Raw genomic sequence first — 55,780 nt, 5'->3', positions numbered from 1 at the left:
GTCGTGCGGCGGGACGACCTGCGGCAGGCGACGCGGGAGGGGCGCGAGGGGAACCTGGTGCTCTTCGTGGTGGACGCCTCCGGTTCGATGGCGGCCCGGCAGCGGATGAGCGCCGTGAAGGGTGCGGTGCTGTCGCTGCTGCTGGACGCGTACCAGCGGCGGGACAAGGTGGGTCTGGTGACCTTCCGGGGCAAGGAGGCGGAGGTGGCGCTGCCGCCGACGTCGTCGGTGGACGCCGCGGCGGCGCGCCTTGAACTGCTGCCGACGGGCGGGCGTACCCCGCTGGCGGCAGGACTGCTGAAGGCTCATGACGTACTGCGGGTGGAGCGGTTGCGGGATCCGTCGCGGCGGCCGCTGCTGGTCGTGGTGACGGACGGGCGGGCGACCGGCGGCCCCGATCCGGTGGCGCTGGCCGGGCGGGCGGCGCGGCTGCACGAGGCGGAGGGCATCGCCTCGGTGGTCGTGGACTGCGAGTCCGGGATGGTGCGCCTCGGTCTCGCGGCCGAGCTGGCAAGGGAGTTGGGCGCCACGGCGGTGACGCTGGAGGAGCTGCGGGCGGATTCGATCGCCGGGCTGGTCAAGGACGTACAGGGCGCCGGACAGGGCGCGACGAGGAGGGCCGCATAGTGCCGCAGGGACAGCCGGAATCCGTACCGAACGACGGGCTCACCACCCGCCAGCGCCGCAACCGGCCGCTGCTCATGGTGCACACGGGCATCGGCAAGGGGAAGTCGACGGCGGCCTTCGGCATGGCGCTGCGGGCCTGGAACCAGGGCTGGCCTATCGGGGTGTTCCAGTTCGTGAAGTCGGCGAAGTGGAAGGTCGGCGAGGAGAACGCGCTCAAGGCGCTCGGCGCCACGGGCGAGGGCGGGACCGTCGCCTGGCACAAGATGGGCGAGGGCTGGTCGTGGGTGCAGCGCGACCTCCACGGCGACAACACAGACAACGAGGAGAAGGCCCGGGAGGGCTGGGAGCAGGTCAAGCGGGACCTGGCGGCCGAGACGTACAAGTTCTACGTGCTGGATGAATTTGCCTATCCGATGCACTGGGGGTGGATCGACGTCGAGGAGGTCGTGCGGGTACTGCGCGACCGGCCGGGGACGCAGCACGTGGTGATCACCGGGCGCAATGCTCCGCAGGCGCTGCTGGATGCCGCTGATCTGGTGACCGACATGTCGAAGGTGAAGCATCCGATGGACGCGGGTCAGAAGGGGCAGCGGGGCATCGAGTGGTAGCACGGATTGTGGTGGCCGCGCCGTCGTCGGGGAGTGGGAAGACCACGGTCGCGACGGGGCTGATGGCTGCTTTCACGGAGCGTGGGCTTGCCGTTTCCCCGCACAAGGTGGGCCCCGACTACATCGACCCGGGGTACCACGCGCTGGCGACGGGGCGGCCGGGGCGCAACCTGGACGCGTACATGTGCGGGCCGCAGCTGGTGGCCCCGCTCTTCGAGCACGGCGCGGCCGGGTGCGATCTAGCGATCGTCGAAGGCGTGATGGGGCTGTACGACGGGGCCGCCGGGCAGGGCGAGTTGGCGTCGACGGCGCAGGTGGCGAAGTTGCTGCGGGCACCGGTGGTGCTGGTGGTGGACGGGTCCTCGCAGTCGCGGTCGGTGGCGGCGCTGGTGCACGGTTTCGCGTCCTGGGATCCGGAGGTGCGGATCGGCGGCGTGATTTTGAACAAGGTGGGGTCGGACCGGCACGAGGAGCTGCTGAGGGAGGCGCTGGAGGGGTCGGGTGTTCCTGTGCTGGGCGCGCTGCGGCGGGCTCGGCAGGTGCGGACGCCTTCGCGGCACTTGGGGCTTGTGCCGGTTGCCGAGCGGCAGGCGGAGGCGGTGGAGGCGGTTGCGGCGCTGGCGTCGCAGGTGCGGGCTGGGGTGGACCTGGAGGCGGTGCTGGGGTTGGCCCGGAGCGCGGGGGCCACGGGAGCAGCGGCCTGGGAGCTCGGCGACAGTGTGGTGGCTGAGGTCGGGCGGGACCGGGTGGGTGCGGCTAGGCCGGGGGCCGCCCCCTTGCCCGCCCGTTCCGCCCCCGGGGGCGGCCCCGTCGCCCAAGGGAGCGGGGGCAGCGCCCAAGGGAGCGGGGGCGGGGGGCCCGTCGTGGCGGTTGCGGCTGGGGCGGCGTTTACGTTTTCGTATGCCGAGCACGTCGAATTGCTTGCCGCGGCGGGGGCCACCGTCGTGCCGTTCGATCCGTTGCATGACGAGGAACTGCCCGAGGGGACGCGGGGGTTGGTGATCGGGGGCGGGTTCCCCGAGGTGTACGCGCCCGAGCTGTCGGCCAATGAGCCGTTGCGGAAGGCCGTCGCCGAGCTCGCCCGTTCCGGGGCGCCGATCGCCGCCGAGTGTGCCGGGCTGTTGTATCTGGCGCGGTCGCTCGACGGGCAGCCCATGTGCGGGGTGCTGGACGCCGAGGCGCGCATGTCGGAGAAGCTGACGCTCGGGTACCGGGAGGCCGTGGCCGTCGGTGACAGTGCGCTGGCTGCCGCCGGGACGCGGCTGCGCGGGCACGAGTTCCACCGTACGGTCATCGAGCCGGGGGCGGGGGCCGCACCCGCGTGGGGCATCACGCATCCGCAGCGCCGCGTCGAGGGCTTCGTACAGGACGGTGTGCACGCCAGCTATCTGCACACGCACTGGGCGGCCGCTCCGGAGATGGCGTACCGGTTCGTGGAGCGGTGCGGCCGGCCGTGACCCCTCCCCCAGTGGCCTCGCCTTCCCCGGCGGCCTCACTCCGCCGCGAGGCCCACCACCAGCCAGATGAAAGCCGCGCCCGCCACCGTGCACAGCAGGGTCGAGCGGGCCGGGTGGTCGTGGTGGGCCTCGGGCAGGATCTCGGCGGCGGCCAGATAGAGGAGTACGCCGCCGAAGAAGCCCAGATAGCAGCCGAGGAGTTCGGCCGGGAGGGTGAACAGGAGAGTGGACGCCGCTCCCAGCACCGGAGCCGCCGCGTCCGCGAACAGCATCGCGAGGGCCTTGCGGCGCTCGTTGCCGTACAGGCTGGTCAGTGTGTACGTGTTGAATCCGTCGGCGAAGTCGTGGGCGACGACGGCGAGCGCGACCGCGAGGCCCATGCTGCCGCCCACCTGGAAGGCCGCGCCGAGGGCGATGCCGTCCATCAGGCTGTGGCCGACCATGGCGGAGGCGGCGGTCAGGCCCACCTCCGGCCTGCGGCTCTGGGCGGCGTGTTCGCCCTCCTCGCCCCCGTGCCCGGCGTGGCGCGCGGCGAGCAGGCGCTCCCCCGTGTGTGCGAGGAGGAAGCCGCCGACGAAGAGGAGCAGCGCCGCCGGTACGCCGAAGACCTCGCTGTCGGCGGCCTCCAGGGCTTCCGGCAGCAGGTCCAGGCCGACGACGCCGAGCATCAGTCCGCCCGCCAGGCCCAGCACGAGGTGGCGCCGGTCGGTGACGCGCTGGGCGACCCAGCCACCGAACAGCGTCATCAGGAACGCGCCGAGCGCGACGAAGACCGCCATGTGCCCTTGCTAGTCGATGCCCGGCCCACCGCGCACCTCGGGCTGGGCCGATTCGCCGCGCGGAAGGATGTCCGGTGAGTCGGACCGAACGGGTGACCGTCGGAGTCGGGGCCTGCGAGGACGCGCCCGTCGAGGAGCTGTACGCACTCGTGGTGGGCGTGCTCGCCGAGGCCCGGCTGCCGCTGACGGCCGTGGCCTCTCTCGCCACCGTCGACGTCAAGGCGGACGAGCGGGCGATCGTCGAGTGCGCGCGGCGATTCGGGGTGCCGGTCCTGTCGTACGGGGCGGAGCGCCTGGCGTCGGTGACGGTGCCGAACCCGTCCGGGCGGGCGCTCGGCGCGGTCGGCACGCCGTCCGTGGCGGAGGCGGCGGCACTTGTCGCCGGGGGCGGCGGGGCCGAACTCCTCGTGCCCAAGAGGAAGTCGGCGCCTGCGGGGCGTCCGGCCATGGCGACGTGCGCGGTGGCCCTGACACGAAACGGTGAACCCTGTGACCCTTCTCGCCCATGACCTGCGCCATCACGGCGACGCAGAGGTTCGCAACGCCTCGGATCTGACCGACCTCGCGGTCAACGTACGGTCCGACACTCCGCCGAAGTGGCTCAAGGAACGTCTCGCCGCGTCCCTGGACGCCCTCGCCGCGTACCCGGACGGCCGGGCCGCGCGGGCGGCGGTGGCGGCGCGGCACGGGCTGCCGGTGGAACGGGTGCTGCTGACGGCGGGCGCGGCCGAGGCGTTCGTACTGATCGCACGGGCGCTGCCGGCGCGGCGGCCGGTGGTGGTGCACCCGCAGTTCACGGAGCCGGAGGCGGCGCTGCGGGACGCGGGGCACGAGGTGGGGCGGGTGCTGCTGCGGGAGGCGGACGGCTTCCGGCTGGACCCGGCGGCGGTTCCCGAGGAGGCGGACCTGGTGGTGATCGGCAACCCGACGAACCCGACGTCGGTGCTGCACCCGGCGGCCCTCGTCGCCCGACTGGCGCGCCCGGGGCGGACGTTGGTCGTCGACGAGGCGTTCATGGACGCGGTGCCGGGTGAGCCGGAGGCGCTGGTGGGACGGGGCGACGTACCCGGGCTCGTGGTGCTGCGCAGCCTGACGAAGACATGGGGTCTGGCCGGGCTGCGGGTGGGGTACGTGACCGCCTCCGAGCCGGAGACCATCGCGGCGCTGGAGCGGGCCCAGCCGTTGTGGCCGGTGTCCACACCGGCGTTGGTGGCGGCGGAGGCGTGTGTGTCGCCGGAGGCGCTGGCGGAGGCTTCGTCGGCGGCGGTGCGGATCGCTGCGGATCGTGCGTATCTGGTCGCCAGACTGGGCGAGTTGGGGGCGTCCGTGCGGGTGGTCGAGGGGGCGCGGGCCTCCTTCGTGCTCGTACGGATGCCGGATGCGGCAGGGGTACGGGCACGACTGCGGACGCGGGGGTTCGCGGTACGGCGGGGCGACACGTTTCCGGGGCTCGGGGAGGAGTGGGTGCGGGTCGCGGTGCGGGACGTGGCGACGACGGACAGTTTCCTGCGGGAGCTGGGCGCTTGCGCGGGGCTTCGGGCGGTAGGTGGCTGAGCGGGGCGGGGCGGGGCGGGCCGGTGGGCACTGTGCGGGTGCGTCGTGGCTGCGCGGGGGTGACGTGCGGGTGCATCTGGCTGCGCGGGGGTGACGCGCGGGTGCGTCGTGGCTGGTCGCGCAGTTCCCCGCGCCCCTAAAAGCCTGCCCCTACCCCCCTAGCCCTCTTGGGCAGCGGGGCCGCCCCCCGGGGGCGGGACGGGTGGGCAAGGGGGCGGCCCCCACGCGAAGCACGCCACCTCCGCGACAGCACGCCCCCGACACCGCCCTGGCTACCCGCACTCCTCGCCTCCCTCTCCCTCCGTCCCCGCCCCCATCGGGCAGAGGTTCCCCTCCACCTTCCCCAGCAGCCGCAGCAGCTCCGCCCGCTCGTCCTCGTCCAGCCCCGCCAGGGTCCGTTTCTCCAGGACCGCCCACGCCTCGACGACCCGCTCGCGCAGATCGCAGCTCTGGTCCGTCGCCTCGACCAGGGACGCCCTGCGGTCCGCCGGGTCCGGGCAGCGGCGGACGTGGCCCGCCTGTTCCAGTCGCTGGAGCGACTTGGTGACCGTGGACGGGTCGAGGCCGACCGCCTTGATGAGTTCGGACTGGCGCACCGGCCCCGCCTCCCACAGGTGCATCATCACGAACTCCTGCCCCGGGTAGAGCCCCAGGCACCGCAGCACCCGCCCCGCCGCCACCCGGTGCAGCCGGGCCACCACCGACAGGGAGTGACTGACCGGGCCGCCGATGGCGGCTGCCGGGAGTGCGTCGGGACAGGCGGGGTCGGACTTCATGGTGGCTCCTCGGCTGCTGCAGAAGGTCTGCGGAAAGTCTGCGGAAAAGTCTGCGGAAAGTGATGCCCCCACTTTAGCTTGGCCGACCAAGTAATGAGTTACAGTGACGTCATCGGAATTGCTTGGCCGACCAACCTTCTCTCCTTGCCTGGGGGCATCCGTCATGACCAGCACCGCGTTCGAGTCCTACGACCTCGCCGGCACCACCCTCGCCAACCGCATAGCGATGGCCCCGATGACCCGCAGCCGGGCCGGCGCGGGCGGCGTGCCGACCGAGCTCGTGGCCGAGTACTACGCCCAGCGCGCCTCCGCCGGGCTCATCGTCTCCGAGGGCGTCCAGCCGTCCGTCGTCGGGCAGGGATATCCGTGGACCCCGGGGCTGCACAGCGACGAGCAGGTCGCGGGCTGGCGCAAGGTCACCGACGCGGTGCATGCCGCAGGCGGTGTGATCTTCGCCCAGCTCATGCACTCGGGCCGGATCGGCCACCCCTCCCTGCTGCCGGACGGCCTGACGTCGGTCGCCCCGTCCGCCGTGACTCCGGCCGGGAAGCTCTTCGCGGGTGAGGGCATGGTGGACTTCGCCGAGCCCCGCGCGCTGACCTCCGACGAGATCCACGAGACCGTACGGGACTACGCCCGCGCCGCCCGCAACGCGATCGAGGCCGGCTTCGACGGCGTCGAACTGCACGGCGCCAACGGGTACTTGATCCACCAGTTCCTGTCCTCCAACGTCAACCTCCGCACCGACGAGTGGGGCGGCGGGTCCACAGAGAACCGGATCCGGTTCGCTGTCGAGACGGTCAAGGCGGTCGCGGCCGAGATCGGCGGCTCCCGGACCGCGCTCCGCGTCTCGCCCGGCAATCCGTTCAACGACATCACCGAGGACGGCAACGTCCAGGAGGTGTACGCGGCCCTGGCGGACGCCATCGAACCGCTCGGCCTCGCCTACCTGCACACCACCGAACCCGCCCCGGAGCACCGGGAGTTCACGAAGGTCCTGCGGGCGAGGTTCTCCGGCACCTTCGTCCTCAACCCCTTCACCGAGGGCCCGACCGACCACCGTGCGCTCGGCCTGCTGGACGACGGGTCGGCGGACCTGCTGGCGTTCGGCGCGCTGTTCCTGGCCAACCCGGACCTGCCCGCCCGGCTGGCCACCGAGGGCCCGTACAACACCCCGGACCCGGCCACCTTCTTCGGCGGCACCGAGAAGGGCTTCACGGACTACCCGGTGCTCAACAAGTAGGGCAGCCGACGCAGAGAGGGCCGGGCCTCTTCAAGAGGTCCGGCCCCACCCACGTACGAGAAACGCGACAGCTACCGCACCGGCGTGAAGTCCCGCGCCCCGATGAAGTCGGGCCTGCGCACCGGGGCCGCGAACGGCTCCACCGCCTCGTTCTCCACGCTGTTGAACACGATGAAGACGTTGCTGCGGGCGTACGGGGTGATGTTGTCCCCGGAGCCGTGCATGCAGTTGCAGTCGAACCAGGTCGCCGAACCGGCCCGTCCGGTGAAGAGCCTGATGCCGTGCGCGTCCGCCATCCTCGTCAGCGCCTCGTCCGACGGGGTGCCCGCGTCCTGCATCTGGAGCGACTTCTTGTAGTTGTCCTTCGGCGTCTCGCCCGAGCAGCCCAGGAAGTGCTTGTGCGAGCCGGGCATGATCATGAGCCCGCCGTTGGTGTCCAGGTTCTCGGTGAGCGCGATCGAGACCGACACGGTCCGCATGTTCGGCAGGCCGTCCTCGGCGTGCCAGGTCTCGAAGTCCGAGTGCCAGTAGAAGCCGGAGGCGCCGAAGCCGGGCTTGACGTTGATCCGGGACTGGTGGACGTAGACGTCCGAGCCGAGGATCTGACGGGCCCTGCCCACCACCCGGGGGTCGCGTACGAGCTGCGCGAAGACGGTGCTGAGCCGGTGCACCTCGAAGACCGACCGTACCTCCTGCGACTTCGGCTCGATGATCGAGCGCTCGTCGGCCCGCACCGCAGGGTCCGCGACCAGGCGGTCCAACTCGGCCCGGTACAGGGAGACTTCGTCGTCCGAGATCAGCTGGTCGACGGTGAGGAAACCGTCCCGCTCGAAGCCGGCGAGGTCACCGGCCGCGATCGGACCCTCCGCGTCCGGGACCCAGAGGACCGGGTCCTGGCGCGGGGTGGTCACCTCGGTCGCGCCACGCGTCGGATAGAGATCACCGGTCACGGAACCTGCGGAGTTGGTCAGTACGTCGGTCATTGCTCAGGCCTCCTCGGTCAGCAGCGGGTACACGCCGTTCTCGTCATGGTCCTCCCGTCCGGTGACGGGCGGGTTGAACACGCACACGCACCGGAAGTCGGTCTTCGGGCGCATGGTGTGGCGCTCGTGGCCGTCCAGCAGGTACATGGTGCCGGGCTCGATCCAGTGGGTCTCGCCCGTCTCGTCGTTGGTGAGTTCCGCCTCGCCCTCGACGCACAGCACGGCCTCGATGTGGTTCGCGTACCACATCTGGGTCTCCGTACCCGCGTAGAGAGTCGTCTCGTGGAGGGAGAAGCCCACCTTCTCCTTGGCGAGCACGATGCGCTTGCTCTCCCAGGTTCCGGTCTTCGCCTTCACATGGCGGTCGGTTCCTTCGATGTCCTTGAACGAGCGGACAATCACGGTGACTTGGGCCTTTCTCTTACGACGGTGTGGGTGCGGGTGACGAGGTGTCAGGCGGTTTCGCGGACCGCGCGCGCCAGAGTGCGCAGACCCTCGTCGAGCTCGTCGGTGGAGATGGTGAGCGCCGGGAGCAGCTTCACGACCTCACTCTGCGGGCCCGAGGTCTCCAGGAGCATGCCGAGCTCGAAGGCGCGGCGGCAGACGGCGGTGGCACGGTCCTTGTCGGTGAACTCGATGCCCCAGACCAGGCCGCGGCCGCGGAAGCTCACGCCGGCCTCGGCGTTCTCGTCGGCGATGGCGAGCAGGGCGCGCTCGACCAGTTCGCCGCGGGCCTGGGTCTGCTTCTCCATCTGGCCGTCGGCCCAGTAGGCGTTGAGGGCCGCGGCGGCGGTGACGAAGGCCGGGTTGTTGCCGCGGAAGGTGCCGTTGTGCTCGCCCGGCTCCCAGACGTCGAGCTCCGGCTTGAACAGGCAGAGCGACATGGGCATGCCGTAGCCGCTGATGGACTTCGAGAGGGTGACGATGTCCGGCGTGATGCCCGCCTCCTCGAAGGAGAAGAATCCGCCGGTGCGGCCGCAGCCCATCTGGATGTCGTCGACGATCAGGAGCATGTCCTGGCGGTGGCACAGCTCCTGGAGTGCGCGCAGCCACTCTGCGCGGGCGACGTTGATGCCGCCCTCGCCCTGGACCGTCTCGACGATCACGGCGGCGGGCTTGTTGAGGCCCGAGCCCTGGTCCTCCAGGAGTCGCTCGAACCACATGAAGTCCGGCACCGTGCCGTCGAAGTAGTTGTCGAACGGCATCGGCGTGCCGTGCACGAGCGGGATGCCGGCCCCGGCGCGCTTGAAGGCGTTGCCGGTGACGGCGAGCGAGCCCAGCGACATGCCGTGGAAGGCGTTGGTGAAGGACACGACCGACTCGCGGCCCTTGACCTTGCGGGCCAGCTTGAGTGCGGACTCGACGGCGTTGGTGCCCGTCGGGCCGGGGAACATCACCTTGTACGGGAGGTCTCGGGGCCGCAGGATCACGTTCTGGAAGGTCTCCAGGAACGCCCGCTTGGCGGTCGTCGCCATGTCGAGGCCGTGCGTGATGCCGTCGCGCTCGATGTAGTCGATCAGGGCGCGTTTCAGGACCGGGTTGTTGTGCCCGTAGTTGAGGGAGCCGGCGCCGGCGAAGAAGTCCAGGTAGGTGTGGCCGTCCTCGTCGTGGAGGTGGCTGCCCTGCGCGCGGTCGAACACGGCGGGCCAGCTGCGGCAGTAGCTGCGCACCTCGGACTCGAGGGTTTCGAAGACACTGAGGGCGGGGGGCGTGATGGTCACTGCGGTCTCCTGGGGTGGGGAGAGGGCGGGTGTACGAAGAAGAAGTCGGGGGGGGGCGCGGCACTGCTCGGGCCGCGACGGGGCCGGCCGGGGCCCGGGGTGCGACGGAGCCGGTCCGGTGCCGGGCCTGCGACAGGCCCGCGACGGGGTTGATCCGGCGCCGGGCCCCGACGAGGCCGATCCGGCGCCGGGCCGCGGCCCGGCCGGTCCGGCTCAGGCCGCGACGGGGCTGATCCGGTACAGCACCTCGGGCAGGTGGCTCTCGCCCGAGTCCTCGGGGAACAGCCCTCCGTCGAAGAGGACTTCACGGCTCAGGGACGCGCCGCGCCGCTCGGCGTACGAGGTGAACAACCGGTCGGACGGGACGTTGTCCGGGGTCACGGTCGTCTCGACGGTGCTGATGCCGTGGCTGGCGGCGACCCTCGTGGTCAGCGCGTCCAGCAGGGCAGCCGCCAGACCGCGGCCGCGGTGTTCGCCGTCCACCGCGACCTGCCAGACGACCAGCGTCTCGGGGCGCTCCGGGCGGACGTAGCCGGTGATGAAGGCGATCGGGTCGCCACCTGGCCGGTCGCGGGCGACCACCGAGGTCGCCGCGAAGTCGCGACACCACAGGAGGTAGCTGTACGAGGAGTTCAGGTCCAGGACCTTGGAGTCGCGGGCGATGCGCCAGATCGCGGCTCCGTCCTCCACTCGTGGGCTGTCGATCTCCGGGTCGGCGCCTTCCATAAGCTGCGTGGTTACTGGGTCTGCTTGTGCGGCAGTCATGTCGAGGAAATTTACCGAGTGAATTCGAAAAATGCATTGCGGCACGGGGTTGGCCAAAAGGATCATCCGTGTTATCGCGCGGGCGCGGGCCCGCCGCGAGCCGGTCGCGAATCAAGGCGATTTGCCCGGAAATTACCGGGCAAATCGCCTTGCGTGTGGGGTCGGTCACATGCCCGTAACCGCCTCGAACCGGCTACGAAACCTTGGCGTTTAGGCTCCGGAGGAGCGGGCATAAGAAAACGGGAAGCTGCGGTGAATAAGCAGCTTCCCGTTTTCTGTCGAATTCCTGTGGGCCCCGGGGAATCCCCCGTAATTCAATTGCGAATTATTCGCCCGGCCAGGTTTCCGTCACGGCTTCCCGGGCAGAAGCGATGTCCGCGGTCCGCCCGAAGGCCTGCAGCGCCCCGCCCAGTGCCGCCAGTGCGGCCTGCACCACCTCGCGCGTCGCATCGGTGCCGTAGTGGTTGACCCGGATCATTTCCTTGGCCAGCGCCCCTCCGCCCGCGACCAGCGGCACCGAGGGGTCGAGGGCGAGGGCCTTCGCGACCAGCTCGCCCGCGTCCGGGCCGCCCGTCACGCGCAGGGTCGTCGCCACGGGTGCCGCATCCCCCGCCTCGTACACGAACGGCTCGATCCCGCCGCCGAGCGCGAGCGCACCCGCCCGCGTCGCCGCGGCGGCCGCCGCGTGCCGTCCCATGACGGCGTCGAGGCCCTCGGCCCCGATCCGCTCCAGGCAGGCCTCCAGCGACAGCATCTCCAGCTGCGCCGGAGCGAACATCAGCGCCTTGCGGCCGCCGTCGATCCACCGCGCCTTCCAGTCGAGGAGCGAGAGGTACGAGGCGCGGGGCGCGTCCGGGTTGGCGGCGAACCGCTCCCAGGCCCGCGCGCTCACCGAAACCGCCGACACTCCGGCGGGCCCGCCCATCGCCTTCTGCGCACCGATGACGCACATGTCGACGCCCCACGCGTCGGGGGTGACCGGCTCGGCGCCGACCGACGCGACGGCGTCCAGGTAGAACAACGCGCCGTGCGCACGCACCACTTCGCCGATCTCGGCGACCGGGTTGGTGTTGCCCGTGGCCGCCTCCGCGTGCACCAGCGACACGAAGTCGATCTCCGGGTGGGCGGCCAGCGCCTCGCGCACCTGGTCCGCGGTGACGGCCGTGTGGAACGGCACCACGAGGTCCACCACACTCGCCCCGCAGTCCCGCAGCCAGTTGCCGAAGGTCTGCCCGTAGGGCCCGGTGACGATGTTCAGGGCGCTCGATCCGCGCGGGGCGCCGGCCCGGATGCACGCCTCCAGCGGCAGCAGCGCCTCGCCCTGCATGATCACCACGTCCTGCTCGGTGGAGAGCAGGTCCGCGACCTTCTGCTCGATGCGGGCGAAGTCCACGGCGGTGACGGGAGACAGGTCCAGCAGGGGATGTGTCACGACGGTGCTCTCTTCGGATCAGTCTTCGGATCAGTGTTCGGGGCTACCCGGTCGAGCGTAGCCGCCTTCCCCCGGACCCTCCCGGCAGCTCCGCCCGACGGACGGCCGACCGCCCCGGGCGGCGCCTCGTACAGTGCGGGGATGAGCGATCACAAGGTGCTGCACGTGAAGGGGCGGGTGCTGGTCGGGCCCGACGACGTACGGGACGAGCTGTGGGCGGTGGACGGCCGTATTACTTACGAACGTCCCACGGGTGTACGGGAGTTGGCGACGGTCGAGGGCTGGGCACTGCCGGGGCTCGTCGACGCGCACTGCCACGTCGGGCTCGACCGGCACGGGGCCGTGGACGCGGCGACGAGCGAGAAGCAGGCGCTCACCGACCGGGGCGCCGGGACGCTGCTGATCCGGGACGCCGGGTCGGCGGCGGACACCCGCTGGATCGACGACCGGGAAGACCTGCCCAAGATCATCCGGGCGGGCCGGCACATCGCCCGCACCCGCCGCTACATCCGCAACTACGCGCACGAGATCGAGCCGGGCGACCTGGTGGCGTACGTGGCGGCCGAGGCGCGCAGGAGCGACGGCTGGGTCAAGCTCGTCGGCGACTGGATCGACCGCGAGATCGGCGACCTGGCCCCCTGCTGGCCGCGCGGAGAGGTGGAGGCGGCGATCGCGGAGGCTCACCGGCTGGGCGCGCGCGTCACCGCCCACTGCTTCGCCGAGGACTCGCTGCGGAACCTGGTCGAGGCGGGCATCGACTGCATCGAGCACGCGACGGGGCTCACCGAGGACACCATTCCGCTCTTCGCGGAGCGAGGCGTCGCCATCGTCCCCACCCTGGTGAACATCGCGACGTTCCCGCACCTCGCGGACGGCGGCGAGGCCAAGTTCCCGCGCTGGTCGGCCCATCTGCGGAATCTGCACGCCCGCCGGTACGACACGGTGCGTGCGGCGTACGACGCGGGCATCCCGATCTTCGTCGGCACGGACGCCGGAGGCTCACTCGCGCACGGTCTGGTCGCCGAGGAGGTGGCCGAACTGGTGAAGGCCGGTATTCCGGTACGGGCCGCGCTGGACGCCACCGCGTGGGGCGCGCGGGAGTGGCTGGGGCGGCCGGGCCTGGAGGAGGGCGCGCCCGCCGACCTCGTTGTGTACGAGGCGGATCCCCGGGCGGACGTACGGGTGCTGGGGGCGCCGCGGCACATCGTCCTGAACGGGCGCGTGGTGGAGGGCGGTTGACACGGCGGTGACGCGGGGGCGGCTCCGTTCGTTGTACGTCTTCATGGGCGCGCCCCCGGAAAGGCGGGGTGGACGGGGCTGACGCGAACGCCCGTACCGGAAGAAGCGAACGTACGGGCGGAAACCCCCCTTTGGGGTGAACTCACGCCGGGTACCTGTTCATTCACCCTCAGTGCGTAAAGATTCCGGTGTCTCGGTCGCCGACCGCCGACCGCCCCGACCCACGGTGTCCCCCGTGGTGGGTGGTGCCGTCCGGCGACGCCATTCACTTGTGGGGGTTCCACCGCCTTGAACAGCTCTCTCTTCCGCATGCCCGCACGCCGGACCGCCGTGGGGTCGGCGGCGCTGCTGACCGTCGCTCTCGCCACCGGCTCGGCACACGCCACCGACCGTCCCTCGTCGGAGCCGGGCAGGGCCAACGCGTCGGTGCTGCGCGCCGGACTCGACGTGTCCCTGCTCAACAAGACGCTGAACGTGCCGGTGAAGGCCTCGCTCAACGAGGTGCGGGCACCGGCGAGCGCGGAACGCACGGCACTCACCGTCCGGGTGGACGGCGTCGACAAGGGGCGGCCGGTCTCGATGCTGCGCGCCGACGTCGCCACCGCGAAGGCAACGGTGGAGGGCGACCGGGCCGAGGCCCGCTCGGAACTCGCCCACGCCAAGGTGCACGTGCCGGGGCTGCCGCTGCTCTCGCTCATCGAGGTCGAGAAGGTCACCTCGAAGTCGGTGTGCGTGGCGGGCGCACGGCCTCAGGCGGAGGCGAACGTACTGGGCCGGGTGACGGTACTGGGCAAGCGGGTCACGCTGAGCGCGGGCGGGGTGAGCCGGGTGACGGTCCCGGCGGTGGGCGAGGTCGCCCTCACCCTCTCAAAGACGCACACGTCGACACGGACGGCGGCCGCGGCGGCGCTGGAGCTGAAGGTGTCGGTGAACCCGCTGAAGCTGAACGTGGCGGAGGTGGAGGGGGTGGTGACGTTGGCGGAGACAGGGTGCACGGTGCCGGATGTGCGGACGGTGCGGCCGCAGACGGCCGGGGCGGTGAAGGTGGCGCCAACGCCTGCGCCTGAGGCGGCGAACCTGGCGGAGACGGGGGGCGGTTCGGCGACGCCGTATCTGGTGGGTGGCGCAGTGGTGCTGCTGGCAGCGGGCGGAGGGGTGGCCGCACGGGGGCGCAGGCGCGCATAGGCCGGGGCGAGGGGGCGGGCTCCGCATGGGGGCCGCCCCCTCGCCCACCCGGGGGCGGCCCCGCCGCCCAAGGAGGCTAGAGGGTAAGGGGCAATCTTTTAGGGGCGCGGGGAACTGCGCGACCAGCCACGACGCACCCGCACAACGACCCACCGGCCCGCGCCTGCGCAACGCCCACCACCCCGCGCCTGCAAAACGACCCACCGCCCCGCGCCTAAGCGGCCCTCACCCCGCCAGCGCCCCCAACACCCGCTCCACATCCCCCACCCCGTTGTAAAGGTGGAACGACGCCCGCAGGTTCCCCGCACGGGCGGACACCCTGACGCCTGCTCGGGCCAGTGTGTCCGTCCGGTCCCCCAGTCCCGGCACGGCCACCACCGCCGAACCCGGTGCCGCCACCGGCGTGTGCCCCAGGGCCCTGAGGCCGTCCCGGAACAGGTCCGCGAGGGCGACGTTGTGGGCGTGGACGGCCTCGACCCCGAGCGACTCCAGCAGCCCGAGCGACTCCACCGCCCCCTCGTAACAAAGGAACGGCGCCGATGCGTCGAACCGCCGCGCCGACGAGGCGAATGCGGTCACCGGGCCGTACGTGCTCCCCCACATGTCCTCCGCCGCCAGCCACCCCGCCTGCACCGGCACGGTCCGCTCCTGCGCCTCTTGCGACACCGTCAGGAACGACGTACCGCGCGCACACAACAGGTACTTGTACGCCGCGGCCACCGTGTAGTCGTAAAGGCCCGCCGAGACCGGCAGCCAGCCGGCCGCCTGGGACGTGTCCAGCAGGGTGCGCGCACCGTATGCGGCGGCCGCCGCCCGGATCGCCGCGTCGTCGGCGATCCGGCCGTCCGCGGACTGCACCGCCGACCAGGCCACCAGCGCCGTCTCCTGGCGCACCTCGGCGGCCAGTTCCGCCAGGGGTACGTACCGCACCTTCAGGTCGCCCCGGGCGGAGAAGGGCGTGACGAGCGACGCGAACTCACCCTCGGGGGCGAGGACTTCGCTCCCGGCCGCAAGCGACGCCGCGACCACCGCCACGTGCACGGAGACCGAGGTGCCGACCGCCACCCGGTCCGCCCCGACGCCGACCAGCCGCCCGTACGCGGCGCGCGCGAGGTCGAAGGACTCGAAGGAGCCGGGGTTGGCGTGGGCGCCGGTGGCGCCCTGCCGGACGAGTTCCGTGACCGCCTCGACCGTACGGCGCGGAGTCAGGCCGTACGACGAGGTGTTGAGGTACGCGACCTCGGGGGCGAATTCCTCGGGGGCGAGGTTGCGGAGGGGAGAAGTAGTCATGCGGAAGACTGTGCCCGCACCACCAACTCCGCGTCCACCACTCCCCGTTAAGAAATCCCGAGGTCACACGGCCGCGAGGTCACACGGCCACGAGGCCACCCGGCGAAGAGGTCACGCGCAGTTGCCGTCCACGTCGCAGGTCTCGCCCTCGGCCCCGGTGGAGGCGGCGAGCGTCGTCAGCGGGCCCCGCCCCTTCCAGGCCTGCTCCAGCGCCTGCGTGAAGACCTCCGCGGGCTGACCGCCGGAGACCCCGTAGCGGCGGTCGAAGACGAAGAACGGCACGCCGTTCGCGCCCAGTTCGGCCGCCTCGCGCTCGTCGGCGCGCACCTCGTCGGCGTACGCGTCCGGGTCGGCGAGCACCGCGCGCGTCTCGGTCTCGTCGAGCCCGGCCGCCACCGCCAGCTTCACCAGCACCTCGTCGTCGAAGACGGACTGCTCCTCGGCGAAGTTCGCCCGGTAGGCGAGGTCGAGCAGCTCGCTCTGCAGGCCGCGCGCCTTCGCCAGGTGCAGGACACGGTGGATGTCGAAGGTGGAACCGCTGTCCCGGCCCTCGGCCAGGTAGCCGAGACCCTCCGCGTGCGCGTTGGAGGCGACGGTGGCCTCCATGGCCTGCGCCTGCTCGCGCGTACGGCCGTACTTCTGGGCCAGCAGATCCAGGACGGGGACGACATCGCCCTTGGCGCGGTTCGGGTCCAGCTCGAAGGAGCGGTGCACGACCTCGACGTCGCCGCGGTGCGCGAAGGCGTCCAGCCCCTTCTCGAAGCGGGCCTTGCCGACATAGCACCAGGGGCACGCGATGTCGGACCAGATCTCTACGCGCAGGGGTACGGGCGTGGTCATGATTCTCTGTCTCCCGGTCTCACACATGTACAAGCGTCAACAAATGCAGCAATGAGGTCAACCGGAGAGGGCCTCCGCACATTCCCGGGCGCCTCTTCTCCTTCCCGGGCGCCTCCTCTCCTCCCCGGACGCCTCCTCTCCCTCCCGGGCTCCTCCCCCGCACGGCGGAGGCGGATCGTCAGCGGGCAGGAGGTGCGGACCCGGCCGGGACGGGAGCGTGGAGGCATGACCTCGACACCGCTCGCCCCCACAGCCCGCCCTGCCGGCCGGCCCCGCACCGCCTCCCCCGCCCGCCGTGCCCTCCGTGTCGTCGCGATCGCCTCGTGCGTCCCGTATCTCGCCCTCAAGATCAGCTGGATCGCGGGCGGCCGGCTCGGCATCCCGGACGGCAGTGCGCTGCTGGAAGAGCCGACGGTCATGGCCGTCGCCAACTCCGTGACCGTGCTGATGGACGCCTGCGTCATCGTGCTGGCGCTGCTGCTCACCCAGGCGTGGGGGCGTCGGGTGGCCGCCCCTGTGCTGGTGCTGCCGATGTGGGCGGCGTCCGGGCTGCTCGCCCCGATCATGGTGGCCTTTCCGCTGCAGCTGCTGACCGGCGGCGCGATCGGCGTGGCCCCCGGGGAGGGCGAGCCCTTCCTCGATCCGTGGGTGTTCGGGCTGGTGTACGGCGGCTTCATCGTGCAGGGGCTGACGCTGGGGTCGCTGTTCGTGCTGTACGCACGGGAGCGCTGGGGGCACCTGTGGCAGGGCACGGTCGGTGAACTCCCCTGCCCGTCGGTGACGGCGCGTGCCACCGGCCTGGTGGCCGCGCTGCTGGCCGCGCTCTGCTCCGTACCGCATCTGCTCGAAGCCGCCACCGGGCAAGCGGCCGGGGCCACCGAACCGCTCGGCACCGACGCCCGGCTGGTCACGGGTGTGCACGGCGCCTTCGCCGTGGTCGCCGTCGCCGGGCTGCTGATGCTCGCCCTTCGGCTCGGCGGCCGGGTGCCGCTGCGGGTGCCGCTGGCGCTGGCCTGGACGGGTGTGGGCGTGCTGGGCTGCTGGGGCGGCTGGATGCTGGCCACCGCGGGGACCGGAATCGAAGGCACGGACTCGACCCCGGTGCTGACGACGCTGGCCTACGCTGTCCAGGTGATCACCGGCCTCCTCGCCCTCGCGGGCGGCATCTCCTTCTTCGCACAGCTGCGGCGGCGGCACTGCGCATGAGCCAACGGGCCCTGCGGGCACGGCTGTTCGGCCACAAGGCCCGGATCGGCTGGCTCCATCTGGTCGTGGGCGGCGCCCTGTTGATGCCGTTCTATCTGCTCACGACCGTGTTCGTCGGGCCGTTGACCGGCAGCGACAACCCCTTCGTCTCCGTGCCGGTCCAGCTCCTGGCCTTCGCCGCGACCCTGCCGCTGACCGCGGTCTTCGGGCTGCTCGCCCCGGCCAGGCCGCTGTCGGTGGGGGCGATCAGGGCGCTCGGGCTGCTGCCTGACCTGCCGTCCGGGGAGCGGCTCGCGGACGGGCCCGCCAGGACGCGGGCGACGCGGGTGCGAACCTCCGGTTGGTTCGTCCTGCACGTCACCCTCGGCGGGATCATCAGCGGGGCCTCGCTCGCGCTGACCCCGTTCGCGGCCGTGCTGATCGCGCTGCCGTTCGCGTCCGGACTGCGGGACTCCCGGCTCGGAATGCCCCGGATCTTCGAGCACACCTGGGCGGTGGCGCTCTCGCCGGTCGCCGCAATCGCCTCCATGCTGGCGCTGGCCGCCGTGAGCGCCGGGGCCGCCGCGCTGCTCGCCAGGTCGGCCCCCGTACTCCTCGGCCCCGCCCCCGCCGACCGGCTGGCGGCGGCCGAGCGCCGGGCCGCCGACCTCGCCGTGCGCAACCGGCTGGCCCGTGAGCTGCACGACTCGGTGGGGCACGCGCTGAGCGCGGTGACGCTCCAGGCGGGCGCCGCCCGCAAGGTCCTCGACAGCGGGCGGGCCTCGGACGTGGAGTTCGTACGGGAGGCGCTGGAAGCGATCGAGGAGACCACCCGGCGCACGGTCGGCGAACTCGACGCCGTACTGGGGGTGCTGCGGCGCGGCGAGGACGACCCGGAGGGCTTCGCGGGTCCGACCCTCGACGTACTGGACGAGCTCCTCGCCCGCAGTGGCGCCGACGTCGCGTGCGCCCGCGAGGGCGAGCTGGCGAAGGTGCCCGAGCCGGTGTCCCGGGAGGCGTACCGGATCGTCCAGGAAGGTCTGAGCAACGCGCTGCGGCACGCCGGCGGCGCACCTGTTTCCCTGCACATCGCCCTGCGCGACGAGGAGTTGGAGATCGTGATGGAGAACCCGCTGCCCGACCGGCCCGCGGTGGTACGCCCCGGGGGCGGCCGGGGCCTGCGCGGCGTGGCCGAACGCGCCACCCTGCTCGGCGGGCGTACGGAGGCCGGGCCGGAGGACGGGCCGGTGTGGCGGCTCTCGGCACGCCTGCCGATCGCGGGCGGGAGCCTCCGATGAGTACCCCGCCGAACATCCCGAAGCCGAACATCCCGCAGCCGAACACCCCGCAGCCAAGCACCCCACAGCCCCCGTCCCCCGTCCGTCTCGTCGTCGCCGACGACGAGCGCATGGTGCGTACCGCCCTGCGCGTCATCCTCGACGCCGAGCCCGACCTGGAGGTCGTCGGCGAGGCGACGACCGGCGCGGAGGCGGTGTCCGTGGTGCGGGCGCTGCGGCCCGACGTGGTCCTCATGGACGTACGGATGCCGGAGATCGACGGCATCCGCGCCACCGAGCAGATCCTCGCCACCCTCGCCGAGCCGCCCCGGATCGTCGTCGTCACCACCTTCGAGAACGACTCCTACGTGTACGACGCGCTGCGCGCGGGCGCCGCCGGTTTCCTGCTGAAGCGGGCGGCGGCCGAGGACCTGGTGCAGGCGGTGCGGCTCGTCGCCCGGAGCGACAGCCTCCTGTTCCCGGCGGCGGTGCGTGCGCTGGCCGCCGAGTACGGCCACCGCAAAGAGGCGGCGTCGGCGCCGTGGGTGGCCAGGCTCACCGAGCGGGAGTCCTCGGTGCTGCGGCTGATGGCGAAGGGCCTGACCAACGCGGAGATCGCGGCCGCCCTGGGTTTCGGCGCGGCGACGGCGAAGAGCCATGTGGCGGCGGTGCTGGCGAAGACCGGGGCCAGGGACCGTACCCAGGCGGTGATCGTGGCGTACGAATCGGGTTTCATCCAGCCCCGCTGACCCCGGCAGCCGCTTCCTCAGTCGTCTCGTCCACCTCACCCGCCGCATGAAGAAAGTATGAGAAGGGGCACGTAACGGAACTTGTGCCTGCCCGCCGCTCGTCCTCTTCCACAGGATGAACAAGACGATCAGGCACGCCGCCGTCTTCTGCATGCTGCTCGTCCTCGCACTGCTGGTGCGGGTGACCTGGGTACAGGCGTACGACGGCAAGGCGCTCGCGCAGAACAAGGACAACCGGCGGAACATCGTCGCGCAGTACGCGCACCCGCTCGGGAACATCATCGTGGCCGGCTCGCCGGTCACCGGATCGACGAAGACGGAGGGCAGTGACCTCGCGTACAAGCGCACCTACACCGAAGGCGAGCTCTACGCGGCCGTCACCGGCTACAGCTCGCAGGTGTACGGCGCGACCCAGCTGGAAGGCGTCTACAGCCACGTCCTCGACGGCACCGACGACCGGCTGAAGAGCCCTTCCGACCTGCTCCAGGGCAAGCACACCCGGCCGGGCAACGTGGTGACGACGCTCGATGCGGCCGTGCAGAAGGCCGCGTACGAGGCGCTCGGCGACACCAAGGGCGCGGCCGTCGCGATCGACCCGAAGTCCGGCCGGATCCTCGGCATGGTCAGCACCCCGTCGTACGACCCGTCGAAGATCGCCGGGCAGAACGACGGCGAGGCGTGGAAGAAGCTGTCCTCGGGCAACGACGAGAACAAGGCGATGACGAACCGGGCGATGCGCCAGCCGCTGCCGCCCGGCTCCACGTTCAAGCTGGTCGTGGCGTCGGCGGCGCTGGAGAACGGTCTGTACGACTCGGTGGACACCGCGACGGACAGCCCCGACCCGTACACCCTGCCCGGCACCACGCAAGTCCTGCACAACGAGAACAGGTCCGCCCCCTGCGAGAACGCCACCCTCCGCGCGGCCCTCAAGTACTCCTGCAACAACGTCTTCGCGAAGCTGGCCGTGGACCTCGGCCAGGACAAGGTGAAGGCGACGGCGGAGAAGTTCGGCTTCAACGACGATAAGCTGGACGTGCCGGTACGGGCGTACGAGAGCTCCTACCCCAAGGGCATGGACAAGGCGCAGACCGGGCTGTCCGGCATCGGTCAGTTCGATGTGACGGCGACGCCGCTGCAGATGGCGATGGTGTCGGCGGCGCTCGCCAACGGCGGCGAGCTGGCGGCCCCGCACATGGTGTCCGAGGTGACGAGCGCGGGCGGCGACACCCTGGAGAAGCACAAGGACGCGTCCACCCGGGTCGTCTCGGAGCGCACCGCCGAGCAGCTGCGCAGCGCGATGGTCACGGTCGTCGAGGAGGGCACGGGCACCAACGCCAGGATCCCGGGCGCCGAGGTCGGCGGAAAGACGGGCACCGCGCAGCACGGCCTGAACAACAGCAAGACGCCGTACGCCTGGTTCACGTCGTACGCGAAGGACGCGTCGACCGGCAAGGAGGTCGCGGTGGCGGTCCTCATCGAGGACTCGGGCGCGGCCCGCTCGGAGGTCAGCGGAAACGGTTTGGCGGCGCCGGTTGCCCAGAAGATGATGAAGGCCGCACTGGGCGGATGAGCCGCCCGGAAACCCGAGGGGGGTCTTCGGTGCCGCACACGCCACCGGTTCTGGCCGGTCTGGACGCGATCGGCTGGGGATCCCTCTCCCATTCCTACGGTTCGGCGGCCGATGTCCCCGGTCATGTCCGGGACGTGCTGGTTCCCGGACGGGCCGAGGACGCGGTCGACGAACTGTCGATGAGCGTCCACCACCAGGGCGGGCACATCTGCCCGGCCGCGCCCCCGCTGCTGCCGTTCCTGGTGGGTCTTGCGGCGGACCCGGCGGTGACGGTGCGCGCCGAACTCCTCGATCTGATCGGCAGCCTGGCGCAGGCGGGCGCCGAGTCCGAGGAGCGGTTCGTGGACCCGGGCTGGGGCGCCGCCTGGGAGCAGGCCGTTCCGCTGCTGCTGGGGCTGCTGGCGGACCCGGATCCCGCCGTCCGCAGGGGCTGTCTGTTCCCCCTCTCGTACGGCGGGGCGCGCACGGCGGAGGAGCTGTGGGCGGCCCTGGAGCGCGAGGAGGACCCGGCGACCCGGTTCGCCCTGCTCGACGCACTGACGGAGTTGGCGCTCCAGCACCCTCAGGAGGCTTCTTCGGTACGGAGGCTGAGGGAAGCGGCGCTGGGTGCCCGAGCCCCGCTGGAACGGCTCGCTGCGGCCGTCGGAGTCCGGCGCGCGGCCTCCGACGGGCCCGACCCGGAGCTCACGGCGGTCGTCGCGCAGTCGCTGCGGGACATGGACCTCGGCGTACTCGCCGAGGAGGTGGGCGCGACCTGGGGATTCGGGGACCCGGCCGGTCTGGTGCCGTGGGCGGTGGACGCGTTCGGCGCCGACCGGGAGGGCCGGATCGTCCTGGTACGGGGCCTGCTGGCGTCTCCGGACGCGAAGCGCCGGGCGGGTGCGCTGCGCAGTGCGGCGGCGGTACTGGGCCGGTGGCGTTCGGCGGCGCCGGCCCTGCTGCCGGAGGTGGCGGGGCTGCTGGCGGACGAGGACCCGGCGAACCGGCGGTTCGCGGCCCGGGTGCTCGGCATGTGCGGGGAAGCGGCACGGCCGTGGGCGGACGGACTGGCGGGGCTTGCGGGGGCGGACGGGCCGGCGGGGGCCGCCGGCCCGGGCGGCTCGGTGTCCCGGTGGAGCGCGGGCAGGAGCCGCCTCTTCGGGGGCGTCGCAAGAGCGCGGGCCGCCCCCTCCCATGACGAGGAGACCCGGCAGGCCCGGAACACCGCCCTGTGGGCGCTCGCCCGGCTCGGGGACGTCCGGGCCGTGGGCCCGTTGGCAGCCCGTCTGCCGAAGGGGCGGACTGGGTTCGCCACCCATCAGACGTACGCCGACGGCTGGGCGCTGCACGACCTGAGCCTGCTGGAGGTCCTCGGTCCGCTCTCCGGGCACTCGGCAGCACTGCTGCCCGCGCTACGGCGCGCTCTGGCCGCCGCCAAGGGGCTCGACGAGCGCCGCACCCTGTGCCAGGTCCTCGGGGAATGGGGCCCGTCGGCAGCCCCTGCGATACCGGAGCTGGCCGCCCTCCTCGGCACCCGCGCCGCCGTATGGGCACTCCAGGCGCTCGCCGCGATCGGACCGGAGGCGGCTGCCGCCCTGGACCCCGCCCGGCTGCGCGCCCTCGCACAGGCACCGGCGACGGACCACTTCGTACCGCGCGAACTGGGCCTGGCGTACTGGCGCCTCACCGGCGACCCGGGCCCCGCGCTCGACGTACTGCTGCCGGACCTGGAGGAGAGATACGTCCATCACGCCCCGGCCGAGTTCCTGGCCGAGCTCGGCCCCGGGGCCGCCCCGTACCTGGACCGGCTGCGGGCCGCGCTCCCCGCGTACTCCGAGAGCTGGCTGCCGATGACCATCGGCTACGCGCTGTGGCGGATCACCGGCGAGAGCGAGGAGGCGGTGCCGCTGGTGCTCGGCGCGCTGGGGCCGCTGTCCGAGCCGGGCCGGAGCGCGGACCCCGCCATGACCGTCGCCGTACGACACCTGACGGAGATCGGCCCGGAGGCGGTCCGGCAGGCGGGGCCGGTACTGGAGCGGCTCGTCGCCGCCGACGAGCGGCCGGTCCGGCACGGCAACTGGCGGTCCGTGCCGGACGACGACGCGTTGCGCGCGGCGGCTCTCGCCGCGCTCAACACCCTTCCCGAGCGGGTTACTTCACGCCCGCCCACCGCTTGACGGTCGCCTCGGCCTCGGCGCGCTCCTCCGGGACGAGCTTGGAGATCAGGGCGCCGTGGTTGGAGTTCGGGGCGACGTAGAGGTGCGAGTCGCGCTTCGAGGGGCGGTAGCGCTCCGCGCTCCACGGGTCGTTCTGCCCGTACACGAACATCATCTGCTTGCCCTGCTTGTTGACCCATCGGTCGACGTCCTTGGCGTCCCAGCCGCTGTACGAGGTGCGCATGTCGGCGGGGAGCAGGGAGTTGGGCTGGTAGATGTCCGGGTAGTTGCGGACGTCGCGCAGGTGCTTGAACTTCAGGTCGGCCCAGCCGAGCTGGGCGGCGGCCTGGCGGTAGTACGGGCCGGTGCCGGCGGGGCCCGCGTCGGCGTCGGAGTAGGGCGACAGGCCGTGGCCGAGGGACCAGTCGTACAGCTCCTTGTCGGTGGCCTTCTTGGCATCGGGGACCGTCGGGCAGTTGGTGTACGAGCCGGACTGCCAGAAGTTCCAGACCTGGTCCAGGACGGAGAACTCGTAGGCCCGGTCGGTGGTGCCGAGCTGCTTGAAGGTGAGCTTCTGCTCCTTGGCGGTGGCCTCGAACATCGGCAGCAGCGCCTTGCGGCGGACCAGCATCTCGCGCTGCACGGCGTCGAGCGCGGTACGGCACTCGGGCGTGCCGACGGTCTTGAAGAAGTTCTCGTAGACACGGTCGTCGCGGTTGTCCGCGTCGTTGGGGGCGACGTAGGCGACGACGGCGTCCAGGTCGTCCGGGTAGAAGCGCTCGTGGTAGACCTGCGTCATACCGCCCTTGCTGGCGCCGGTGCCCAGCCACTTCGCCCGGTAGACGGTCTTCATGGCCTCGACGATGCGGTGCTCGTCGGCGGCCTCCTGCTGGATGGTCAGCTTGCGCCAGTCGGTCTTCCCCGCGGGGACGGACTTGTCGAAGAAGCGGTGCTCGACGCTGACCTGGTTGGCACCGAGGAGCGTGGTGAGCTCACGGGTGCTGGAGGAGAGGGTGTAGCCGCCGGTGTAGTGGACCATCGGGGCGCGCTCGTCCTTGTGCCACAGCGTGAACTGCTGTTCGAAGGTGCCGCGGCGCGGGTTGCTGTGGTCGATGGGCTGTCTCAGCATCAGGGTGAAGAAGGGGCGCCCCTCCTTCTGGATCTCCGAGACGATCCGCAGGCCGGGAATCTTCTCCAGCTTCTCTCGGACGGTGGCCGCCTGGGCCGCCGCACCTGCCTCTGCGGTGGGCGCCGCGGTGGCGGCGCTGCCGGTGAGCACGCTGGTGGCGGCTATGACTCCGGCACAGAACAGGGCGGGAAGTACCTTGGTACGCACGCTGATTCCCCTCGGGCGGACGGTGACGCAGTGATGTTTGCGTCGCAGCCACGCATGTTATGCACGGCAGCCCGCCCGACGGCAGCCCCTGGGGTCCGTCCGGCGGATCCTAAACACCCGGGGACCACTTCGGGTCGCGGCCGCCGAGGCCTACCACCCGGTCCAAAAAGGGCGATCCGTACGGTACGTCGACGACCGGGCCGAACATCGGGGCACGGGCCGGATTGTCCGCCTCCGGGGCCAGCAGGGCGTACACCACCTGAAGGCTCGGCTTGTCGCAGTCGAAGGCCTGGCCGGTGGCGCGGGCCAGGTCCCAGCCGTGCAGGACGAGCTCGTCGAGGGCGATCTGGGCGGCGACCCCGGCGGGCAGGGTCGTGCCGCCCGCGGCGGTGGTGCCGTCCCAGGCCTCCTGACGGTGCCAGGATTCGGCGAGTTCGGCGAGCTGGCGCGGGAGGCGGTGGCGCCAGTCGGCGGGGAGCGCGGGGCACTGGGGAGCAGCCCCGGCTTCGGCCTCGGGGTGCGGCTGCTTCCGCGCGGCGGCGCGGAACGCGGCGGTCAGCCCGCAGAGGTGGGCAAGGAGGTCCCGCACAGTGAAGCCGGCGCAGGGCGTGGGCGCGCCCAGCCGGGCGTCGGGGACTCCTCCGACGAGGCGGGCGAGCCTCTGGGCCGCCGGTTCGAGGTCGAACACGACGGCGGTGGGGGCAGCGGTCGTGGTGAGGGTCATGGGGTCCCTTTCCCTGTCAGCGGCGTCGAAGGGGAGACCCGGGGTGCCGCAAAAACTCATCGGTCGGGGCCAAAATTCGCGCTGACCTGCGGGAACTCCCGTGTCAGCATGGGCAGATGAGCGATGACACCTCGATACGGCGCCTCGATCTGGGGCACTTCGTACGGCCCGCGAGCGAGACCGGCACCGGACAGGACCGCGCGGAGGCGGTACTGGCGTACCTGGTGCGGCGGCCGGAGGGGCTGCTGCTCTTCGACACCGGGCTCGGCAGCGGAAGCGCGGAGACCGACGCCCACTACCGGCCGCGGCGGCGGGACTTGACCCAGGCGCTGGCGGACGCCGGTGTCGGCCCCGAAGATCTGGCCGCCGTCGTCAACTGCCATCTCCACTTCGACCACATCGGCGGCAACCCGCTCCTCGCCGGGCTGCCCGTGTTCGTCCAGGCGAAGGAACTGGCGACGGCTCGGGCCGGTGACTACACGATCGGCACACTGGTGGATCCGCCGGACGGGCGACCCCTGGCGTACGAGGAGCTGGACGGCGAGGCGGAGATCTGGCCGGGCGTGAGGCTCGTCCCCACCCCTGGGCACACGGCGGGGCACCAGTCGCTGGTGGTGGAGCGCGGACCCGGGCAGGGCGGGACGACGGTGCTGGCGGGGCAGGCGTACGACTTCGCCTCCGAATACGGCCACGCGGAACTGGCGGCCCGCGTGGGCCTGGGGCCCGCGGACCGGCCGTGGCTGGCGCGGCTGGCCGAATTCGCCCCGCAGCGGGTGCTGTTCGCACACGACCGGGCCGTCTGGACGCCGTAGCGCTGCACGAGAACACCCCGCCAGGCCCCCGTAGCACCTCACGAAGGGCACCCCCAGAAGACCGTCCAGGACCCGTAACGCACCACAAGGCGACCGAATTTCCCCGGCCTTGTCGCGAAACGCCGGGCAGGGCCATCCACTTGACTCGGCACCACCGGCTCCCTAGCGTCGCGACGGTTGGCCGGCCCCGTCGGCGCTCCACCGCGGACACCCCCGAGGAGACTCCTCCCATGCCCGATGCTCCCCGCACTCTCCTGCTCACCGGCGCGGCCGGCGGCATCGGCACGCTGATGCGGGGGCTGCTCCCCGCGTACGGATACGAGCTGCGACTCTTCGACGCGACACCCATCGAGGGCGAACCGACCGCGGTGACCGCCGACCTCGGCGACAAGCACGCGCTGCGCGAGGCCGTCGAGGGGGTCGACGCGATCGTGCACCTGGCGGGCATCTCCCTGGAGGCCCCCTTCGAGAAGATCCTCCGCTCGAACATCGAGGGGACGTACAACCTCTATGAGGCGGCGCGGGAGGAAGGGGTGCGCAGGATCGTGCACGCCTCCAGCAGCCACGCGGTCGGCTTCACCCCGATGCCCGGCGCGGACGGCCCCCTGGTGCCCGCGGACACCCCGCACCGCCCGGACACCTTCTACGGCCTGTCCAAGGCGTTCGGCGAGGACCTCGCGCAGCTGTACTGGGACCGGGACGGCCTGGAGACGGTGTCCGTGCGGGTCGGCGCGTGCTTCATGGAGCCGACCACGGTGCGGATGCTGTCGCTGTGGCTGAGCCCGGGAGACGCCGCCCGCCTCTTTGATGCGGCGCTGACCGCACCGCGGGTCGGGCACACCGTGGTGTACGGCTCGTCCGCCAACACCCGGCTGCGCTGGGACCTTTCCACCGCCCGCGCCCTCGGGTACGTACCGCGCGACGACTCCGAGCAGTACGCCGAGAAGCTCCTCGCCGAGCAGGGCGAACCCGCCCCCGGGGACCCGGACCACGACTTCGTGGGCGGCTCGTTCTGCACCGACCCGCCGCAGTGGCCGTACTGAGGCCGGTATGCGGGCCCGGCCGTCAACGGTTGGGGGGAGCCGGCCGGGCCCGGTGCCGCAGGGCCTTCCGCGCCCGGCGTACCGGGCCGATGAGTGTCGCCGACGCACTCAAGGACCGGACCCGGATGCGGTGAGCGCGCCCGTGACGCGATCAACCTAGAACGATTCACGCCGCTCCCCGATCCGCTTCGCGCACCCGCTGTCCGGATCGCGCGGCGGACTTCCGGTCCTGGGCTTCCAGCCGCGGGCTTCCGGCCCCGGGCGGGGTTGTTCACTTCCCCCGGAGCGTCTGCGACGGCGTCTCGCCGAAACGCGCCCGGTAGAGGGCCGCGAACCTGCCGAGGTGCGCGAATCCCCACCGGTACGCGACCTCGCCGACCGTGGGAACCTCCGCGCCCCGGCACTCCCCCGCACCGCGTTCGAGCTCTTCGCGCACCCGGTCGAGCCGTACGTCCCGCAGGTACGCGGTCGGCGTCATCCCGACGTGCTCCCTGAAGCCCTCCTGAAGGCGTCGCACGCCGACCCCCGCGACGGCGGCGAGCGAGGCCGCCGTGTACGGCTGCTCGGGGTGCGCGTGGACGGCGTCCAGGACCCTCTTGACGGGTGCGGGGCGCAGCGCCTTCGCGGGGGTGGCCAGTTCCTCGCGGTACGGGTGGTCGGCCGCCAGCAGCAGCCCGCTGAGGAGGGTCTCCTGGAGCGGTGCGGCCAGCAGGGGCTGCGTCACCATGCCGCCGGCCTCGCGGGCCTCGGCCACCGCCCACCGCAGCAGCCGGGCCCAGCCCAGACCCGTGCCGCGGGAGATGTCGAGCTGCGGGGCGAAGTCGACCCGGCCGGGCAGCTCCCGGCCGAGCAGCCGCTCCAACTGGGCGTGCAGGGCCGCCGGTTCGATCTTCAGGGCGAGCAGTCGGCAGTCGTCGCTCCAGCGGTCGACGCCGGTGTCTCCCACCGGGGCGAACACGGCGGCGCGCCGCGCGGTGGCCACGGCTTCTCCCCGCCCCTGCTGGTTCCAGGCGAAGCTGCCGGACAGCGGCACGCTGACGTGGTAGGAGCCCAGTTCACCGACGCGCATCCGGATGTCGGTGCCGATGCTGAGGTCGCCGACCGTCAGGTCGCCCAGCTGCGCGCTGTCGATCCTGGCCTCGAACGCGTTCGGCCTGCCGAGCGGGTCGATGAGTGTGTCGTAGAACGGGCCGGCGATCGCCAGGCGCACCTCGTCGAGATCGGACGTCACGAAGGTCTCCACGCCCGTCAGGGTAGATCGCGGTCCGTGCCGCCCCGGCCGCTCTCCTCAGGAAATTCACTCGCGGGCAGGGCCCTGGCCAGGACACCATGCGCCCATGCCGAAGCCCCAAGGATTCAGTTATGTGCGGCGCCCTGACGGCACCGTCCTCATCACCCACCGCGAGCGTGCCGCGACGACGCTGCGGGGCGGCCGGGCGGAGAAGTTCCTGGCTGAGGCGGAGGTCGGCGACGGGCAGCTGGTGATGGCCCGGTGGACCGGCGCCTACAAGATCGGCAACGAACGGCAGGCCCGCAGCCACCCGCGAAACCGCTGATCAGACCCTCTTCACGGGCCTCAGTACAGGCTTCAGCACAGGCCCCAGTACAGGCCTCAGCACCGGCCCCAGCACGGCCCCGTCTCGGGCCCCGTACGGCCGTGCAGGGAATTCGTCGCAAGGTAAGGGAACGGCAAAGCCTTCCCGGTCGTTACCCCGGCATGACCGCAATGACCTCTGGCTCGAACATTCCGCTTCCCACCGCCCGCGTGGCCGTGGACGTGGCCGCCCCGGTGCGGCTCGACGTATCGGGCCTGCTGCTCACCGCCGACGGCAAGGTGCGCTCCGACGACGACTTCATCTTCTTCAACCAGCCCACGGGCCCCGGCGTGACCTACCGCTCCGGCGGCGGCACGGCCCCGGACGCGATCGTGATCGACACCGGTGCGCTGCCGGCCGGCATCGAGCGGGTCGTGGTCACCGCGAGCCCGGACGCGGCGGGCCAGACCTTCCAGGGCATCGAGCCCACCGCCACCGTGCGCGGCGCCGACGACAACAGCGTGATCGCGTCCTTCACGCCGCCGCAGCTGGGCTCCGAGACCGCCCTGGTCGTCGTGGAGGTCTACCTCCGCAACGGCGCCTGGAAGGTCCGTGCGGTCGGCCAGGGCTACTCCAACGGCCTGGCGGGCATCGCCACCGACTTCGGCGTCTCGGTCGAGGAGCCCGCCCCGGCTCCCGCCGCCACCCCTGCCCCCGCAGCGGCCCCGCAGGCGCCTTCCGCGCCCGTCGCGCCGCCGTCCGCCCCGACGCCGTCCTACGACCCGCGGGTGGCCGCCCCGCAGGCCCCGCCCGCCGCTCCCCCGGCCGCGCCCGCCCCGGCGCCCGCGGGCACCGGCAAGATCAACCTGGACAAGGGCCGCGTCAGCCTCCAGAAGAACCAGACGGTGTCCCTGGTCAAGGGCGGCAAGCCGCTGCTGTCCCAGGTCAAGATGGGCCTGGGCTGGGAGCCCGCGTTCCGCGGCAAGGACATCGACCTGGACGCGTCCGTCATCGCGTACGACGGGAACCGCAAGCACATCGACAGCTGCTACTTCGGCAAGCTGTCGATCCTGAACGGCGCGATCAAGCACTCCGGCGACAACCTCACCGGCGAGGGCGCGGGCGACGACGAGGTCATCGTGGTCGACCTCGGCCGGATCCCCGCGGAGGCCACGGGTCTGGTCTTCACGGTGAACTCCTTCACGGGCCAGAAGTTCACCGAGGTCGCCAAGGCCTACTGCCGTCTGCTGGACGCCGCGACGGGCGAGGAGCTGGTCCGCTTCGACCTGACCGGCGCCGAGCCGCAGACGGGCGTGATGATGGCGAAGCTGATCAAGCAGTTCAGCGGCGAATGGGAGATGACGGGCCTGGGCGACTTCGTCAAGTCCCGTACGGTGCGCGGCATGGTGAAGCCCGCCGCGCAGGCGCTGTAACGGCCGTCGGCGAGGTCGTGGGGGCGCGGGAGACGGTGGGGGACGGAGAGGCGGAGCGCGTGACCGATGCCACGTGCGAGAAGGGTTTGGGCGCGGATGCCCGGACGTAGTCTGGAAGGCATGTCCACCACCTCTCCGTCTCCGTCCGCCTCCGGGCCCGAAGCCTCCGGGGCGGACCGGGCGAACGCGGCGATACGCAGCCTCGTGGACGCGCAGACGACGGACGAGGCCTGGCCCTCGGAGGAGTACGAACTGCTTCTCGTCGAGTGGGCGGCCGCGATGCGCGACGACGCGGCAGAGCCCGTCTGCTAGCTCCAGCCGATTCCGGCCGGCTCCGGTCGTACCTGGTCAGCCCCAGTCGTACCTGGTCAGCCCCGGTCGTCCGTGGTCAGTTCCGGCCGGCTCCCGATTTCGCCGATTTTTCCACCCGAAACGCCTCCGCCCCGTATCCCGATCGTGATGATCGAAGTACGGGGCGGGGGCGTTTTTTCCCGGAGCCGCGGGGGCTCAGAGCTTGGTCAACTTGGAGAAGGGGCTGAGAATCCGCCCCTGACGCCCGGAGAAGTCGATGAGCACCGCGAGGTCTCCCTCAAGCGCTACGACTCTTCCGAGTCCGAATTGATCATGCGAAACCCGGTCTCCCACCTCATAGTTCTCAATGGGCGGGGCGGCCGGGGCCGGGACGTTGAAGGGACTGGACGGCAGGTGTCGCCGGGCTCCGGCTGGCTTTGTCATTACCTTCAGTATGCGCCCACCGGACGGCAGATGCCATGCCCGTCTCCCGGCCGCCTCCCAGGTCCGACCCCTCGCACCCGTCCCGTCAGCTCCTCCAGGGCCAGTCGGCGGACCGTCCGGCCTCAAGGAGAGGGACCATCCGGAAAGCCGCGTCGGTCAGCCCGCCGAAGGCGTGCCGGCCGGGCGTGCCGGACGGAGCGTGACCGGCCGCGTACCCCTCGAGGTTCCAGGTGTACGTGGGCACGTGGGCAGGGACCGGCTCGAAGACGCCACTCCGGCCGCCCCCGTACGACGCCTGCTCGTCGGTGACGATCAGGACCCGGTCGTGGCCGTCGTAGTGGCGGCGCACGGCGGCGGCCGTGCTGGTGCCGCCGAGGTCGCCGAAGCGCTCCAGGATCTTCAGGACGGACTCCCCCTTCGCGAAGTCCACCGGCTTGCTGTTCGAACCGAATTCGACGAGGTCCGCGGAGTCGGCGCGCAGCGCCAGCGACGTCCCGAAGATCGCCGCCGCGTCCGCCCGGTTGAGCTTCGAGCGCTCCGAGGCCGGCGACCAGAACATCGAGCCCGACCGGTCGACGAGGACCAGGGTGCGCCCCGGGAGGCGGGGCACGTTGGCCAGCGAGTGGCCGAGCGCCTGCTCCAGCGGGTACGCCCAGCGCAGCGACGGCGCGTGCTGGTAAGCGGCGAGGTAGCGGAACGGGAACTGCCGCCCCCTGGCGACGACTTCGGGGTCCGAGATCTTCGCCGCGACACCTGCCGCGACCGCGTCCGAGACACCGGCCTCGTCGAAGTTGCGGAGGTTGCGCAGCAGCGCCATGGTGCCCATCGAGGGGATCATCGCCTCCCACGCCTGCGCGTCCATCGGACCCTGCAGCCAGCCCGCGAGGGACTCCCAGGTCATGCCGGCCTCCGCCAGCCGCTCGGCGGCGTCCGCCTTGCGCAGGACGGCGCGCCGCTTGGCCGGTCGCAGGGACATCAGTTCGCGGTGTGCGGTGAGCGTCCGGTTCGACTTCGGCGCCACCGCGGTCTCCGGGTGGTGCCGGCGGTCCAGCGCGTACTGGAACAGCTCGCCCTGCCACGGCTTGGCGGGGTCGGGCGAGGCGTGCACCAGGTTGAGCACGTCGCCGAAGCGGAACCCCTTGGAGGCGGTGTCGTACTTCAGCAGCGACTTGCCGTGGTACAGCCGCTGGACGGCGTCGGCGACGCCGCGCTTGACGGGCTTGGGGATCGCACGGCCGTACAACGCGGTCCAGTACGCGAGGAGTTCACCTGGCTCGTCGGGCCGCTGCAGGACGGAGGCGACGACGGAACGGTTCGAAGGCCCTTCGCTCACGCCCGCGTCGAGCCGCGCCTTGACGTACTCGGCGGCGCCGACCACGGACGCGGTACGCATCTGTCCCTCGCCGCGCAGCCAGCCGAGCAGACCCGCGGTCCACTCGGGATCGCTGACGGCGAGCTCGCGCACGAGGGTCGCGAAGCGGGTGTCGCGGGCCTCGCCGGTCTCGTAGAAGGTGTTCTGCCCGACGAAGTTGGCGACCGCGAGGAGGAAGAGCTCCGACTTGGGGTCGCGGAGGTGTCCCGTGCCGCCCCGGTGGTTGACCGTGGTCGCGCCGGTCGTCGCGACGGGCGAGACACCGGCCGCCTTCGCGGTACGGGTATTGAAACGAGCCATGGTGAATTCCCCCGAATTCCCTTGAGTGCGGCTGGGTGAAGATGAGCGCATCGGATTTCCGCGGGGAAGCACAGCAGGAAGAAGAAAGGGGTGCCCGAGGTCAAAAGCGGCGACGGAACAGTCTGATGCTCTACCGCCTGAGCTACACCGGCCGAAGCCGGTGACGGGAGTCGATCCCGCAACCCTCAGATCCAGTGAAGTAACCGTTGCCTGCGCACCGGGCACCCCTTCTCGCGCTGAGCCTCCCGAGATCAGGACGGCTGCGGCGAGTTTTCTTGCAAAGAAGTAACCGCGGCCTGGCGCACCGGGAGGTGCGTGAAGAATGAAGTTGAGTGTGCCCAGAGTTCGAATTCGGCGGAACCGACATTAGGTGCTCTGGCCCCTGAGCTACACCGGCACGAATACCGGTGACGGGACTCGAACCCGCGACCTCCCCATTAAGAGTGGAAGTAGGTCCTGCCTGCGCACCTGGACACGTCCATGACTCTAGGAGTACGGACCCGGCACGCGCCAAGCATTTTCCGCCTGACATCGTCCTGGCATCGTCCGGACATCATGCGGTGCGTCACAACGCGCGCCGCACCGCAACCGCGCGCCCCTCGAATGGCGTCGCACACAGCGTCCGGCGACGCCGGGCGATCGGGAGGGGAGCCGAGGGAATGGCAGCCGCAGCATCCGCAGCCGGACCGGCGCAGTACCACATCGTCGCACCGCTCGGCGAGGGCGGAATGGGCCGGGTGCATCTCGCCCGCAGCCCCGCCGGGCGGCTGGTCGCACTCAAAACAGTGCACCCTCATCTGGCCGCCGATCCGCGGTTCCGGGAGCGGTTCCGCCGGGAGGTGGCGGCGGCCCGAGCCGTGGACGACGTGTTCACGGCGGCCGTCCTCGACTCCGACACGGATACCGAACTCCCCTGGCTGGCAAGCGAGTTCTGTGCCGGTCCGTCCCTGGTCGACGCGATCAGCGCGCTCGGCCCGCTGGACTCGGCGGCCCTCGGCACGCTCGGCGCCGCGCTCGCCGAGGCCCTCGCGGCGGTGCATGCCGCAGGTCTCGTGCACCGGGACCTCAAGCCCGCCAATGTCGTCATCACCCGGGACGGGCCGAAGATCCTCGACTTCGGCATCGCGAAGGACGCCGCCCACGAGTCCGGTGAGCCGCTGACCGGCACCGGTGAGCTGGTCGGCACCCTCGGCTTCATCGCGCCGGAGCAGCTCACGGGCGAGGGGGGCGGCGAAGTGGGGCCGCCCGCCGACGTGTTCGCACTGGGGTCGCTGCTCGCACTGTCGAGCACGGGCCGCAATCCGTACGGTTCGGGGACCGCCCCGCAGGTCCTGCACCGCACCCTGCACGAGCCGCCCGACCTGCTGGGGGTGCCGGACGAGGAGTGGCTCGGCTTCCTGCGGCGCTGCCTCGCGATGGCTCCGGCGGACCGGCCGTCCGTCGCGGAGGCGCTCGACTGGTGTGCCGGGCGGGCGGGCTCCGTACCGTGGTGGGAGGGGGAGGCGATCACCGGGGCGGTACGGGAGCACGAGGAGGCGATGGCCGAACTCGTCGCCGCCGAGCCGGAGTGGGAGGACGAGATCCCGGAGGCGTTCCGGGCGCCGCGCGCCCCCAAGGACGTACCGGCTGCGGCGGACGTACCGCATGCAGCACATACGGCGGACGCACCGGCGCCGAAGCCCGCTTCGCGCCGCCGTCGGTTTCTGGCCTGGGCGGGGGCGGCGGTGACGGCGGTTTCGGGTTCGACGACAGCGGCCGTGCTGCTGCTGGACGAGAGCGTGAAGACGCCCGGGGACGCCAAGGCCGCGGCCCCGAAGTGGAGTTGGCGCCAGGGAAGTACGGTCTGGTCCCGCGACCTCGGCTCCACCCTGGGCCACGGCGGAGCACTGCTGCTGCACGGCGACGCCCTGTACGTCAGGACGGACCGGACACTGACCCGGCTGAACGCGGCGACGGGCGAGGTCCGGTGGCGGTACGAGGCCGAGAACGGGAACCTGGGCAGCGTACGGCCGCAGGGGGACACGGTGTTCGTGCTGCGGCTGCCGATGAAGGAGCCCGAGATCGTCGCGCTGGACGCGGCGTCCGGGAAGCGACGCTGGTCGACCGGGGCCCCGGTCCTGAACCGTTTCCGCCCTGGCAGCATCAACCCTCCGACCAGCGAAACCGAGGGCGCGTCCGCCCACCTCAGCGTCTCACCGGCCGTCGTCTGCCTGGTCACGCACGCCACGGCGAGCACCCTGTGGGAGCGGCGCGCGACGAAGGGCAACCGCTGGCGGGCGTACGGATTCGGGGCACGGGACGGCGAACCGCTCTGGCACCGGGCGGGGACGGTGACGGGGGTCCCGGCAGTCCACCAGTACGGCGGCAGGCTCGCCGTCGCCACCTCCGAGCACCCGGTGTCGCTGCGGGACCCGGCGGGCGGCCCCCTGGTCGTGCTGCGGGACCGGGACGGCACGGTGGAGCGGGAGATCGAGGGCGGCTCGGTCCATCCGGAGGCGCACCCGGGCGCGTCGGGAATCCGTCACTATCCGGGGCGGTCCGCCGTGGAGGCGGTGGACCTGGCGACGGGGAAGCGGCGGTGGTCCCGGGCAGCGGGCGACGAGGCGACAGTCACTCCCGCCGCGACGGCCGGTCTGGTGCACACCGGCACCCACGGCGATCTGCGTGCCCTGGACGCGGCGACCGGCCGCGAGCGCTGGGCGAGGTCGGACGTCCGTCGCATCGACGACGATGACGAAACCCCGCCGCTGGTCGCGGACGGCCTCGTGTACGCCTCGGGCTCGGACCCCTCGGTGGCCGCCCACTCGGCGGAGCACTCGGACGGTTGGGGGCTCCACGCGCTGAACGCGGAGACGGGGAAGCTGGTGTGGGCGATGCCGGTGGACCGGATGAGCAAGGTACGGGCGGCGGCGGGCGGCGGCCGGGTCCACCTGTGCGTGGACCGCACCCTGCTGACGCTGCGCGGGCCTGCGGGGCCGTGAGCGGGTCCTCCGGCAGACCGGACGGACCCGGCAGGCCTGCCAGACCTGCCAGACCTGACAAGCCCGGCGGACCCGCCGGATTCACCGGGCCGCTCGCATGACCGCCCCCCTCCTACCCGAGGACCCCGCCCGTCTCGGCGGCATCCGGCTCCTGGGCCGGCTCGGCGCGGGCAGCATGGGCCAGGTGTACGCCGGGCGCACCATCGGGGGCCGGCTCGTCGCGGTGAAGACGGTGCACGCGCACCTGGCGGCCGAGCCGCACTACCGGGAGCGGTTCCGGCGTGAGGCGGCGGCCGCCCGTGCGGTCACCGGGGCGTACACGGCGGCCGTTCTGGCCGCCGACCCCGACGCGGCGGTGCCGTGGCTGGCGACCGCGTTCCTGCCCGGGGTGACCCTGCGCCGTACGGTCGCGGAGTGCGGCCCGCTGCCCGTGGCGGCGGTACGCGCCCTGGGCGCGGCCCTGGCGGAAGCGCTGGCCGGCATCCACGCGGTGGGCATCGTGCACCGCGACCTCAAACCGTCGAACGTACTGGTCACGGCGGACGGCCCGCGCGTCATCGACTTCGGCATCGCCCGGCTGAAGGACGCTCCCTCCGCGCTGACGGCAGCGGACGACATCATCGGCACACCGGGCTTCATCGCACGGGACTTGGTGGCCCACTGCCTGGCAAAACCCGCCTCCGGGCGCCCGACGGTACGCGAAGTCCTGGGCGCGCTGCGGGAGTCGGGGGCGCCGCTGTGGTGGCGGGAGGGAGCGGTCGGGCACCTGGTCCTGCGGTCGGCGCAGGCCCCCCCGTACCGGAAGAAGCCTCGGAGACCGACCCCGCCCCGGACCCCGTCCCTCCTCCCCTCCCCAGCCCCGCTCCCGCTCCCGCTCCCGCTCCCGCTCCCGCTCCCGCTCCCGCCCACAATCCCTGGCCCGCCCCTCCCCCGCACGGGCAGAGAGGCCGGGCAGAGGGGACCGGGTAGGCATCGGCGCACCTCACGGGCATGATCGTTCTGGCCCGTTGCTCGCCCCGCCCGCCAGACTCGTCCCCGCCCGCCCGAAAGGACCCCGAATCATGACCCCCTTCCCCGCCACCCGCCGCCGTGTCCTCGTCAGCGGTGCTTCCCGCGGGCTCGGCCGTGCCCTCGCGCAGGCCTTCGCCGCCAACGGCGACCGGGTCGCCGTGCACTTCGGTTCACGGCGCGCGGAGGCCGAGGAGACGTACGGTTCCCTCGCCGGTACGGGGCATGTGCTCGCCGGCGGTGACCTGTCCACGCCCGACGGGGCGCGGGCCGTCGCGGACGCCGCCGCCGAAGGGCTCGGCGGGCTGGACGTGCTCGTGAACAACGCGGCCGTGAACCTTCCCCATCCGCTCGCCACCACCTCGTACGACGACTGGGCGGACGCCTGGCACCACCACGTCTCCGTCAACCTCCTGGGGACGGCCAATCTCAGTCATCTCGCGGCCCGCCGGATCATCGGGCAGGGCGGCGGCGGCCGGATCGTCAATGTCGGTTCGCGCGGGGCGTTCCGGGGCGAGCCGGACCACCCCGCGTACGGCGCCACCAAGGCGGCGGTGCACGCGCTGGGCCAGTCGCTCGCCGTGCACCTGGCCCCGCACGGCATCGCGGTGGCGTCCGTGGCACCGGGGTTCTTCGAGACGGAGCGCGTCGCGCACCGGCTGGAAGGGGCGGAGGGCGAGGCGATCCGGGCGCAGAGCCCGTTCGGCCGGGTGGCGTCGGCGGACGAGATCGCGGCGGCGGTGCTGTGGCTGGCCTCGCCCGCCGCCGAGTGGGCGTCGGGGACCGTGCTGGACCTCAACGGGGCTTCGTACCTGCGTACTTGAGCCCACACCGAGGCGAAGAAGGTCAACTCGGTCAGAACGCCTTTATTACCAAGATTCAGTGCAGAATGCCTTGACCGGCGGATGCGACGGCAATAGACATGGCCTTACCGGCCGCGGTTCGGGGGAACCCCGCCGGGAGTACCGCACAGCGATTGCGAGGGGGCGAGCCATGTGGATGCCAGACAGGCCCGCGACCTCCACGAGAGCCGGCTGCTGCAGCTGGCCAATGTGACCGGAGTAGGCACCGGCAGGGACGAGTACTCGGGCGAGGACGTCATCGTCGTCTTCGTGACCCGCACCGTGCCCCGCGACCTGCTCCGCTCCGAAGACGTGGTGCCCGGGGAACTCGAAGGCGTACGTGTTCGCGTACTGGCGATCGGCGACGTCGAGTCCCAGGGCGGCGGCCTCTGAGAGAGGCCGCCCTGCCCCTGCACACCCGGCACCCGTGTACCTCCATGCACCCCTACATGTACCGGGGAAGAGGTGGTCTGGCGTGAGCCAGCCCGAGATGATGCGAGGACCCACCGGCGGGCAGATCAGTGACAGCTCCCGCCAGCAGGCGATGTCCGACTTCCTGCGCCCGCAGGCACCCCTCACCAACGTGGTCGGCTTCGGCCACGGCGTGAAGTGGGTCGACGGACAGCCGACCGGCGAACCCGCGCTGCTCGTCTTCGTGAGCCAGAAGGTTCCCGAGTCGATGCTGCCCGAGCGGGACGTCGTACCGCGGCAGATGGACGACGGCACCCCGACCGACGTGGTCGCGGTCGGCCATGTGACGGCGCAGCCGCAGCTGCGCCCGTCGCGGCGCGGGCCGCTCGGCCAGGAGCAGGACCAGTACCGAGCAGACGGCCGCGCGAACGGGCAGTCGGGGTCGATGTCGCAGCCGATGCTGGAAGAGATGTCCGAGCTCGGCGCGTTCGAGCCGCAGCTGCTCAAGCGGCGGATGCGCCCGTGCCCGTCCGGCTTCTCGGTCGGCAACGTACAGGTGACGGCCGGCACGCTCGGCAGCGTGGTGTACGACTTCCTGCCCGGCGCGACCACCGACCCGCCCGCAGCGGGCCTCGGCACGCCGGCGAAGTTCTACATCCTCAGCAACAACCACGTGCTGGCCGACTGCAACAGGGCCCCGGCACGCAGCCCGATCGTCCAGCCCGGATCCGCCGACGGCGGCCGGGCCCCGGCGGACCAGATCGCCATGCTGGACCGGTTCATCACCATCCAGTTCGCCCCGCAGATCCCGCTGGAGCGGCACAACAACATCGTCGACGCGGCACTGGGCGCGGTCGACTTCCAGGACGCGACCCGCGAACAGTACTTCAGCGGCGCGCCGAGGGCCTGGCGGCGGCGGACCAACATCGCGGTCGGCGACCGGGTCAAGAAGACCGGCCGGACCACCAACATCAGCTTCGGCCGGGTCATCGCGACCGACGCGACCATCGACGTGAACTACGGCACGGCGGGGACCGCCCGCTTCAAGGACCAGATCCTCACGACGAACATCTCGGCGGGCGGCGACTCCGGTTCGCTGGTCACCTCGCTGGACAACGTCGCCGTCGGTCTGCTCTTCGCCGGCTCCCAGGTCGTCACTGTGGCCAACCACATCGAGCACGTCCGCGCGCTGCTGCGCGTCGAGATCGCCGAGCAGCTGGCCTGACGGCTTCGCCCCGGCGGAAGGAAGGTCCACCATGACCACCCAGTCACGCAAGTCGTCGGCGTCCCAGGACAAGCAGCGCCGTACGGAACACCACTACCTCAACGCGCAGGGCGCGGAGGTCAAGACCCGCGACGAGGCGTTCTCCGCACTCCAGGACGTGTCCGCGGAAGCCGTCGCGGTGACCGCGAAGCTCCAGCTCAACAATGGGGCGACCACGTTCGAGATGGAGATCCGCTTCAACCCGAACACGTCGCCGTTCGTGATCACCGGCGGGCGCATCACGGCCGGTATCTGCGGGGCCCCGTGGGACATCACGGGCGGCTCGATCGGCAACCAGCTGCGGCTGGACGCGAAGCGGGCGGGCCAGGGGTCGTGTGCGAACACGATCACGATCGTCGGCCAGTACCAGAACCCGCCGTCCTACCGGGGCACGTACGGCTTCGACGGGTCGTCCTCGTCGTTCAACCACACAACCCTGTACAAGAGTTGACCCCGGCGCGGCACTGAACACGCGGACGGGCCCGGGAGATCGCCCCGGGCCCGTCCGTCGCGCGGGCGCCCGCGCTCAGTTCTCCAGCTGCGCCCACCACCAGTCCAGCGCGGGCACCTCCGGGACCCGTACGCCGTCGCCCACGGCGGCCGGGCGGTCGGTGACGGTGATCCCGTACGACGCCCCGTCGACCGGCAGCGGATACCGGTTGCGGGGGCTGGCGTAACGGGGAGCCTTGCTCATCCAGCGGATGCAGCCGGACACGTAGTGGCTCAACGCGTCCAGGAGGAGCGGGAGTTCGGGGTCGGTGGCACGGGCGGCGAGCCTCTCGCGCAGCGTCACGAAGTACGTCATGGCCCGGTCCCGCAGCGCGACGGCGGCAGGCAGTGCGTCCGCCGCCGAGCAGCCCTCCTGGTGGGCGAGGACGTTGACCAGGTTCTGCGCGGGCGGGTCCAGGTGGTCGTCCATGGCGTACGAGAAGAGGTCGTTGTCGCAGCCGACGATGAACCCGGCGGCGTCGGTCAGCGCCTGTACCGCGGGCGAGAAATGGAGGTCGGGCGGCAGCCGTATCCCGTTGGCCGCCTCGCTGAAGGCGAGCGAGAAGCGGGTGCCGTTCACCGAGACCCGTACGGCCACGAAGTCGTTGAGCGACGGCATGCGGCCGCGCTCGGTGTTCGCGGTCTGCCAGGCCACCCCGGACAGCCAGTCGCGGGTCCCGGCACACAGCCGCCACAGCTGGGCGGGGGTGAACCGTGCACGGGTGCGGGCCACCAGGTCGTCCAGCGCGGCGGAGAGCGCACCCGGGGGCAGCATCGCGGAGCCGGGCGCCTCCAGTGCGCGGAGCACCCGCTGGCCGTGGTCGACGACGACCGCGGTGCGTCCGACGGCGGTGCCGGAGTCCTGCCAGTCGTCCACGGCCCAGGCCCAGTAGTTCCACTCCATGAAGAGCAGGAGCGTTTCCTCGTCGCCGTACGGAATGGCCCGTCCGACGAAGTCGGGGTTGTGGATGGCCCGCGCCCAGGCCCGTTCGGTGGCGTCCGGGTAGAGGCCGTACCGGTCGGCCCAGGCCAGCGCGCGTTCGCCCAGGGCCTCGGCGGCGGGGTGCACTCCGGCGTCCTCGACCGGGCAGTAGAAGGCCGGCAGCCGGTCCCCCAGCGCGGAACTCGGGGCGCGGAACCCGCCCGCCGTCCCGCTCACCGTCCCGCTCGCCGCCCCGCCCGGCGCTCGGCTCACCGTCTCGCTCGCCGCCCCGTTCACCGCCTCCCTCACCGTCTCGCTCATCCGAGCTTCCCGTCGCCCAGCCGGAAGATCAACAGCCGTGTCTCCAGGGCGTGGTCGCGCCACACCCGGAAGAACTTGCCGTGCGTGAGCGCCGACTCGACCAGCCGTTTGCGGGCGATCGGCGAACTGCGCCCCTGGTCCAGGCCGTCCAGCTCCGCGGTCGTCCAGGCCATCGACTGCACCCAGAACTCCGCCACCCGGTCGGTGATGTCCTCGTCGGCCTCCAGCTCGAACCCGGCCGCGCGGGCCGCCGAGATGTACTCGGTCAGACAGCCGAGCCGGGTCTTGTAGTAGCCGTCGATGAAGTCGGTCCACTCGGGCCGGCACAGGAAGTGCTCCTGGATGCCGAACCAGCCACCGGGGCGTAACGCTCGGGCCACCACGGAGAACAGCCGCTCCCGGTCCATGTAACCGGAGCTCTCGATCGCGACCGCCGCGTCGTAGACCCCCTCCTCCTCCCAGGCGTGCACATCGCCGTGGACCGCGGTCACTTGCTGCTGTGCGCCTGCTTGGCGCACGAAGTCGTTTATCACCGGTATGTGTTCGCCGGTCACCGTCAGGGCGGTGACCCGCGCACCGTGCTCCTGCGCCCAGTACAGCGAGCCGCCGCCCAGCCCGCACCCGACGTCGAGCATGGTCAGCGGCGGCGCTCCCGCGACGCCCCACAACGTGGCCGCGTGCGCCAGGACGGCCTCCTGCGAGTCGCGGATGCGCTGCTTGAGGACGCGCTGGGCGACCGTGGTCTGGGGGTGTTCCCCGCTGCCGAACATGCCTATGTGGAAGTGCGCGCGGGGGCCGGGGCCGTATTTGTGCAGGATGTCGGTCGTTTTGCGGGAGTAGTAGAGCGGCACCTGTTCCGCGTCGAAGCCGGAGGGAGCCGCGAGTTCCGTAGTGGTGGTCGTCATAGGGAGGTCCCTCTCAAGGTCCGTGAGCAACACCGGTACGCGGGATCGCGCGGACCCTCACGTACGAGGAGAAGAGCAAGGTGCGCAGGGGCGCGGGCAGGTCGCATCCTGCCGGGGCTCGGCCGCCGGGCAGGGGGGAGACAACCGTCACCGGGCCTGCGGCGGGGGGCTGTGAGCCGAAGCCATCGTCATCATCGGACACTGCCTCTCGGCCGGCGCACAGCCCTAGGAGGTACGCCACACCCTGCGGCACCCATCCGATACCCATCTGAAGGGGGCGCGAACCGGCCACCGTGCGCCCCCTGTGCGCTGATTGCTCCAGCCTGCGAAAACTCCGCAGCGAGCCACATGCCCCTGGCATTTTCCCTGCTCGCACGCACAAACGGAACCGGGCTCCACCCTCTGAGGAGAAAACCCGGTGTCCGGAAACAGCGGTACAACGAGCCGCCCGCACACTTCCCCGACCCCCCCCCAGCCCTCTCGGGCAGCGGGGCCACCCCGCCCCTCCACCCTCCGACCCCCAGCCCCCTTGGGCAGCGGGGCCACCCCTCACCCTCCACCCTCCGTCCCCTAGCCTCCTTGGGCAGCGGGGCCGCCCCCCGGGGGCGGGACGGGTGGGCAAGGGGGCGGCCCCCACGCAGAGCACGCCCCCTCCGCGACCGCACCCGCTACGCCCCCGCACCCCCGCACCCCCGTGCGGCCCGGTGGGCCGCTTAGCGGATTCGGCCCCTCCCCACCCCTCCACCTAAACCGCTCGCCGCGGGGCCGGTGGGGGCGGGCGTCCCGGGCTGCGCCCGGTGCACGGCTGCGCCGCGCGTCCTCAAACGCCGGACGGGCTGAAGTGGCTGGACCGGGCTGAAGATGCCTGCCCGACCAGGCTGAAGGTGCCGAGCCCCAAGCTCCCGCCCCTCAGCCCCCCGCCCTCGACCGTGCCTTGAATGCCGCCTTTTTGGCCTCCTTGGCCACCTTCTTCTCCGGGTGCAGCCGTCCCATCGCCTCCAACACCCCCGCCGTAGCCGGGTGTTCGACCCGCCATGCCGAGTCGAGGAACCCCGTGTGCTGCCCCACCAGACCCACCACCAGTTCCTGCAGCTCCGGCGTCTCCCCCGCCGCGTCCAGCTGTGCGGCGATCGTGTCGACGGCCAGCCAGAACACCATCTCCTCCGGCGGCGCCGGCACCTCGGCCGCGCCCCGTTCGGCGAGCCACACCCGGGCCAGGCCGCCCAGTTCGGGGTCGTCCAGGACGGCTCGCACCGACGGCTCAGCCGTGTCGCCCACCAGCGAAAGCCCCTGCTGGCAGCGGAGCCGGCGCAGCGGTGCGCCCGGGTCCGTGCCCCGGGCTGCCGCGAGCAACTCCCTTGCGGCGTCGGCCGGTTCGTGGCGGGCGAGCCACTGTTCGGTTTCCGCGCGGCCCGCCAGTTCGGGGAAGTACGCGATGCCGTCGAGCAGGACGTCCGCTCCCTTGTCCGCGAGGTCGCCGACCGCAGGGGCGTCGACACCGGCCTCCAGCATCCTGGTCCGTACGCCGTACAGCCCGAGCGGGGTCAGCCGCACCATCCCGTACCGGGAGACGTCCCCCTCGTCCCACTCCTCGGCGCCCGCACCGGCCGCCGGCTCCTCCACCATCAGCGCCTCGTCCACCGGCGTGTACTCCACCAGACCGACCGGCTCCAGCACCCTGAACTGGTCGTCGAGCCGCATCATCGCGTCCGACACCTGCTCCAGTACGTCGTCCGTCGGCTCGCCCATGTCGTCGGGGACGATCATCGAAGCGGCCAGTGCGGGCAGCGGCACCATGCCGTCGCCGGGGCCGCCTTCGGCGACGCTCAGCAGGTACAGATTGCCGAGTACGCCCTCCAGGAAGTCCGCCTCCTGCTGCGAGTCCCAGTCCAGCGCCCCGAAGTCGAGCTCGCCGTCGTCGCCGAGGAGCGCGCCGAGATCGTCGAGCACGGGCGCGGTCGCGTCCGCGAAAGCCGCCTCGAACGCCTCCAGCCACAGCCCGAGCACCTCCTGCGGGCTGCCCCCGGAGAGCACCCCGAGCGCCTCGCCTGGTGCGGCCGTGCCGTGGGCACCCTCTGCCTCGGGGTCTTCCGGGTCACTCACGTCGACCAGCCCGGTGTCGACCGCGATGCGCCACGCCTCGCTCGCGTACGCCGCCGCATCCTCCGCGTCCGCCGCGTCCCCGACCCCGTCCGCCGGGACCAGGCCCAACACCGCTGCCGCGAGCGGCAGTTGCTCCTCGACGAGCTCGCCGCCCGCGCCGACCCGGGTGGTCGGCGAGGCCCAGCGGGCGAGCTTGACGGCCCGAGCGAACAGCGGCGCGGCCAGCGCGTCCCGCGCCAGCTCCGTGTCCGAGTGCAGCCGCACCGGCGGCAGGGTGGGACGGTCTTCGGACATCTGGGGGTTCTCCTCGGGGCACATTCTGGGGGCACATCGGTTGAGCGGACCCCAGCGTAGACGCATTTGCACCGATCCCATGGGGTTCACGTACTCGTCAGGTTTCATGCACCGGCCGCTCACCCGCCGAACCTTGACAACACCTGCACGCACACCGGAGATTGACGCGCGTAGAACTCATTCGTCTACGTGCAGACCTCACCTCCGGAGTCCTTTGATGACGTCCCGCCGTTCCGTCCCGAGAACCACCGCGGTCGCCACCCTCCTCACCACCGCCCTCGCGGCCGGCCTCCTCGCCGGCGCCGCGTCGGCCACCGCAGCCGACGCCGCCGCGGACGGCCCGGTCCGCATCCACGACGTCCAGGGCACCACCCGCGTCTCCCCGCTCGCGGGCAAGCAGGTCGCGGACGTGGAGGGCATCGTCACCGGTGTCCGTACGTACGGCTCGAAGGGCTTCTGGTTCCAGGACGCGCAGGGCGACGGCAACCCGGCCACCAGCGAGGGCGTTTTCGTCTTCACCGGCTCGAACCCGACCGTCGCGCCCGGTGACGCCGTCAAGGTCTCCGGCACGGTCACCGAGTACGTCCCCGGCGGCCTGAACTCCGGCAACCAGTCCCTCACCCAGCTCTCCAAGCCGACGGTGACGGTCCTCTCCTCCGGCAACGCGATACCCGCCCCGGTCGTCGTCTCGGCCCGCACGGTGCCCTCCCGTTACGCCCCGGCGGGCGACCCGGCCGCCGCCGGCAGCATCAACGGCCTCGTCCTGGACCCCCGCCGCTACGCCCTCGACTACTACGAGTCCCTGGAGGGCACCAACGTCCGCGTCGGCACCTCCCGGGTGGTCGGCGCGACCGACGCGCACGCCGAGCTGTGGGTGACGGTCAAGCCGCACGAGAACGACAACCGGCGCGGCGGCACGGTCTACGGCAGCTACGGCTCCCAGAACACCGGCCGCATCCAGATCCAGCAGCTGGCCCCGCTCGCCCAGCAGCCGTTCCCGAAGGCGAACGTCGGCGACGTGCTGACCGGCGGCGCCGAGGGCCCGCTCGACTTCAACCAGTTCGGCGGTTACACGCTGACCGCCCGCACCCTCGGCAAGGTCACCGACCGCGGCCTCAAGCGCGAGCAGACCCGCAAGCAGGGCCGCGGCGAGCTGGCGGTCGCCACGTACAACGTCGAGAACCTCGACCCGACCGACCCGCAGGAGAAGTTCGACGCCCTCGCCAAGGCGGTCGTCGACAACCTGGCCTCGCCCGACATCCTCGCCCTGGAGGAGATCCAGGACGACAACGGCGCGAAGAACGACGGCACGGTCTCCGCAGGGGCGACGGTGAAGAAGTTCACGGACGCGATCGCTGCGGCGGGCGGCCCGGCGTACTCCTGGACGACGATCGACCCGGAGAACAACAAGGACGGCGGCGAGCCCGGCGGCAACATCCGCCAGGTCTTCCTCTACAACCCGGCCCGCGTCTCCTTCACCCACCGCGCGGGCGGCGACGCGACGACCGCCACCGGTGTCGTACGCGACAAGGGCCACGCGGCCCTCACCCTCTCCCCCGGCCGGATCGATCCCGCCAACACGGCCTGGGAGAACAGCCGCAAGCCCCTCGCGGCCGAGTTCCGCTTCCGCGGCGAGCCGGTCGTCCTCATCGCCAACCACTTCGGTTCGAAGGGCGGCGACGAGGCCCTGACCTCGCACCACCAGCCGCCGGTCCGCTCGTCCGAAGCCCGCCGTCTCCAGCAGGCGCAGACGGTCAACGCCTTCGTGAAGGACGTCCTGAAGGCGGACCGGCGGGCGAACGTCCTGGTCCTCGGCGACATCAACGACTTCGAGTTCTCGGCGACGACGAAGGCCCTGACGGCGGACGGCGCGCTGAACGCGGGCGTCAAGTCCCTTCCCCGCGCGGAGCGTTACTCGTACGTCTTCCAGGGCAACACCCAGGTCCTGGACCAGATCCTGACCAGCCCGTCGATCCGCGACTTCGCGTACGACAGCGTGCACATCAACGCGGAGTTCGCGGACCAGAACAGCGACCACGACCCGCAGGTGCTGCGCTTCCGCCCGTAGGCGGGGTGCGGCGGGGTGGCCTTGGGAGCTTCATGCGCCCGGCGCCGCCCCGTCACCGGGGCCGGGTCAGCGCCCAGGGGGTGACGTCGAAGGCGTCGACCATCCTTACGTCCTCGGCCAGCGGGAAGCTGCGCACATCGTGACCGGGTCCGGCCGCGATCTCCAGCGCCTGGGCCTTCTCCACCCCGTCGTAGGGCATCCAGTCGAGCCGGGAGTACGCGACACCGCCGGGCGGCAGCATCACCACGGCGTCCTCCTTCTTGCCCTCCTCCCGGACGTTCACCTCGATGTCGAGGGCCGTGCCGTCGGAGGCGTACGCCTTGACCGAGGGGCGGCCGGAGAGCTTGTAGGGCGTCTTGCCGCAGTTGGTGAGGGTGAGGGTCGCCAGCCGGTGCATCAGGGCGGCCTGGACCGGCCCCATGTCCACCCGCACGCCCGCGGGGCAGTCCTGCGGCGCGGGCGGACTGTATGTGGCACCGCCGCCCGGCGCGGGCGCGGGGCGGTCGGGGGCGAGCCGCGCCGACGTCGGGGAAGGCGTCGGGGAAGGCGCCGCACTGCTCTGCGCCGCTCGCGGCTCTCCCTCACCCGCCGGAACCAGGAAGCCGTCGCAGCCGGTCAGGGTCAGCGCCCCGAACAGCACGGCCGCAGCCCCCTTCGTACTCGTACGTACACCCACGCCGCTGTTCCCCTCACCCCGCGCGGACCGTTCCCGCGCCTCCCCTGCCGGGGATCATGCCAGACCACCCGCCACCCTTTACCTCTGCTTCCCTTTCGAGCGGAGAAGTTCTAAGTGGACCTGCACGGTCCGTGCGCCCGAGACTGCGCACATGACCTCTGCCGCCGCTCCGTTCGGCCGCGCCCTCTGCGCGATGATCACGCCCTTCTCGCCCACCGGCGACTCCCTCGACCTGTCCGGCGCCCAGAAGCTCGCCGACCACCTGGTCTCCTCCGGCTGCGACGGCCTCGTGCTGAACGGCACCACCGGCGAGTCCCCGACCACCACCGACGCCGAGAAGTCCGCGCTCGTACGGGAGGTGCGCGAGGCGGTCGGCCCCGGTGTTCCGGTCCTCGCCGGTGTCGGCAGCGCGCACACCGCGCACACCGTGGAGCTGGCCAGGGCCGCCGAACTCGCGGGCGCCGACGGCCTGTTGGTGGTGTCCCCGTACTACAGCAGGCCGCCGCAGGCCGCGATCGAGGCGCACTTCTACCGAGTCGCGGACGCGGTCGGCATTCCCGTCATGCTGTACGACATCCCGGGCCGCACCGGGGTCCGCATCGAGCCCGACACCATGCTGCGGCTCTCGGAGCACCCCCGTATCACCGCGGTCAAGGACTGTGCGTACGACCTGCTCGGCAGCGCCAAGGTGATCGCCCGCAGCGATCTCGCGTACTACTCGGGCAGCGAGGAGACGAACCTGCCGCTGCGTGCGGTCGGCGCCACCGGCTTCGTCAGTACGGTCGCGAACGCCGCCCCGCAGGCCATGCGGGCCGCCCTCGACGCGTTCGACCGGGGCGACGTGGCGGCGGCGACCGCCCACCACCAGCGCACCCTGACCCTCGTCGAGCTGATGATGGCGGCCGGTCTGCCCGGCACGGTCACCGCGAAGGCGCTGCTCGGTGCGCTCGGCCTGCCCGCTGGGCCGGTCCGGGAACCGCTGCAGCCCGCCGCCACCGAGGTGGTCGACGGGCTGCTGGCGGCGTACGGAGAGCTGGTGCGTCAGGACTGACCGGGGGCTTCGCTGCCTTCGGTGCCTTTACGGAGAGCCACCGGCACGGCCCCGCGACTCCCTAGTTGTGGCTGTGCAGCACGTCGTTGAGGCCGCCCCACACCGCGTTGTTCGGGCGGGCCTCGACGGCGCCGGACACCGAGTTGCGGCGGAAGAGGATGTTCGAGGCGCCGGACAGCTCGCGGGCCTTCACGATCTGCCCGTCGGGCATCGTGACGCGCGTACCGGCGGTGACGTAGAGACCCGCCTCGACGACGCACTCGTCGCCGAGCGCGATGCCGACGCCGGCCTCCGCGCCGACCAGGCAGCGCTCGCCGATGACGATGCGGACGTTGCCGCCGCCGGACAGGGTGCCCATGGTCGAGGCCCCGCCGCCGATGTCCGAGCCGTCACCGACGACGACACCGGCCGAGATGCGGCCCTCCACCATGGAGGTGCCGAGCGTGCCGGCGTTGAAGTTGACGAAGCCCTCGTGCATGACGGTCGTACCGGCGGCCAGGTGTGCGCCGAGGCGGACCCGGTCGGCGTCGGCAATGCGGACGCCCTTGGGCGCGACGTAGTCCGTCATGCGCGGGAACTTGTCGACCGAGGTCACCTGGAGGTGCAGGCCCTCGGCGCGTGCGTTGAGCCGCACCTCTTCGACCGAGTCCACGGCGACCGGGCCGAGCGAGGTCCAGGCGACGTTGGCGAGGAGCCCGAAGAGGCCGTCCAGGTTCTGGCCGTGCGGCTGGACGAGACGGTGCGAGAGCAGGTGCAGACGCAGGTACGCGTCGTGGGCGTCGAGCGGCTTGTCGTCGAGCGAGGCGATGACCGTACGGACGGCGACGACCTCGACGCCGCGGCGGGCGTCGGGGCCGAGCGCCTTGGGGGCACTGGCCCCGAGGAGTCCGGCGGCGCGCTCGGCGGAGAGGCGCTCGGTGCCGGCGGGACCCGCTGCATCGATTTCTTCCGGGGCGAGAAGCTCGGGGGCGGGGAACCAGGTGTCGAGGACGGTGCCGTCGGCGGCGAGGGTGGCAAGTCCGGCGGCGACGGCGCCGGTGGTGCGAGAAGCAGTCGTATCGGTCATGACAGGAAACCTAACCGGCGGCGGCCCACCCGGGCGAACCGGTCTCGTCCTGCGGGCGCCCGAACCGTACGAACGGCCCTGCCGCGCGAACCGTACGAACAGCCCTGCCGCTCGCGAACCGTACGCACGGCTTCGGCACCGAGAACCGCACGCACCTCCCGCAGCCAAGATCGCCGCCCCGCCGGGAACGCCGCCCCGCCAAGATCGCCGCCCCGCCGAGACCGCTGCCCCGCCGGGATCAGTGCGCCCCGCCGAGATTGAGCAGCACCACTCCCCCGATGACCAGCACGATCCCCGCCAGCTTGACCGCGCTCGTCGACTCGCCGAGGAAGACCATCCCGATGACGGCGACGGCAGCCGTGCCGACCCCCGCCCAGATCGCGTAGGCGGTACCCACCGACATCGACTTCAGCGTCCGGGCCAGCAGCCCGAAGGCGACCAGGTAGCCGACGACGGTGGCGAGCGAGGGCCACAGCCTGCTGAAGCCGTCGCTGTACTTCATGGCCGTGGTCCCGGCCACCTCCGCCGCGATCGCCGCGGCCAGCAGAACGTAGGGCATGCCCACGAGCGTACGCACGCCCCCGCACGACCCCCGCACGCCGAGGCGGCGACGGATCCCTCACGCGTCCCGGCCGGGACCGAACTTCGCGGCCAGCCAGTTGCTGAGCGCCTCGACGCGCGGCCGGTAGCGGGTGTTCTGGAAGGACCGGATCAGCCACTCGCCGTCGCCGCCGCGCACCATCACGTACGTCTGCGCGGAGAGCGCACGTGCCGAGGGCTTCCGCTGCTTCCCCTTGAGGACGCCGCCGCGCGAGTGCACGAGGGCCGTGTCCGGTGCCACGAGCACCACGTCGTCGACGGCCGCCCACAGCCGCGACCCCTTCAACACGCCCTCGAACAGCCCTCGGTGGCCCTCCTCGATGCCGTGGCGTCCGCGCATCCGGCCGCCGAAGAAGGTGACGTAGTCGGCGTCCTCGGTGAAGGTCGCGCCGTATGCGGCGGTGTCTGCCCAGGCGAGCCGGTTCTTCTCGAAGTGCGCACGGACGGCGTTCTCGGCGGCGGTCACCGCGGCCTCCTGCTGAATGGTCATGGCTTCTCCCTCAGGCGTGGACTAGCATTGCTTGCACGTCTGCAATATATGCACGCATGCAAGTACTGGACAAGAGGCCGACCGGAGGAAACAGAGACCATGTCCGACTCACCGCACGACCCGCACGACCCGCGCGACCCGCGCGACACCCAAGACGCCCAAGACACCCACGACCGGGGCGCCGCCTACCGCGCCTACTTCACCGCCACGACCCTCAGCGGCCAGGCCGCCGCCGACGCCCTCGGCCAGAACCCCACCGACTTCCACGCCCTCAACGTCCTGGAACTGTCCGGCCCCCTCACCACCGGCGCACTCGCCACCCGCATCGGCCTCTCGCAGAGCGCGACGACCCGCCTCGTCGACCGCCTGGTCCGCAACGACTGGGCCCACCGCGTCCCCGACCCGGCCGACCGGCGCAGGGTCGTGGTCGAGGCGGTGCCGATGACCGCGCAGGAGCAGGAGGACGCCCTCGGCCCGGTGCGCCGCGGACTGGCCGAGGTCCTCGGCGCCTTCGACCCCGACGAACTCCGCGTCCTCCAGCGCTACTTCGCCCTGGCGGCCCCCGCCCTGCACAAGGCCGCCGCGGAGACCCGGGAGGCTACTCGGTCACGGTGAACGTCACCGCCCGTGCCTTCTTCCACTCCGGCTGCCGCAGGTCCTTGGCCGCCACCCCGGTCCCGTACCAGTCCGCGGACCCACAGTCGGCTATCAACTGCACGCGCGCGCCCGGCACTTGGAGATCGGGGACGTCCACGACGCACTCCCAGCCGCCCGGGTCGCCGGTCGGCAGGTCCATCAGCCGGGCCGCCCCGTGTCCCGCCGCACCGTCCCAGGCGTAGAGCGCGTACGGACCCGAGTTGTCGTCGGCGGCCCAGGAACCGGCGACGATCAGGTACTGGCCCAAGGAGTTCCGGCGCAGGTCGCGGATGCCAAGACCGTCCAGGTCGAGCAGCACCGGCTCCCCGAACTCGGCCCGCCCGCCGCCCTGTTCACCCTGCGCCGCCGTCTCCGCCATCAGCTCGTCCACGTTCATCACCGGTACGAGCAGCGCCTCGCCGCCCGTCTTCGCGGGCACCAGCGGCGCCCGGAACCCGATGTACGCCACGCTCGTACTGCCCGGCGCGAACTCGAAGCCCTCCGCATTGAATCCGTCGATCCGCTTCGGCCCCCGCCCCTCGGCGGCCCCGGCCGCGAACCCGAGCTCGCCGCCGCGCGACTCGTCCCAGGCGATCAGGTCGGAGCGCAGCCTGCGGTACGAGCCCGCCGGCACCAGCTCGACGGCCGCACCCGCACCCCGTACCACCGTACGGAAGAGCACCGACCGGTCCGGGCGGAGCTCCCCGTCCTTGCTGTTCGACATGGAGCCCAGCCAGTAGACGGCGTCGGTGTCCCCGGCGCGGGCCACGCCCTCGATGTCGATCTCCTTGCGCGCGCCGAGCCGCGCCCCGAAGTCCCAGGTGCGCAGCGGTCCGCCGGAGGCTCCCCGCGCGTACAGCCGCAGCGTGTTGGACTCGTCGTCGGCGAGTACGAGGTGGCCGCCGCCCACGTCGAGGGCGGCCGACGCGTCGCTCGCCCCGGTGAAGTAGCGGGTGTCGGCGGCGTGCTGGACGGGGCCCGAGGCGGCGTAGTGCAGGACGGTCGTGGCCGTGGCGCCGCCGAGCCCGGTGACGCGCAGCGTCAGGTCGCAGATGCCCCGCCCCCGCGCCTGTACGGACACCTCCCGCTCGGCCCCGCGCCCTCGCACGGTGACGTCGCCCGCGCCCGCGATCCGGGTGTCGGAGGAGGCCACCGCGACCACGGACAGGTCTGCGGGGTCCGCCCCCGCCTGCGAGAGAAGGACCTGGACGGTCGGGTCGGCGACGCCGCCGACGGCGCCGGAGAGATGACTTGCGGAGAGGGAGACGACCGGGGCAGCGGACTGAGGTGTCATGACAACGCCCTTCAGCGGTGCGGCTGTTGGGCCACAACCTAGGACGAACCGGCCATGAACGACACGGCTGCCGCAGTTCCCGTACCGAGAAGGCTCCGGGTCCCGGGCGAAGAGCCGCGGCAGAGCGCCCCCACAAACGCACCCTCCCCGGCCAACGGCCCGCGTCCGTCCACCATTCCGCAGATCGTACGAACCCCGATACGGTGGGCCGCCGTCCCCCTCCCCGTCCACGAACCCCACGGAGCACGCAGTGACGCACTACTCGGGCGGCCCCTACGGAAGCCCCCCGCCCGGCCCGCCGGGCCCCGGCTGGGGCGGCGGCTGGGCGCCGCCTCCGGAGGCACCGAAGCCCGGGGTGATACCGCTGCGCCCGCTCGGCGTCAGCGACATCCTGAACGGCACCTTCGCGGCGTTCGGCCGCCACTGGAAGCAGCTCGTCGGCATCGCCGCGCTGGCGTACGGTGCGGCGCTCCTGGTCACCTGCGGCGCCGTGGCCCTCGCGATCTCCCGGCTCACCGGCGAGTTCCGGGCGATCGAGAGCGCCCTGCGCGCGAGCGACGAAAGCCGCCTCCCCGACCCGCTCATCACCATCGGCTGGACCTTCGGCGCGGCGGCGGCCGTCGGCATGCTCTCTCTGCTGCTCGCCACGGCGCTGACCCAGGCGGCCTCCCCCGCCGCCCTCCAGGAGGCGGTGCTCGGCCGGCCGACCACCTTCGGCGCGGTGTGGAGCCGCGCCGTCCGCAGGCTCCCTGCGGTGCTCGGTGCGCTGCTGCTGCCCTGGCTGGCCGGGCTCCTGGTGATGGGGCTGCTGATGACCGGTTACGTGGCCCTGATGATCGCGCTGGTGGAACAGGGCGGCGGCGAAGCGGCCGGCGTGCTGGCCGCGGTCGGCATCGGGGGCGGTCTGCTGCTCGTCCCGGTCACGATCTGGCTGTGGGTGCTGTTCTCCCTGGCCCCGACCGTCGCCGTCTTCGAGTCGGCGGGCCCGGTGCAGGCGCTGCGCCGCTCGGCCCGGCTGGTGAAGGGCTCGTGGTGGCGGATCCTCGGCATCACGCTGCTGGTGATGGCCATGGCGATGGTGGCGAGCTCGCTCATCCAGATCCCGTTCAGCTTCCTCGGGATGTTCTCGATGGTCCCCAGCATCGGCTACACCGGCAGCAACGAGGCCGCAGCCCTCCAGGCGCTGACGTCCGCGGGCACGTACCTGCTGATCACCATGCTGGGCAGCTTCGTCTCGCAGATCGTGGTGGCCTTCTTCCCCCAGCTCACCACGGGCCTGCTGTACGTGGACCAGCGCATCCGCCGCGAGAACCTGGCCGAGGCACTGGCCGAGGCCTCGCACATACCGCCGCAGCGGCAGTACTGAGAATCAGCGGCAGCAGCGAGAAACGGCTGTGCCCCCGGGCGCCTGGAAAGGCACCGGGGGCACAGCCGTAGTACGTACGTCACGCAGAACTCAGACGTCGACGCGGATACTCAGACGTCGACGCGCACTCAGACGTCGACGCGCACTCAGACGTCGACGCGGAACTCAGACGTTGAAGCCGAGCGCGCGAAGCTGCTCGCGGCCGTCGTCCGTGATCTTGTCCGGGCCCCACGGCGGCATCCAGACCCAGTTGATCTTGAGCTCGTTGACGATGCCCTCGGTGGCCGACTTGGCCTGGTCCTCGATGACGTCGGTCAGCGGGCAGGCCGCGGACGTGAGCGTCATGTCGATCGTCGCGATGTTCGCGTCGTCGACGTGCACGCCGTAGATGAGGCCCAGGTTGACGACGTCGATGCCCAGCTCGGGGTCGACCACGTCGTACAGGGCTTCGCGGACCTCTTCTTCGGAGGCCGGCTTGGTGGTCAGGGTCTCGTTGTCACTCATGCCGTCTCCTTCTTCGCGCTCTCGCCCAGTGCCTGGGCGGTCGCGTCCTTCCATGCCATCCAGCTCAGCAGGGCGCACTTCACCCGGGCCGGGAACTTCGACACCCCGGCGAACGCGACCGCGTCCTCCAGGATGTCCTCCATCGCCTCGTCCGGCTGCACGGCGCCCTTGGACTGCATCAGCTCCAGGAACGTCTCCTGGATCTTCCGCGCGTCAGCGAGGTCCTTGCCGACCAGGAGGTCGTTGAGCACGGAGGCGCTGGCCTGGCTGATGGAACAGCCCTGGCCCTCGTAACTCACGTCCTCGATGCGCTCGCCGTCGTACTTCACCCGCAGCGTGATCTCGTCGCCGCAGGTGGGATTGACATGGTGCACCTCGGCGTCGCCGTCGCGCAGGCCACGCCCGTGCGGGTGCTTGTAGTGGTCCAGGATGACTTCCTGGTACATCGAATCAAGCTTCACAGTGTTCCCCGCCCTACCCGAAGAAGTTCCGTACGTGCTCCAGGCCGTCGACCAGGGCATCGACCTCGCCGGGCGTGGAGTACAGATAGAACGACGCTCGCGTGGTCGCGGGAATTCCGTACCGCAGGCAGACCGGACGCGCGCAGTGGTGTCCGACCCGCACCGCGATGCCCTCCTCGTCGAGGACCTGGCCCACGTCGTGCGGGTGGATGTCGCCGAGCGTGAAGGAGATCGCCGCACCGCGGTCCTCGGCCGTCGCCGGACCGATGATCCGCAGGTCCGGCACTTCGAGCAGGCGCTTGACCGCGTACTCGGTGATCGCGTGCTCGTGGCGCGCGATGTTCTCCATGCCGATCGCCGAGAGGTAGTCCACGGCCGCGCCGAGGCCGACGGCCTGCGCGATCGGGGGCGTACCCGCCTCGAACTTGTGCGGCGCCGGAGCGTACGTCGAGGAGTGCATCGACACGGTCTCGATCATCTCGCCGCCGCCGAGGAACGGCGGCAGGTCTTCGAGAAGCTCCTGCCGTCCCCACAGCACGCCGATGCCCGTCGGGCCGACCATCTTGTGACCGGTGAAGGCCACGAAGTCGGCCTGCAGGGCCTGGACGTCGAGCACCATGTGCGGCGCGGCCTGCGAGGCGTCGATGCAGACCATCGCACCGACCTCCTGGGCGCGCCGGACGATCGTCTCGACCGGGTTGACGGTGCCCAGCAGGTTGGAGACCAGCGTGAAGGAGACGATCTTCGTCTTCTCGGTGATGATCTCGTCGATGTTGGACAGGTCGAGGCGGCCGTCGTCGGTGAGGCCGAACCACTTCAGCTTCGCGCCCGTGCGCTGCGAGAGCAGCTGCCACGGCACGATGTTGGAGTGGTGCTCCATCTCCGTGATGACGATCTCGGTGTCGCGGTCCACCCGGTAGGGCTCGTCGGCCCAGGTGAGCATGTTGGCCACGAGGTTGAGCGACTCGGAGGCGTTCTTGGTGAAGATCACCTCGTTGCGGCTCGGCGCGTTGATGAAGGCGGCGACCTTGTCGCGGGCGCCCTCGTACAGCGCCGTGGCCTCCTCGGCGACCGTGTACACACCGCGGTGCACGTTCGCGTTGTGCCGCTCGTAGTACTCGTTGAGCGCGTCGAGCACCTGGCGCGGCTTCTGCGAGGTCGCCGCGGAGTCCAGGTAAACGATCTTCTTGTCCCCGTGGACGATGCGGTCCAGCAGGGGGAAGTCCTTGCGGATCGCGTCCGTGTCGAGGAGGCCCGGCAGGTTTGTCACGCGGCTGCGCCACCCTTCGTGTACTTCTCGTAGCCCTCGGCCTCAAGCTGGTC

General features: G+C 71.8%; 54 protein-coding genes (2 of these 54 cut by a window edge). 28 read left to right on the top strand and 26 right to left on the bottom strand.

Going from position 1 to position 55,780, the window contains the following annotated elements:
- The 3 genes in view from AB0D18_RS11060 to AB0D18_RS11050 are tightly spaced (each overlapping or abutting the next) and all read left to right on the top strand, a layout consistent with a single transcriptional unit that may run on beyond the window.
- Positions 1-627, top strand: partial view of a putative cobaltochelatase gene (locus AB0D18_RS11060; protein ID WP_362415268.1) — the final stretch only. It extends 1,431 nt beyond the left edge of the window; 627 of the gene's 2,058 nt are visible here — the last part of the coding sequence; its start codon lies beyond the left edge, outside the window; it ends in the stop codon at positions 625-627.
- A complete protein-coding gene (gene cobO / locus AB0D18_RS11055) occupies positions 627-1,235 on the top strand; it encodes a cob(I)yrinic acid a,c-diamide adenosyltransferase (RefSeq protein ID WP_362415266.1) in 609 nt (202 codons plus the stop codon). The genes AB0D18_RS11060 and cobO overlap by 1 nt, the downstream gene beginning before the upstream one ends.
- Positions 1,229-2,692 carry a cobyrinate a,c-diamide synthase gene (locus tag AB0D18_RS11050; protein ID WP_362415264.1) on the top strand — a complete coding sequence of 488 codons (1,464 nt, stop codon included), beginning with the start codon at positions 1,229-1,231 and terminating at the stop codon, positions 2,690-2,692. Before cobO ends, AB0D18_RS11050 begins: the two co-directional genes overlap by 7 nt.
- Before the next feature lie 35 nt (positions 2,693-2,727).
- On the opposite strand, the gene AB0D18_RS11045 is transcribed toward AB0D18_RS11050, so the two are convergent.
- On the bottom strand, positions 2,728-3,471 hold the full coding sequence (locus AB0D18_RS11045) for a ZIP family metal transporter (RefSeq protein WP_362415262.1): 744 nt from the start codon (positions 3,469-3,471) through the stop codon (positions 2,728-2,730).
- 74 nt (positions 3,472-3,545) lie between these two features.
- Between AB0D18_RS11045 and AB0D18_RS11040 the strand changes: the two genes are divergently transcribed.
- Both AB0D18_RS11040 and cobC read left to right on the top strand, forming a co-directional pair.
- Positions 3,546-3,980, top strand: coding sequence for a cobalamin biosynthesis protein (locus AB0D18_RS11040; protein WP_362415260.1), 435 nt, complete (start codon positions 3,546-3,548; stop codon positions 3,978-3,980).
- Positions 3,961-5,025, top strand: coding sequence for an Rv2231c family pyridoxal phosphate-dependent protein CobC (cobC, locus tag AB0D18_RS11035; protein ID WP_362415258.1), 1,065 nt, complete (start codon positions 3,961-3,963; stop codon positions 5,023-5,025). The genes AB0D18_RS11040 and cobC overlap by 20 nt, the downstream gene beginning before the upstream one ends.
- A 272-nt stretch (positions 5,026-5,297) precedes the next feature.
- On the opposite strand, the gene AB0D18_RS11030 is transcribed toward cobC, so the two are convergent.
- The gene (locus tag AB0D18_RS11030) at positions 5,298-5,801 is read right to left on the bottom strand and encodes a MarR family winged helix-turn-helix transcriptional regulator (RefSeq protein WP_362415256.1); all 504 of its coding nucleotides are present in this window, start codon (positions 5,799-5,801) and stop codon (positions 5,298-5,300) included.
- Between the two features lie 163 nt (positions 5,802-5,964).
- On the opposite strand from AB0D18_RS11030, the gene AB0D18_RS11025 reads away from it, so the two are divergent.
- The gene (locus AB0D18_RS11025) at positions 5,965-7,044 is read left to right on the top strand and encodes an alkene reductase (RefSeq protein WP_362415254.1); all 1,080 of its coding nucleotides are present in this window, start codon (positions 5,965-5,967) and stop codon (positions 7,042-7,044) included.
- Positions 7,045-7,115: 71 nt separating this feature from the next.
- Here the strand turns inward: AB0D18_RS11025 and thpD are convergent, their stop codons facing one another.
- The 5 genes from thpD to AB0D18_RS11000 form a co-directional block, all read right to left on the bottom strand.
- On the bottom strand, positions 7,116-8,027 hold the full coding sequence (gene thpD / locus AB0D18_RS11020; RefSeq protein ID WP_362415252.1) for an ectoine hydroxylase: 912 nt from the start codon (positions 8,025-8,027) through the stop codon (positions 7,116-7,118).
- Positions 8,028-8,030: 3 nt separating this feature from the next.
- On the bottom strand, positions 8,031-8,429 hold the full coding sequence (locus tag AB0D18_RS11015; RefSeq protein ID WP_362415251.1) for an ectoine synthase: 399 nt from the start codon (positions 8,427-8,429) through the stop codon (positions 8,031-8,033).
- 50 nt (positions 8,430-8,479) lie between these two features.
- Positions 8,480-9,748 carry a diaminobutyrate--2-oxoglutarate transaminase gene (gene ectB, locus AB0D18_RS11010; RefSeq protein WP_362415249.1) on the bottom strand — a complete coding sequence of 423 codons (1,269 nt, stop codon included), beginning with the start codon at positions 9,746-9,748 and terminating at the stop codon, positions 8,480-8,482.
- 213 nt (positions 9,749-9,961) lie between these two features.
- Positions 9,962-10,513 (bottom strand): diaminobutyrate acetyltransferase, encoded by a 552-nt coding sequence (gene ectA / locus AB0D18_RS11005; RefSeq protein ID WP_362415247.1) that lies wholly within the window; start codon positions 10,511-10,513, stop codon positions 9,962-9,964.
- 325 nt (positions 10,514-10,838) lie between these two features.
- Positions 10,839-11,945 (bottom strand): aminotransferase class V-fold PLP-dependent enzyme, encoded by a 1,107-nt coding sequence (locus AB0D18_RS11000; RefSeq protein ID WP_362415245.1) that lies wholly within the window; start codon positions 11,943-11,945, stop codon positions 10,839-10,841.
- Positions 11,946-12,086: 141 nt separating this feature from the next.
- Between AB0D18_RS11000 and AB0D18_RS10995 the strand changes: the two genes are divergently transcribed.
- Both AB0D18_RS10995 and AB0D18_RS10990 read left to right on the top strand, forming a co-directional pair.
- Entirely contained in the window at positions 12,087-13,184 is a 1,098-nt protein-coding gene (locus tag AB0D18_RS10995) for an amidohydrolase family protein (RefSeq protein WP_362415243.1), read from the top strand.
- A gap of 309 nt (positions 13,185-13,493) precedes the next feature.
- Positions 13,494-14,369 (top strand): SCO1860 family LAETG-anchored protein, encoded by an 876-nt coding sequence (locus tag AB0D18_RS10990; protein ID WP_362415241.1) that lies wholly within the window; start codon positions 13,494-13,496, stop codon positions 14,367-14,369.
- A 225-nt stretch (positions 14,370-14,594) separates the two neighbouring features.
- Here the strand turns inward: AB0D18_RS10990 and AB0D18_RS10985 are convergent, their stop codons facing one another.
- Complete coding sequence (locus AB0D18_RS10985; protein WP_362415239.1) at positions 14,595-15,659, bottom strand: aminotransferase class V-fold PLP-dependent enzyme; 1,065 nt, start codon at positions 15,657-15,659, stop codon at positions 14,595-14,597.
- A gap of 111 nt (positions 15,660-15,770) precedes the next feature.
- Positions 15,771-16,481 (bottom strand): DsbA family oxidoreductase, encoded by a 711-nt coding sequence (locus tag AB0D18_RS10980; RefSeq protein WP_362415340.1) that lies wholly within the window; start codon positions 16,479-16,481, stop codon positions 15,771-15,773.
- 243 nt (positions 16,482-16,724) lie between these two features.
- Between AB0D18_RS10980 and AB0D18_RS10975 the strand changes: the two genes are divergently transcribed.
- From AB0D18_RS10975 to AB0D18_RS10955, 5 genes are all read left to right on the top strand, one after another.
- The gene (locus AB0D18_RS10975; RefSeq protein WP_362415237.1) at positions 16,725-17,705 is read left to right on the top strand and encodes a hypothetical protein; all 981 of its coding nucleotides are present in this window, start codon (positions 16,725-16,727) and stop codon (positions 17,703-17,705) included.
- On the top strand, positions 17,702-18,982 hold the full coding sequence (locus AB0D18_RS10970; protein WP_362415235.1) for a histidine kinase: 1,281 nt from the start codon (positions 17,702-17,704) through the stop codon (positions 18,980-18,982). The genes AB0D18_RS10975 and AB0D18_RS10970 overlap by 4 nt, the downstream gene beginning before the upstream one ends.
- The gene (locus AB0D18_RS10965; protein ID WP_362415233.1) at positions 18,979-19,710 is read left to right on the top strand and encodes a response regulator transcription factor; all 732 of its coding nucleotides are present in this window, start codon (positions 18,979-18,981) and stop codon (positions 19,708-19,710) included. The genes AB0D18_RS10970 and AB0D18_RS10965 overlap by 4 nt, the downstream gene beginning before the upstream one ends.
- A 115-nt stretch (positions 19,711-19,825) precedes the next feature.
- Complete coding sequence (locus tag AB0D18_RS10960) at positions 19,826-21,280, top strand: penicillin-binding transpeptidase domain-containing protein (RefSeq protein ID WP_362415231.1); 1,455 nt, start codon at positions 19,826-19,828, stop codon at positions 21,278-21,280.
- Positions 21,281-21,309: 29 nt separating this feature from the next.
- The gene (locus AB0D18_RS10955) at positions 21,310-23,436 is read left to right on the top strand and encodes a hypothetical protein (protein ID WP_362415230.1); all 2,127 of its coding nucleotides are present in this window, start codon (positions 21,310-21,312) and stop codon (positions 23,434-23,436) included.
- On the opposite strand, the gene AB0D18_RS10950 is transcribed toward AB0D18_RS10955, so the two are convergent.
- Entirely contained in the window at positions 23,411-24,751 is a 1,341-nt protein-coding gene (locus tag AB0D18_RS10950) for a S28 family serine protease (RefSeq protein ID WP_362415228.1), read from the bottom strand. The two genes, AB0D18_RS10955 and AB0D18_RS10950, sit on opposite strands and share 26 nt — an antisense overlap.
- 109 nt (positions 24,752-24,860) lie before the next feature.
- Positions 24,861-25,475: a TIGR03086 family metal-binding protein gene (locus tag AB0D18_RS10945; RefSeq protein WP_362415226.1), complete on the bottom strand. Its 615-nt coding sequence runs from the start codon at positions 25,473-25,475 to the stop codon at positions 24,861-24,863.
- 116 nt (positions 25,476-25,591) lie between these two features.
- Here AB0D18_RS10945 and AB0D18_RS10940 point away from each other — a divergent pair, with 116 nt between their 5' ends.
- Positions 25,592-26,287: an N-acyl homoserine lactonase family protein gene (locus tag AB0D18_RS10940; protein WP_362415224.1), complete on the top strand. Its 696-nt coding sequence runs from the start codon at positions 25,592-25,594 to the stop codon at positions 26,285-26,287.
- 230 nt (positions 26,288-26,517) lie between these two features.
- A complete protein-coding gene (locus tag AB0D18_RS10935; RefSeq protein ID WP_362415222.1) occupies positions 26,518-27,330 on the top strand; it encodes an NAD(P)-dependent oxidoreductase in 813 nt (270 codons plus the stop codon).
- 271 nt (positions 27,331-27,601) lie between these two features.
- Here AB0D18_RS10935 and AB0D18_RS10930 read toward each other — a convergent pair whose 3' ends face one another.
- A complete protein-coding gene (locus AB0D18_RS10930; RefSeq protein ID WP_362415221.1) occupies positions 27,602-28,573 on the bottom strand; it encodes an AraC family transcriptional regulator in 972 nt (323 codons plus the stop codon).
- Positions 28,574-28,667: 94 nt separating this feature from the next.
- Between AB0D18_RS10930 and AB0D18_RS10925 the strand changes: the two genes are divergently transcribed.
- From AB0D18_RS10925 to AB0D18_RS10915, 3 genes are all read left to right on the top strand, one after another.
- Positions 28,668-28,886 (top strand): hypothetical protein, encoded by a 219-nt coding sequence (locus tag AB0D18_RS10925; RefSeq protein WP_362415219.1) that lies wholly within the window; start codon positions 28,668-28,670, stop codon positions 28,884-28,886.
- 170 nt (positions 28,887-29,056) lie between these two features.
- Positions 29,057-30,298: a TerD family protein gene (locus AB0D18_RS10920; protein WP_362415339.1), complete on the top strand. Its 1,242-nt coding sequence runs from the start codon at positions 29,057-29,059 to the stop codon at positions 30,296-30,298.
- Positions 30,299-30,418: 120 nt separating this feature from the next.
- Entirely contained in the window at positions 30,419-30,610 is a 192-nt protein-coding gene (locus AB0D18_RS10915; RefSeq protein ID WP_362415217.1) for a hypothetical protein, read from the top strand.
- Positions 30,611-30,805: 195 nt separating this feature from the next.
- Here the strand turns inward: AB0D18_RS10915 and AB0D18_RS10910 are convergent, their stop codons facing one another.
- Together AB0D18_RS10910 and AB0D18_RS10905 are read right to left on the bottom strand one after the other, a co-directional pair.
- Positions 30,806-31,033 carry a hypothetical protein gene (locus AB0D18_RS10910; protein WP_362415215.1) on the bottom strand — a complete coding sequence of 76 codons (228 nt, stop codon included), beginning with the start codon at positions 31,031-31,033 and terminating at the stop codon, positions 30,806-30,808.
- An 85-nt stretch (positions 31,034-31,118) separates the two neighbouring features.
- Positions 31,119-32,705: a TROVE domain-containing protein gene (locus AB0D18_RS10905; protein WP_362415213.1), complete on the bottom strand. Its 1,587-nt coding sequence runs from the start codon at positions 32,703-32,705 to the stop codon at positions 31,119-31,121.
- A 659-nt stretch (positions 32,706-33,364) separates the two neighbouring features.
- On the opposite strand from AB0D18_RS10905, the gene AB0D18_RS10900 reads away from it, so the two are divergent.
- The 6 genes from AB0D18_RS10900 (at position 33,365) to AB0D18_RS10875 (ending at position 39,662) form a co-directional block, all read left to right on the top strand.
- A complete protein-coding gene (locus tag AB0D18_RS10900; protein WP_362415211.1) occupies positions 33,365-35,686 on the top strand; it encodes a serine/threonine-protein kinase in 2,322 nt (773 codons plus the stop codon).
- Between the two features lie 97 nt (positions 35,687-35,783).
- Positions 35,784-36,680 carry a protein kinase gene (locus AB0D18_RS10895; protein WP_362415209.1) on the top strand — a complete coding sequence of 299 codons (897 nt, stop codon included), beginning with the start codon at positions 35,784-35,786 and terminating at the stop codon, positions 36,678-36,680.
- A gap of 67 nt (positions 36,681-36,747) precedes the next feature.
- Positions 36,748-37,518: an SDR family oxidoreductase gene (locus AB0D18_RS10890; protein WP_362415207.1), complete on the top strand. Its 771-nt coding sequence runs from the start codon at positions 36,748-36,750 to the stop codon at positions 37,516-37,518.
- 171 nt (positions 37,519-37,689) lie between these two features.
- Entirely contained in the window at positions 37,690-37,929 is a 240-nt protein-coding gene (locus AB0D18_RS10885) for a hypothetical protein (RefSeq protein WP_362415205.1), read from the top strand.
- A gap of 82 nt (positions 37,930-38,011) precedes the next feature.
- Entirely contained in the window at positions 38,012-39,172 is a 1,161-nt protein-coding gene (locus AB0D18_RS10880) for a hypothetical protein (protein ID WP_362415204.1), read from the top strand.
- Positions 39,173-39,203: 31 nt separating this feature from the next.
- The gene (locus AB0D18_RS10875; RefSeq protein ID WP_362415202.1) at positions 39,204-39,662 is read left to right on the top strand and encodes a hypothetical protein; all 459 of its coding nucleotides are present in this window, start codon (positions 39,204-39,206) and stop codon (positions 39,660-39,662) included.
- A 75-nt stretch (positions 39,663-39,737) separates the two neighbouring features.
- On the opposite strand, the gene AB0D18_RS10870 is transcribed toward AB0D18_RS10875, so the two are convergent.
- From AB0D18_RS10870 to AB0D18_RS10860, 3 genes are all read right to left on the bottom strand, one after another.
- Complete coding sequence (locus tag AB0D18_RS10870; protein WP_362415200.1) at positions 39,738-40,943, bottom strand: terpene synthase family protein; 1,206 nt, start codon at positions 40,941-40,943, stop codon at positions 39,738-39,740.
- On the bottom strand, positions 40,940-41,848 hold the full coding sequence (locus AB0D18_RS10865; protein WP_362415198.1) for a methyltransferase domain-containing protein: 909 nt from the start codon (positions 41,846-41,848) through the stop codon (positions 40,940-40,942). The genes AB0D18_RS10870 and AB0D18_RS10865 overlap by 4 nt, the downstream gene beginning before the upstream one ends.
- A 909-nt stretch (positions 41,849-42,757) precedes the next feature.
- Positions 42,758-44,245 carry a hypothetical protein gene (locus AB0D18_RS10860; RefSeq protein ID WP_362415196.1) on the bottom strand — a complete coding sequence of 496 codons (1,488 nt, stop codon included), beginning with the start codon at positions 44,243-44,245 and terminating at the stop codon, positions 42,758-42,760.
- A 217-nt stretch (positions 44,246-44,462) separates the two neighbouring features.
- On the opposite strand from AB0D18_RS10860, the gene AB0D18_RS10855 reads away from it, so the two are divergent.
- Positions 44,463-46,313 carry an endonuclease/exonuclease/phosphatase family protein gene (locus AB0D18_RS10855; protein ID WP_362415194.1) on the top strand — a complete coding sequence of 617 codons (1,851 nt, stop codon included), beginning with the start codon at positions 44,463-44,465 and terminating at the stop codon, positions 46,311-46,313.
- Positions 46,314-46,365: 52 nt separating this feature from the next.
- Here the strand turns inward: AB0D18_RS10855 and AB0D18_RS10850 are convergent, their stop codons facing one another.
- Entirely contained in the window at positions 46,366-46,989 is a 624-nt protein-coding gene (locus AB0D18_RS10850; RefSeq protein ID WP_362415192.1) for a DUF4232 domain-containing protein, read from the bottom strand.
- 151 nt (positions 46,990-47,140) lie between these two features.
- Here AB0D18_RS10850 and dapA point away from each other — a divergent pair, with 151 nt between their 5' ends.
- On the top strand, positions 47,141-48,040 hold the full coding sequence (gene dapA, locus AB0D18_RS10845) for a 4-hydroxy-tetrahydrodipicolinate synthase (protein WP_362415190.1): 900 nt from the start codon (positions 47,141-47,143) through the stop codon (positions 48,038-48,040).
- A gap of 61 nt (positions 48,041-48,101) precedes the next feature.
- Here dapA and dapD read toward each other — a convergent pair whose 3' ends face one another.
- From dapD to AB0D18_RS10830, 3 genes are all read right to left on the bottom strand, one after another.
- Positions 48,102-49,106: a 2,3,4,5-tetrahydropyridine-2,6-dicarboxylate N-succinyltransferase gene (gene dapD / locus AB0D18_RS10840; protein WP_362415188.1), complete on the bottom strand. Its 1,005-nt coding sequence runs from the start codon at positions 49,104-49,106 to the stop codon at positions 48,102-48,104.
- Positions 49,107-49,344: 238 nt separating this feature from the next.
- Positions 49,345-49,665 (bottom strand): multidrug efflux SMR transporter, encoded by a 321-nt coding sequence (locus AB0D18_RS10835; protein ID WP_362415186.1) that lies wholly within the window; start codon positions 49,663-49,665, stop codon positions 49,345-49,347.
- Positions 49,666-49,725: 60 nt separating this feature from the next.
- Complete coding sequence (locus AB0D18_RS10830) at positions 49,726-50,196, bottom strand: SgcJ/EcaC family oxidoreductase (protein ID WP_362415184.1); 471 nt, start codon at positions 50,194-50,196, stop codon at positions 49,726-49,728.
- 99 nt (positions 50,197-50,295) lie between these two features.
- On the opposite strand from AB0D18_RS10830, the gene AB0D18_RS10825 reads away from it, so the two are divergent.
- Positions 50,296-50,811, top strand: coding sequence for a MarR family transcriptional regulator (locus tag AB0D18_RS10825; RefSeq protein WP_362415182.1), 516 nt, complete (start codon positions 50,296-50,298; stop codon positions 50,809-50,811).
- Here AB0D18_RS10825 and AB0D18_RS10820 read toward each other — a convergent pair.
- A complete protein-coding gene (locus AB0D18_RS10820) occupies positions 50,795-52,126 on the bottom strand; it encodes a DUF3616 domain-containing protein (RefSeq protein ID WP_362415180.1) in 1,332 nt (443 codons plus the stop codon). The genes AB0D18_RS10825 and AB0D18_RS10820 overlap by 17 nt on opposite strands.
- Before the next feature lie 250 nt (positions 52,127-52,376).
- Here AB0D18_RS10820 and AB0D18_RS10815 point away from each other — a divergent pair, with 250 nt between their 5' ends.
- A complete protein-coding gene (locus AB0D18_RS10815) occupies positions 52,377-53,492 on the top strand; it encodes a hypothetical protein (RefSeq protein ID WP_362415178.1) in 1,116 nt (371 codons plus the stop codon).
- Positions 53,493-53,657: 165 nt separating this feature from the next.
- On the opposite strand, the gene AB0D18_RS10810 is transcribed toward AB0D18_RS10815, so the two are convergent.
- The 4 genes in view from AB0D18_RS10810 to sufC are tightly spaced (at most 13 nt apart) and all read right to left on the bottom strand, a layout consistent with a single transcriptional unit that may run on beyond the window.
- Entirely contained in the window at positions 53,658-53,996 is a 339-nt protein-coding gene (locus AB0D18_RS10810; RefSeq protein WP_362415176.1) for a metal-sulfur cluster assembly factor, read from the bottom strand.
- Positions 53,993-54,457 carry a Fe-S cluster assembly sulfur transfer protein SufU gene (sufU, locus tag AB0D18_RS10805; protein WP_362415174.1) on the bottom strand — a complete coding sequence of 155 codons (465 nt, stop codon included), beginning with the start codon at positions 54,455-54,457 and terminating at the stop codon, positions 53,993-53,995. The genes AB0D18_RS10810 and sufU overlap by 4 nt, the downstream gene beginning before the upstream one ends.
- Positions 54,458-54,470: 13 nt before the next feature.
- Positions 54,471-55,727, bottom strand: a complete 1,257-nt coding sequence (locus AB0D18_RS10800) for a cysteine desulfurase (protein WP_362415172.1) — start codon at positions 55,725-55,727, stop codon at positions 54,471-54,473.
- Positions 55,724-55,780, bottom strand: partial view of a Fe-S cluster assembly ATPase SufC gene (gene sufC, locus AB0D18_RS10795; protein ID WP_362415170.1) — the 3' portion only. Its footprint extends 708 nt past the window's final position; only the last 57 of its 765 coding nucleotides appear in the window; its start codon lies beyond the right edge, outside the window — the gene reads right to left on this strand; the stop codon is at positions 55,724-55,726. Before sufC ends, AB0D18_RS10800 begins: the two co-directional genes overlap by 4 nt.

Origin of the sequence: Streptomyces sp. NPDC048442 (genome assembly GCF_040651475.1) — a bacterium.
Classification (GTDB): Bacteria; Actinomycetota; Actinomycetes; order Streptomycetales; family Streptomycetaceae; genus Streptomyces.
This window is presented reverse-complemented; position numbering and strand designations above follow the sequence as displayed.

What these genes read in the sequence shown, in the direction of transcription:
- AB0D18_RS11045 (WP_362415262.1), bottom strand. Translation starts at nt 3,471, where the DNA reads ATGGCGGTCTTCGTCGCGCTCGGCGCGTTCCTGATGACGCTGTTCGGT.
- AB0D18_RS11030 (WP_362415256.1), bottom strand. Translation starts at nt 5,801, where the DNA reads ATGAAGTCCGACCCCGCCTGTCCCGACGCACTCCCGGCAGCCGCCATC.
- AB0D18_RS11025 (WP_362415254.1), top strand. Translation starts at nt 5,965, where the DNA reads ATGACCAGCACCGCGTTCGAGTCCTACGACCTCGCCGGCACCACCCTC.
- thpD (WP_362415252.1), bottom strand. Translation starts at nt 8,027, where the DNA reads ATGACCGACGTACTGACCAACTCCGCAGGTTCCGTGACCGGTGATCTC.
- ectA (WP_362415247.1), bottom strand. Translation starts at nt 10,513, where the DNA reads ATGACTGCCGCACAAGCAGACCCAGTAACCACGCAGCTTATGGAAGGC.
- AB0D18_RS10995 (WP_362415243.1), top strand. Translation starts at nt 12,087, where the DNA reads ATGAGCGATCACAAGGTGCTGCACGTGAAGGGGCGGGTGCTGGTCGGG.
- AB0D18_RS10990 (WP_362415241.1), top strand. Translation starts at nt 13,494, where the DNA reads ATGCCCGCACGCCGGACCGCCGTGGGGTCGGCGGCGCTGCTGACCGTC.
- AB0D18_RS10985 (WP_362415239.1), bottom strand. Translation starts at nt 15,659, where the DNA reads ATGACTACTTCTCCCCTCCGCAACCTCGCCCCCGAGGAATTCGCCCCC.
- AB0D18_RS10975 (WP_362415237.1), top strand. Translation starts at nt 16,725, where the DNA reads ATGACCTCGACACCGCTCGCCCCCACAGCCCGCCCTGCCGGCCGGCCC.
- AB0D18_RS10970 (WP_362415235.1), top strand. Translation starts at nt 17,702, where the DNA reads ATGAGCCAACGGGCCCTGCGGGCACGGCTGTTCGGCCACAAGGCCCGG.
- AB0D18_RS10965 (WP_362415233.1), top strand. Translation starts at nt 18,979, where the DNA reads ATGAGTACCCCGCCGAACATCCCGAAGCCGAACATCCCGCAGCCGAAC.
- AB0D18_RS10960 (WP_362415231.1), top strand. Translation starts at nt 19,826, where the DNA reads ATGAACAAGACGATCAGGCACGCCGCCGTCTTCTGCATGCTGCTCGTC.
- AB0D18_RS10945 (WP_362415226.1), bottom strand. Translation starts at nt 25,475, where the DNA reads ATGACCCTCACCACGACCGCTGCCCCCACCGCCGTCGTGTTCGACCTC.
- AB0D18_RS10940 (WP_362415224.1), top strand. Translation starts at nt 25,592, where the DNA reads ATGAGCGATGACACCTCGATACGGCGCCTCGATCTGGGGCACTTCGTA.
- AB0D18_RS10935 (WP_362415222.1), top strand. Translation starts at nt 26,518, where the DNA reads ATGCCCGATGCTCCCCGCACTCTCCTGCTCACCGGCGCGGCCGGCGGC.
- AB0D18_RS10925 (WP_362415219.1), top strand. Translation starts at nt 28,668, where the DNA reads ATGCCGAAGCCCCAAGGATTCAGTTATGTGCGGCGCCCTGACGGCACC.
- AB0D18_RS10920 (WP_362415339.1), top strand. Translation starts at nt 29,057, where the DNA reads ATGACCTCTGGCTCGAACATTCCGCTTCCCACCGCCCGCGTGGCCGTG.
- AB0D18_RS10915 (WP_362415217.1), top strand. Translation starts at nt 30,419, where the DNA reads ATGTCCACCACCTCTCCGTCTCCGTCCGCCTCCGGGCCCGAAGCCTCC.
- AB0D18_RS10910 (WP_362415215.1), bottom strand. Translation starts at nt 31,033, where the DNA reads ATGACAAAGCCAGCCGGAGCCCGGCGACACCTGCCGTCCAGTCCCTTC.
- AB0D18_RS10905 (WP_362415213.1), bottom strand. Translation starts at nt 32,705, where the DNA reads ATGGCTCGTTTCAATACCCGTACCGCGAAGGCGGCCGGTGTCTCGCCC.
- AB0D18_RS10900 (WP_362415211.1), top strand. Translation starts at nt 33,365, where the DNA reads ATGGCAGCCGCAGCATCCGCAGCCGGACCGGCGCAGTACCACATCGTC.
- AB0D18_RS10895 (WP_362415209.1), top strand. Translation starts at nt 35,784, where the DNA reads ATGACCGCCCCCCTCCTACCCGAGGACCCCGCCCGTCTCGGCGGCATC.
- AB0D18_RS10890 (WP_362415207.1), top strand. Translation starts at nt 36,748, where the DNA reads ATGACCCCCTTCCCCGCCACCCGCCGCCGTGTCCTCGTCAGCGGTGCT.
- AB0D18_RS10875 (WP_362415202.1), top strand. Translation starts at nt 39,204, where the DNA reads ATGACCACCCAGTCACGCAAGTCGTCGGCGTCCCAGGACAAGCAGCGC.
- AB0D18_RS10870 (WP_362415200.1), bottom strand. Translation starts at nt 40,943, where the DNA reads ATGAGCGAGACGGTGAGGGAGGCGGTGAACGGGGCGGCGAGCGAGACG.
- AB0D18_RS10865 (WP_362415198.1), bottom strand. Translation starts at nt 41,848, where the DNA reads ATGACGACCACCACTACGGAACTCGCGGCTCCCTCCGGCTTCGACGCG.
- AB0D18_RS10860 (WP_362415196.1), bottom strand. Translation starts at nt 44,245, where the DNA reads ATGTCCGAAGACCGTCCCACCCTGCCGCCGGTGCGGCTGCACTCGGAC.
- AB0D18_RS10855 (WP_362415194.1), top strand. Translation starts at nt 44,463, where the DNA reads ATGACGTCCCGCCGTTCCGTCCCGAGAACCACCGCGGTCGCCACCCTC.
- dapA (WP_362415190.1), top strand. Translation starts at nt 47,141, where the DNA reads ATGACCTCTGCCGCCGCTCCGTTCGGCCGCGCCCTCTGCGCGATGATC.
- dapD (WP_362415188.1), bottom strand. Translation starts at nt 49,106, where the DNA reads ATGACCGATACGACTGCTTCTCGCACCACCGGCGCCGTCGCCGCCGGA.
- AB0D18_RS10835 (WP_362415186.1), bottom strand. Translation starts at nt 49,665, where the DNA reads ATGCCCTACGTTCTGCTGGCCGCGGCGATCGCGGCGGAGGTGGCCGGG.
- AB0D18_RS10830 (WP_362415184.1), bottom strand. Translation starts at nt 50,196, where the DNA reads ATGACCATTCAGCAGGAGGCCGCGGTGACCGCCGCCGAGAACGCCGTC.
- AB0D18_RS10825 (WP_362415182.1), top strand. Translation starts at nt 50,296, where the DNA reads ATGTCCGACTCACCGCACGACCCGCACGACCCGCGCGACCCGCGCGAC.
- AB0D18_RS10820 (WP_362415180.1), bottom strand. Translation starts at nt 52,126, where the DNA reads ATGACACCTCAGTCCGCTGCCCCGGTCGTCTCCCTCTCCGCAAGTCAT.
- AB0D18_RS10810 (WP_362415176.1), bottom strand. Translation starts at nt 53,996, where the DNA reads ATGAGTGACAACGAGACCCTGACCACCAAGCCGGCCTCCGAAGAAGAG.